Raw genomic sequence first — 57671 nt, forward strand, 5'->3', positions numbered from 1 at the left:
AATTTGTCTTTTTATACCATAAATGGAATACAGTAAATAACCTATACCAAAGATATATGCGGGAATTGGAATAGGTATAAAAAACATATACAAACTCATATCCGGACGTAAAAGAATAGCGGAATAAATAATACCTGTAACGGCACCACTTGCTCCTACTGCACTATAATGGTATTCGTTTTTATGAAACACCAAAGACAATAAATTACCTAATAATAGACTCCCTAAATAAACAATTAAAAACTTAAAGTTTCCTAAATAAGCAATAACAACATCTGCAAAAAAGTATAAGGTAAACATATTAAAAAAAAGATGTGCATTATCCACATGAAAGAATCCTGAACTAAACAATCTTATTTGCTCACCGCGTCTAACTCCTCCAACATTAAATTTATATTTATCAAAAAAACCATAATCATTAAATCCCTTAAACGAGATTATCACATTTGCAGCTATAATGATAATAGTAACTAAACTTAAATTGCCCATAAATAGTAAACGTATAAATAGAATATAATATATATTTGTTCCTGCAAATCTATAATTAATTCATGCAATTTCTTATTTACATCTTAATTTATCCTTTTTTATGGCTTATATCCATATTACCTTTTAGATTGCTTTATGCTTTTTCTGATGTATTGTTTGTGATACTTTACCATATTGTAGGTTATAGAAAATCGGTGGTAAAGGAGAATTTAAGGTTAGTGTTCCCAAATAAATCTAATGATGAGCTTAATGCTATAAGAAAAAAGTTTTATCATCACTTGTGTGACATGATTCTAGAGTCAATTAAGTCCATGACTATTTCTGAAAAAGAAATGAAAAAAAGGTTCACATTTACCAATGTTCAATTACTTAAAGATATAGAGAGTCAAGACAAAAGTATCGCCTTAATGTGTGCCCATTATGGTAGCTGGGAATGGATATTTATTTTACAAACTTACATAGGAACTAAAGGCTATGCTATTTATAAAAGATTAGAAAATAAGTATTTTGATAAATTAGTCAAAAGAATAAGAGCTAAATACAATAGTCATTTAATTACTACCAAAGAAAGTATTCCAATTTTAATGCAGGCAAAAGTTAATGGAGATTTAACCATCTGTGGTTTTGTATCAGACCAATCACCAAAAGCACATAAAGCCTTTCACTGGCAAGAATTTATGGGAATAAAAGTTCCGGTACACACAGGAGCAGAAATGCTATCAAAAAAATTAGATATGGCTGTAGTATTCTTCGGTGTAAAACGTTTAAAAAGAGGCTATTATGAAACCTCTTTCAAAACTATTGCATTAAATCCTAAAGAATATCCTAACTATCAAATAACAGATATGTTTTTAAAGCTCGTAGAAGAACAAATTTACGAAGCGCCTGAATTTTATTTATGGACACATAAAAGATGGAAACATCGACATATTGTACCAAAAGAATTTCAATAATTTATAATTGAAACCAATCTTTAATAATTACATCAGCTTCAGATTTACCGCTTAATGATTTATGATTAAACTCATTTGAGCTTTTATCATAGTCATAATCTAAAGCCCACTCTGTATGCTTTTGAGCGAGTTCAATAATGCTATCACAAACATACTTTATTTCATCATCTGTTGTAGTTGGGTGAATAGACATACGTATCCAACCTGGTTTACGTGTTAATTCACCAAGAGAAATTTCTTGAGTCAATTCGTGAGACGTTTCATAATCTACATGTAGTAAGTAATGACCATAAGTACCTGCACAACTACAACCACCTCTAGTTTGTATTCCAAAACGATCGTTCAAAAGTTTCACACCCAGATTATAATGTAAATCATCAATATAAAAGGAGATTACACCCAACCTATTTTGATGTTGACCTGCAAGGATATTGATATTATCAGTTAATCCTAAAGCCTTAAACACATAATCGATTATTTGATGTTCTCGTTTAAGCATTTTGTCAACACCCATTTGTTCTTTCAACCTAATAGCTAAAGCAGTTCGCATAGTTTGTAAAAAACCTGGTGTTCCACCATCTTCACGATCCTCAATATTATCGATATACTTATGTTCTCCCCAAGGATTAGTCCAACTCACTGTTCCCCCTCCAGGACAATCTGGAATCATGTTCTTGTACAACTTCTTATTAAAAATCAATACGCCTGAAGATCCTGGGCCACCTAAAAATTTATGCGGAGAAAAGAAAATAGCATCCAATGCTCGGTCGTCGTTTTCAGGGTGCATATCAATATTAACATAAGGTGCGGAACACGCATAATCTACAAAACAAACGCCACCGTGATTATGCATAAGTTCGGCTACATCGTGAACAGGATTTTGAATGCCTGTCACATTGGAACCATGAATAATTGAAGCAATTTTTATAGTACAATCTTTATGTTCTACTAAAAGTTTTTCTAAATTTTCTAAACTGAATAAACCATCTTCACCTGGAGGAATGACCACAACTTTGGCTATAGTTTCGAGCCATGTTGTTTGATTAGAGTGATGCTCCATATGCGTAATAAACACAACAGGACACATTTCTTCTGGTACTTGAGTATGTTTACTCAAATTCTCGGGGATTTTTAAGCCTAAAATTCGTTGAAATTTATTAACAACACCTGTCATTCCATTACCTGAAACAATCAGAACGTCATCATCATTGCAGTTTACATGCTTTTTAATAATGTTTTTAGCCTCATGATACGCTTTTGTCATCGCTGTTCCAGAGACTGTGGTTTCAGTATGTGTATTAGCGACATAAGGACCAAATTCATTGCACATTTTCTCTTCAATGGGTCTATATAAGCGACCAGAAGCTGTCCAATCAGTATAAAGTATTTTTTTCTTACCAAAAGGCGATTCAAATTCTTGATCAATTCCAATAATGTTATTTCTAAACGTTTTGAAATAGGATTCTAAATCTGTTGACTTTTTACTATCTGACATTGCAGTAATCATGGCTATTAAATTATAAGGCAAAAGTACTAAATATTAGCGACAGCTTCTATTTCTGAAATAATTTTATCTGCTAAAGTATCTGCCTCATTTTGTGAAGATGCTTCGGTATAAATTCTAATTATTGGTTCTGTATTACTTTTGCGTAAATGCACCCAGCTATCGGCAAAATCTATTTTCACACCATCAATAGTTGTTAAATTTTCATGTGCATATTTTGTCTCCATAGTCTTAAGAATACCATCAACATCCAAAGATGGAGTTAATTGAATTTTCTTTTTACTCATATAATAATTAGGATAGGAAGCACGTAACGCACTAACAGACATTTTTTTATCTGCCAAAAGACTTAAAAACAAAGCCACACCAACTAAAGCATCACGACCATAATGTAATTCAGGATAGATTATACCTCCATTACCTTCACCTCCTATTATCGCATTGTTTCGTTTCATGAGTTCAACAACATTAACTTCACCAACTGCACTGGCTTCATAGGTACCTCCATGTTTTTCAGTAACATCACGTAAGGCTCTAGTGGAACTCATATTACTGACTGTATTTCCTGGAGTTTCTGAGAGTACATAGTCAGCACAGGCTACCAACGTATATTCTTCACCAAACATTTCGCCTTTTTCATCCATAAACGCTAACCGGTCAACATCTGGATCAACCACAATTCCAAAATCAGCATGTTCTTTTACAACCGCTTCAGATAAATCAGTTAAATGCTCCTTTAAAGGTTCTGGGTTATGAGGAAACTGACCATTAGGTTCACAATACAATTTCACAGGATGAACACCTAATCTTTCTAATAGCAATGGAATTGCAATGCCACCTGTTGAATTTACACCATCAACAACCACTTTAAACTTTGCATCTTCTATGGCTTTTTTATTTACAAGAGGTAAATTTAAAACCTCATCAATATGCATATCGATATAAGCTTGATTTTTAGTAATCTTACCCAAGCTATCAACATCAGCAAAGGACATATTATCAGATTCTGCTATTTCTAATATTTTCGCACCTTCGGCACCATTTAAAAATTCTCCCTTTTCGTTCAACAATTTAAGAGCATTCCATTGTTTTGGGTTATGGCTTGCCGTTAGTATTATACCACCATCAGCATGTTCCATGGGAACTGCAACCTCTACAGTTGGAGTTGTGGACAACCCTAAATCAACCACATGAATACCTAATCCAACCAAGGTGTTCATAACCAAGTTCTGAATCATTTCACCAGAAATTCGAGCATCACGTCCCACAACTACTTTATGATTATCTTTATTTCGTTGCTGTTTTAACCAAACACCATAAGCCGATGCAAATTTTACGGCATCAATTGGTGTTAAGTTCTCTCCTACTGCTCCACCAATAGTGCCTCGTATTCCTGATATAGATTTTATAAGTGTCATGTTTTTTAAAAATTTGAACAAATATAAGTTTTCTGTATGTTTTCTATATTACGAATTTGTAAATTCACAGAATGAATTTTCTAGCGCATATATATCTTTCAGGAAACAATGAAAGTATTACAATTGGTAATTTTATTGCTGATGGAATTCGTGGAAAAAAGTACAAGAACTACCCTAAAGATTTACAAATTGGAATCCTGTTACATCGTGAAATAGACACCTTTACTGATGCGCATCCTATTGTAAGACAAAGCACAAAGCGCCTTCACAAAAACTATAGTCATTATTCTGGTGTGATTGTAGATATTCTTTACGACCATTTTTTAGCGAAAAACTGGCAGAAATATTCCGAAACACCGTTAGACATATATGTTGAAAAATTTTACAAATCGTTAGAAGACAATTTTGAAATTTTACCTGAACGCACAAAAAAAATGATGCCATTTATGATTGCAGATAACTGGTTATTAAACTACGCCAAAATTGAAGGCATCCAACGCGTTCTAGACGGTATGAACAGACGAACTCAAAACAGATCAAAAATGAATAAGGCTACCACTGAACTTAATACTTACTATTCTGAATTTGAGAACGAATTCACGTTGTTTTTTGATGAACTCATTTTGTTTTCTAATAATAAACTTATAGAATTAACTAACAAGCTAAATAACCAACCATGAGAAAATTACTTATAATATTTTGTTTTATTAGCATAGTTTTTAGTTGCAAAAAGCGAAACACGTCATCTCAAGAGAGTCAAACTCATGAATATGGCGTTATTACTGAAAAAGCCATGGTGGTTTCAGCCAGAAAAGAAGCCTCAAAAATTGGTAGTGATATCCTTGAAAAAGGCGGCAATGTGTTCGATGCCATGATGGCAACTGAAATGGCGTTAGCTGTTTGTTACCCATCTGCTGGGAATCTAGGTGGTGGTGGTTTTATGGTATACCGCATGAGCAATGGTGATGTTGGCGCTTTAGATTATCGCGAAAAAGCACCATTGGCAGCTTCAAAAAATATGTATTTAGATTCTTTAGAAAATGTCATCCCATTAAAAAGTATTCTTGGTGAGCTAGCTGTTGGTGTTCCTGGTACTGTGGCTGGAGTTTTTGAAGCGCAACAAAAATTTGGAAAATTATCAGTAAGCGAAATTTTGGAGCCTGTTATAGAACTTGCTAATAAGGGCTATAAAGTGACTGAAAAACAAGCGGAAAGATTTAACTTACACGATAGCATATTTAGGGCTGTTAATGGCAAAGAAATTCTTTATTCAAAAAATAAAAAAGCTGGTGACACTATAAAAAATATTCAACTAGCAAAAACATTGCAACGGATTGCCTTAAATGGTAAAGATGAGTTTTACAAAGGTGAAACAGCCAAAATATTGGTTGAGTACTTATCTGAAAGAGGTGGCATTATTACTTTGGAAGATTTAGCTAATTATGAAGCCATATGGCGCGAACCTATTACGTTTAAATATAAAGATATCAACGTTATTTCCATGTCTCCACCATCAAGTGGCGGAATTTGTTTAGCACAAATCATGAAAATGATTGAACCCTACGAATTAAAAAAATTTGGTCATAATTCTCTTAAAACCATTCAACTACTTTCAGAAGCTGAAAGACGTGCTTATGCCGATAGAAATTATTTTTTAGGTGATCCTGATTTTGTTCAGATTCCAACAGATACCTTGTTGAGTGACACGTATCTTTATAATCGTATGCGTGATTTTTCGTTTGAAAAAGCTACACCTTCTAGCGAAGTGTTTCATGGAAATATTGAATTTGTTGAAAGTGATGAAACAACCCACTACTCTATTGTAGATCAATTTGGAAACGCTATATCAGTAACAACAACATTAAACAACACGTTTGGCTCCCAATTGTTTTGTTCAGAACTTGGCTTTTTTCTAAATAACGAAATGGACGATTTTAGCAGCAAAGCTGGTGTACCCAATATGTTTGGTTTAACTGGTGCAGAAGCCAATAGCATTGAGCCAGAAAAGCGTATGTTAAGTTCTATGACACCGACAATTGTTGAAAAGAACGGAAAACTCTTAATGACTCTAGGAACTCCTGGTGGTTCTACTATTATAACATCCGTATTACAAACCATTTTAAACGTTCAAGAATTTGACATGACCATGCAAGAAGCCGTTAGCGCACCAAGATTTCACCATCAATGGTTGCCAGATTACATTCGTATGGAACCTAATAAATTTAGTAAAGAACTAATTGGCCAATTAGAAGAAAAAGGATACACAATTAATGAAAAGCGTTCACCAGTTATTGGTATTGTTGATGGTATATTAGTGACTGATGACGGTAAACTAGAAGGTGGTGCCGACTGGCGTGGAGATGATACAGCTATAGGGTTTTAAGATGGGTTTTATAACTGAATTAAAACATACATTTCAATCTCATGCTAATCATGATTATGCAGCACAAATGTCTGCATACATGCTAAATAAATTTACATTTTATGGTATAAAGGCACCTTTCCGACGTTCGCTATCCAAACCTATTATAGAAAAACATAAACTTGAAATTCGCGATACAGTTAGAACACTTGCTTTCGATTTATTTGATATGCCACAACGTGAGATGCACATGATTGCTATTGAATTATTTGAAAAACAATTACGCACATCATACAAAAAAGAAGATATAATACTCATTGAAAAACTTATTACAACTAACTCTTGGTGGGATTCTGTTGACTTTATTGCTAAACAAATTTTAGGCAAATACCTGCAACAGTTTAAAGAAGAAAAACCTGAAGTTATATCAAGATTTTCAGGCTCAAATAACTTATGGTTGCAACGAAGCAGTATCATTTTTCAATTAGGTTATAAAGAACAAACTAACCAACAGTTTTTATTTAAACAATGTTTGACCCATAAAGATTCAGATGAATTTTTTATTCAAAAAGCTATTGGTTGGGCATTAAGAGAATACGGGAAAGTGAATCCAACTGCAGTATTAGATTTTGTAAATTCCAACACTTTAAAACCCTTAAGTAAACGCGAAGCTATTAGACGATTAATATGATAGATATTGTAATTCTGACTGACAAACGCTATTTAAAAGATTCTAAAAACGACGCATACAAACACAATGTGTTTTATGAAGATTTCTTGGTGCAAGATGCTTTAAATAAGCACGGTTTAAAAACTTTACGATTAGCCTGGGATGACGATAATTTTAATTGGTCAGAAACCAAAGCAGTTTTATTTAGAACAACTTGGGATTACTTTGATAGATTCAACGAGTTTTCAAAATGGTTAACTAAAATATCCAAAGTAACCACCTTATTTAATTCTGAACACATTATCCGTTGGAATCTTGACAAACACTATTTATTAGATTTAGAAAAAGCTGGTGTACACGTTGCCAAAACCCATTTCATTGAGACGGGAACAAATACAACTTTGGCTCAATTACATGAACATCTCAGTTGGGAAGAAACGGTTTTAAAACCCTGTATTTCTGGTGCTGCAAGACATACCTATAAACTCAATAAAAATAATTTATCAGAACACGAGTCTATATTTAAGGCTTTAATCACTCAAGAATCAATGATGCTACAACCCTTTCAGCACAATATTGTATTAGAAGGTGAATTGTCGTTAATGGTTTTTAATGGTCATTTTACACATGCTATTTTAAAAAAAGCAAAACCTGGTGATTTTAGGGTTCAGGACGATTTTGGAGGAAGCGTTCACGACTATGTGCCATCGAAAGAAGAAATTACCTTTGCAGAAAATGCTGTAAAAGCATGTAAGGAGTTGCCCATTTATGCTAGAGTTGATATCTTTACAGATAACCAAGGGCAAATAGCACTTTCAGAATTAGAACTTATTGAACCTGAATTGTGGTTTAGAAATCACCCTAAAGCTGCTGATGTTTTAGCTAGAAGTTTAAAGGCAAAAATCTAATAAAATGACGTTTAAGAGAGTTCTTAAAATAACTGCTGGATTAGTGATATTTTTCACCTTGCCTAGTCTATTATTTTTTGGGTTTGTCTATTTTAAATACAATGAAGATTTACCTCAAGGTAAACAAGGCGAACAAGCTGAAGCGCTTGCGCAATCTATGCTCAATGCACTAGACTATGAAGCCTATAAAAACACGAATTATATAGAATGGACCTTTAAAAATCGTCATCATTTTAAATGGCAAAAAGACCAAAACACGTGTGTGGTATATTGGAAAGAATATAAAGTAGATTTAAACTTAAATAGTCCTTCAGAATCTAAAGCTTATGTACATAATTTTAAGGTTGAAGGCGAACAAGCTAAAGAATTAATAAGTGAAGCGACTGATTACTTTAATAACGATTCCTTTTGGCTTGTGGCTCCTTACAAGGTTTTTGACCTAGGAACTCAAAGAAGCCTTGTAAAAACAGAATCTGGTGAAGAAGGTTTAATGGTAACATACACATCTGGAGGCACAACACCAGGTGATTCCTATGTTTGGATTTTAGACAAAAACCATAAACCTACAAAGTTTAAAATGTGGGTTGATATTTTACCAATTGGCGGACTAGAAGCGTCATGGACAGATTGGACAACCACTGAAAGTGGTGCGCAGTTGCCAACATTTCATGAACTACTTTTTTTAGGTATTGAAATGGGTAATGTTAAAGGAACCAATTAATCTGAAACTCACTTACTACTCTGCCCTTTAAATTGTTGGTCTTTTAATTTAAACATCACATTAAACGTGGTTAAACTACCATAACTTCTAGTAATATATTGTTGTAAATCTATTTTTTCCTGTTCATCTAAATTTTTACTAGAATTTATTTTTTGCTCCATGACTCGCAATCTATCGCGAACCATAGTTATTTTATGAAAAAAACTATCAATTGGCACTTCTTTACTTTGCAATGTCGTATCGCCTGGCTCTAAAATCAATTTACCACCTTTCCATTTATCTGCAATATGAACAACTTCAGACACGTCACTATACTTCTTTAAAATCTCCACCAGACTGCTTTCTACATCAAAAAAACTAACCGTATCCACATCATCTTCAGCAGCCTCAATAACTTCAAATTCTGAATCAATATCAATAGTTTCCAATCCGTTATCTATAAAAGTAACCCAATAATGTTTCGAAGTTACATTGGTAACAACTCCCTTACCATATTCGGGATGATTAATTCGTGAGCTTATTCCGAGTAATTTCATGTTTTTTAATTTTATTTCTTATACAATAATAATAAAAATCATGAATAGTAGGTCACTAAAAATTAACATCTAAAATTGTACCTTTGCAACTTTGCAATACTATGGGTCATTTTGAAGAACATATTGAAGTTAGAGGTGCTCGCGTCCATAATTTAAAGAACATTGACGTAACCATACCACGAGAGAAACTAGTGGTTATTACTGGTTTGTCTGGCAGTGGTAAATCGTCATTGGCATTTGACACTATTTATGCTGAAGGACAACGCCGTTATATAGAAACCTTTTCGGCATATGCCAGACAGTTTTTAGGTGGATTAGAGCGTCCAGATGTTGATAAAATTGATGGACTTTCTCCTGTAATTGCAATTGAGCAAAAGACTACGAGCAAATCACCACGTTCTACGGTTGGTACTATCACTGAAATTTATGACTTTTTAAGGCTTTTATTTGCTAGAGCCAGTGATGCCTACAGTTACAATACTGGTGAGAAAATGGTGAGTTATAATGATGAGCAAATTAGAGATCTTATTAAAGAATCGTTTGATGGAAAGCGCATCAACATCCTAGCTCCTGTAATACGTTCAAGAAAAGGACATTACCGTGAATTGTTTGAGCAAATAGCCAAACAAGGTTTTGTTAAGGTGAGAACCGATGGTGAAATCCGTGACCTGGTAAAAGGCATGAAATTAGATCGTTATAAAACACATGATATTGAAATAGTCATTGACCGATTAAAAATTGATGATGTAGCAGATAATGATAAGCGTCTAATGGAAACCATAAACACAGCCATGTATCATGGTGACGATGTACTTATGGTTATTGATCAAGACACCCAAGAAGCAAGATATTTCAGTAGAAATTTAATGTGTCCCTCAACGGGTATTTCTTATCCCAATCCTGAACCAAATAATTTTTCGTTTAACTCACCTAAAGGTGCTTGTCCAAAATGTAATGGCATTGGTTCGCTCTATCAAATAAACGAAAATAAAATTGTTCCTGATACCAAGCTATCCATCAACGCAGGTGCATTGGCTCCTCATGGACCCAAAAAAAATAGTTGGATTTTCAAGCAGTTTGAAACTATTGCACAACGCTATAATTTCTCACTAAACGACCCCTATAAAGCTATTCCCGAAGAAGCCAAACAGGTTATTCTTTATGGTGGTAACGAAAAATTCTCTGTTGAAAGTAAAACATTAGGTGTTACACGCGATTACAAAATAGATTTTGAGGGTGTTGCTAATTTTATAGAAAACCAATATAAGTCTGCCGAATCAACCTCATTAAAACGTTGGGCCAAAGACTATATGGATAAAGTAAAGTGTTCCGAATGTGAAGGCTCTCGTCTTCGAAAAGAATCACTATACTTTAAAGTCAATGGTTTAAATATTTCAGAATTAGCTGAAAAAGACATTGTTGATTTGGCTGGTTGGTTTGATGATTTATCAAACCATCTTTCAGATACACAATTAAAAATTTCTGAAGAGATCAATAAAGAAATACGTAGTAGGTTACAATTTTTACTAGATGTTGGATTAAATTATCTATCCCTAAACCGAAGTTCAAAATCTTTGTCTGGCGGTGAAGCCCAGCGTATTCGTTTAGCTACTCAAATTGGCTCACAGTTAGTTGGAGTACTTTATATTTTGGATGAACCTAGCATTGGCTTACACCAACGTGATAATGAAAAGCTTATAAAATCGCTCATATCTCTGCGTGATGTTGGCAATTCAGTAATAGTTGTTGAACATGACAAGGATATGATTGAGCATGCAGATTATGTAATTGATATTGGACCAAAAGCAGGAAAACATGGTGGTGAAATAATTAGTATTGGTACGCCAGAAGAACTAAAGACCCACAACACGCTCACTGCTGACTACCTCAATGGTACTAAAGAAATTGAAGTTCCCAAAAAACGGCGTAAAGGCAATGGTAAAACCTTATCACTGAAAGGCTGTACAGGTAACAATTTAAAGAATGTTTCAATTGATATTCCTCTTGGCAAAATGATTGGTGTTACTGGTGTTTCAGGAAGTGGAAAATCAACATTAATCAATGAAACACTTTACCCTATCATGAATGCCCATTATTTCAATGGTGTAAAAAAACCAATGCCTTATAAAAGCATAAAAGGGTTAGAACATATTGATAAGGTTATTGATATCAACCAATCACCAATTGGAAGAACACCTCGCAGTAATCCAGCAACTTATACTGGTGTATTTAGTGAAATACGTAGTTTATATTCAAAAATTCCTGAAGCCATGATTCGTGGTTACAAACCAGGTCGTTTTAGCTTTAACGTTAAAGGCGGACGTTGTGAAACCTGTCAAGGAGGTGGTTTACGAGTTATTGAAATGAATTTTTTACCAGATGTTTACGTGGAATGTGAAACTTGTCAAGGTAAGCGGTTCAATAGGGAAACACTTGAGATTCGTTATAAAGGAAAATCCATCAGCGATGTTCTAGAAATGACTATTAATGAAGCTGTTGAATTCTTTGAACATATTCCAAAAATTCACAAAAAACTAAAAACCATCAAAGATGTTGGTTTAGGGTATATAACACTAGGTCAACAAAGTACAACGCTTTCAGGTGGTGAAGCTCAAAGAATTAAATTGGCAACAGAGTTGAGTAAGCGTGACACCGGTAATACTTTCTATATTTTAGATGAACCAACAACTGGATTGCATTTTGAAGATATAAGAGTATTGATGATAGTGTTAAATAAATTAGTAGATAAAGGCAATACCGTTTTAATTATTGAGCATAATTTGGATGTTATTAAAACAGTCGATTACATTATTGATATTGGCTATGAAGGTGGTAAAAATGGTGGCGAAATTGTAGCCAAGGGAACTCCTGAAGAACTCGTAAAAAACACTAAAAGCTATACAGCAAAGTTCCTTAAAAAGGAATTAAACTGAAAAGAGTGATTTTTAATTAGTATATTTAAGACTATAATCTTAAACAATTCTAATTATGAGAAGTTTACTTTGGTTAGTTGCCGTAATATGCATAGTCATATGGCTTTTAGGTTTTCTAGGTATAGTACCTGGAATTGCTACTGGAAATTTAATTCATATTTTGTTGGTGATTGCTGTAATTGCAATCCTTTATAATATTATTTCTGGTAGAAACCCTTTGAAATGATTTAAATTTAAGAATGAAAAATAAATAAGGTAAACTGCTTGTTTACCTTATTTTTTGCACAATAATTAAGAATTAAGATAGTAAAAAGGAATTATTTCTTCATAAATTTGCAAACTTCGGACTAAAATCCTGAAATTGAACTTTCTAATTTTTAAACAGAAAATTAATGAAAAAAGAACAACACCATAAACGTTGGAATGAAATAAAAACAAATGACTCATGGGCTATTTTTAAAATCATGGGCGAATTTGTTAATGGTTACGAAAAATTAAGCAGGATTGGTCCTTGCGTTTCTATTTTTGGATCAGCAAGAACCAAACCGGATCACAAATATTATAAGTTAGCTGAAGAAGTCGCAAGCAAAATAGTTGAACACGGTTATGGAGTTATTACAGGTGGTGGACCTGGTATTATGGAAGCAGGAAACAAAGGTGCTCATATAGCTGGAGGCACATCTGTTGGATTAAATATTGAATTACCTTTTGAGCAACATGATAATCCGTATATAGATTCTGATAAAAGTTTAGATTTTGACTATTTCTTTGTTAGAAAAGTTATGTTCGTAAAGTATTCACAAGGTTTTGTAGTGATGCCAGGTGGTTTTGGAACTTTAGATGAGTTGTTTGAAGCAATCACACTTATCCAAACTAATAAAATTGAAAAATTTCCAATCATCCTTGTAGGTACCGATTTCTGGACTGGATTAATGGATTGGGTGAAGGAAACACTTTTGGACAGATTTACAAATATTAGTGCAAAAGATTTAGATTTAATACATCTCGTTGATACTGCTGATGAAGTCATTACAATATTAGATAGCTTCTATAAAGAATCTGGCTTGAGTCCTAATTTCTAATACAGTAAAAATCCCTGAATTAATAGCATGAAAAGAAAAATTCAATATATATGGTTTATTGCCATACTAAACATAACAGGCTTGTTTGCACAAGAAACCTTCAATGTTATGTTTTATAATTTATTGAATTTTCCATTGGAGGATGCTGTTCCAAATAGATTGCAATATTTAGAAACTATTTTGGATGACTATCAACCTGATGTTTTTATGGTTTGTGAACTAAATAATGAGTCAGGAGCCAACAGTATTCTGAATCTTATTCAAAATAGTATCAATCCAAATTTTGAAAAAGCAAATTTCACTCTAAATTCATCAGATGACACGATTGGTAACCAAAATGATCTTCAGAATTTGTTGTATTATGATAGTTCAAAATTTATTTTAGAAAGTCAGAATATTGTTACTACAATTTTTAGGGATTTCAACCATTATAGATTAAAATTAAACACTATTAATCAAGACACAGAACCTATATTCATTGACTTTATTGTTTGTCACTTAAAAGCATCTAGTGGTGAAGAAAATCAGGAACTTCGATTAGAAATGGTCGAAGACCTCATCATTTATTTAGAAAACTTCCCTGTGGACAGCAATGTAATTTTAGCTGGAGATTTTAATGTTTACACAAGTTCAGAACCAGCTTTTCAAAGGCTTATTGATAATATTAATAATATTGTCTTTATTGATCCAGCCAATCAAATCGGGAGTTGGCACAATAACACAAACTATATTGATGTTTTTACGCAATCAACGAGAACCCAAACTGGTATGGGTGGCACTACTGGAGGATTTGATGATCGTTTTGATTTTATTATGTGTTCAGAAAACATGATCAATAACACAGATGTTTACTATAGATCAGATTCCTATCAGGCGTATGGAAATAATGGCAATATTGATTGTTATAACAATGCTATCAACGATACGGAATGCGATGGAGCTACTTTTTCTTTTGAAATTAGAGATGCCTTGCACAATTTTAGCGACCATCTTCCCGTTACACTACAGATTGAGACCACAGAAACGTTATTGAGCACTCCTGAATATAATAACGGTTCACTTTTTGAAATTGTAGGCACAAACATTGTCAAAAGTAATATAAGAGTCAAATTTAATAATCAATCAAACCACACTAAAAGACTTAAAATTTATGATGTATTAGGTCATACAGTTAAAACCGTTGCTATAAATTCTTCGTATGAATATACGATACCAGTAGCAGGCCTATCAAGTGGCATCTATTACATTATGCCACTCAATACTCATGTTGAACCTTTAAAGTTTATCAAAATAAATTGAGAATACGTTATTTTTTAAATGTCTTATTAACAGTTGCTTGTTTTTATTCCTATAGTCAAAATACTATTGATATAAAGGCAAAACTCAATACTGAAAACAATCAGATAAAAATATCTCAAACAATAACCTATCAAAACACCAGTCAAGACACCTTACAGTCTATATATTTGAATGATTGGAGTAATAGTTATTCTACCAAAAGTACGCCATTGGCCAAACGATTTTCTGAAGAATTCAAAACTGAATTTCATTTTGCTAAAAATGAAGATAGAGGCTATTCAGTAATTACTTCAGTAAAACAAAATGAAACTGATTTAAATTTTGAAAGAGTCAAAGAGCAGATTGATGTTTTAAAAGTTAAATTAAGCGAGACATTACAGCCAGGTGATTCCTATACCATTCAATTAAATTATATTGTTCAAGTACCTAATGATAAGTTTACAAGGTATGGTGTGACTTCTAATAGTGACTACAACTTAAGGTATTGGTATATAACGCCCGCAGTTTATAATGGTGAATGGCAATACAGTAGTAATAAGGATTTAGATGATATGTTTGTTCCTAAATCTGATATTCGTATTGAATTAACCTGTCCTTTAAAATATCATGTAGTTTCTGAGTTAAATCAATTTGATTATAACCAAATTGATGGTAATCAAGTCTTTGTTTTTACTGGTGAAAATAGAGTAAATTCAAAGTTATTTATAAATAAAACCTCTCATTTTAAGCAAATTGAAACTGATTTTTTTACTGTAGTTTCCAATATTGATGATGAAGAATTAAATCCCTTGAGTAAGGCATTGATAACAGATAATATTGCCTCTTTTCTATCCAAAACATTGGGTTCTTATCCACATAAAAAATTACTTGTAACTGATATTGATTATAAAAAAAGTCCTATTTATGGATTGAATTTACTGCCAGATTTCATAAGACCTTTTCCCGATAATTTTCAATATGAATTAAAAATATTAAAGACCGCTTTACATAATTATTTAGAAAATACCCTACTCATAAATCCACGAGAAGATCAATGGATTCTTGATGGCATTCAAACATATTACCTCATGAAATATGTTGATGAGTTTTACCCAGAAATGAAACTTGCTGGTACGCTTTCACGTATTTGGGGACTAAAATCTTTTCATGCAGCACAATTAGATTTTAATGCTCAATATAGTTTTCTTTATATGCATATGGCCAGAGGAAATATTGATCAGCCTTTAACCATGTCTAAAGATTCACTTTTAAAATTCAATGAAAATATTGCAAACAAATACAAAGCTGGTGTTGGATTGAAATATTTAGAAAATTATATTAATTCTAACACTGTTGAAAACTCTATACAAGAATACTTAACATCTAGAACCTTAAAACCCACTAACACCAAGGATTTCGAAGTGTTTTTGAAATCTAAAACAGAGAAAAACATAGACTGGTTTTTTACCGATTATCTACAAACAGATAAAGTTATTGACTACACCATTTCAGAAGTTGTAAAAGCCAATGATTCAATCAAAGTAACCATTAAAAATCGAAATGAGGCTGTTGTACCAATATCGTTATTCTCTATGATTGATGATGAGGTTAAATCTAAAATTTGGATTGATCCTGTAAAAGATTCAATCGTTGTTGTTATTCCTGATAATGGTTACACTAAACTTGTTTTAAATCAGGATCAGATTGTCCCAGAGTTCAACTTAAGAAACAACACCAAAGATTTAACAAATGCTGTATTTAATAGACCTTTACAAATACGTTTGATTAAGGATATTGAGGACCCAAAATACAATCAATTGTTCCTCATGCCAATTGTAGAATTCAATAACATTTATGACGGTATTGTACTGGGTGTAAAAGCATATAATAAAACTGTATTAAAAAAAGCCTTTAATTATAAAATATCACCTCAATACGGTTTAAAATCAAAATCATTAACAGGAGGAGTTTCTTTAGATTACAATCAATATATTGACAATTCTCAAAGCCTATTTTTAATTAGATATGGCATAGGTGCTGGCTACCAAAGCTATGCTGATGATTTATTTGTAACAAAATTCACGCCTGGTGTTCAATTTCAATTCAGAGATAACGACAACTTAAGGTCTAACATGCGTAACTACTTATCCTTACGCTATATTGATATTAATAGAGACGAAGATCCAAATGCTGTTTTAACATCTGAAACTCTAGAGCCAAATTATAGTGTCTTTAATGCGCGATTTAATCACGTAGATAAAGATTTAATAGATTTCTCTGCTTGGTTCGCAGACTTACAAATAGCCAAGAAATTTGGAAAAGTAGCTTTGAACTATGAATATAGAAAACTGACTGCAAAAAACAGAAGATATCACTTAAGATTGTTTGCCGGAGCTTTTCTGTATAATAAAACATATCAAGATTCTGATTATTTTAGTTTTGCTCTAGACAGACCAACAGATTATTTGTTTGATTATAATTACTATGGTCGTTCGGAGAGTGCTGGATTATTTAGCCAACAGTTGATTGTAGCTGAAGGTGGTTTTAAATCACAATTAAATCCTGGCTTTGCCAATCAGTGGATAACCACCCTAAACGGTAGTACCACCATTTGGAAATATATCATGGCATATGGTGATGTTGGATTTGTTAAAAATCATGGAGCAAATGCCGAATTTGTCTATGATTCTGGTCTTCGGTTTATTTTGGTTGAAGATTACTTTGAAATTTTCTTCCCTGTTTATTCAAATTTAGGCTGGGAAATTGCGCAGCCAAATTATGATCAAAAAATTCGTTTTATAGTTACTTTAGATTTTAAAACCCTATTAGGTCTATTCTCAAGACGTTGGTATTAAAAAATATTTTCTATCAATACATTATTCTTAATGAAATTGCCGAATTTTTAATTTTATTGAATAAATCTGAATTTCATTAGCTTTTTATTGAGTTATTTTCAATTTTATAACAGTTTTCAGCATTGCAAATCTTCTCATTATTAGCTATCTTTGCAAAAATACCATGAACTCTATGCAAACAAATCCTGAAACAAAAAAAGACCTGTCTTTTGAAGATTTTAAAACAGAAGTTTTAAATGATTATAAAATTGCTGTTACCTCCAGAGAATGTAGTCTCTTGGGCAGACGGGAAGTTTTGACAGGAAAAGCCAAGTTTGGAATTTTTGGAGATGGAAAAGAATTGCCTCAATTAGCCTTGGCAAAAGCTTTTGAAAATGGTGATTTTCGTTCGGGTTATTATCGTGACCAGACGTTTATGATGGCTATTGGAGAATTGTCTATTGAACAGTTTTTTGCAGGATTATATGCCAATACAGATTTAAGCGAAGAACCCATGTCAGCAGGTCGTCAAATGGGTGGACACTTTGCTACGCATAGTTTAGATGAAAACGGTAACTGGAAAGATTTAACAGCTCAAAAAAACTCAAGTGCCGATATTTCACCAACAGCTGGTCAAATGCCTCGTCTATTAGGTTTAGCTCAAGCTTCAAAAATATACAGACATGTAAAGGGCATTGATACTACTAACTTTTCTGTAAATGGAAACGAGGTAGCATGGGGAACTATTGGTAATGCCAGTACTAGTGAAGGTTTGTTTTTTGAAACCATAAATGCGGCTGGTGTATTACAAGTTCCTATGGTTATGAGTGTTTGGGATGATGAATATGGTATATCTGTTCATGCCAGACATCAAACTACAAAAGAGAATATATCTGAAATATTAAAAGGATTTCAACGTGATGATAACCAAAAGGGTTATGAAATATTACGCGTTAAGGGCTGGGATTATGCTGCCTTAATTGAGACCTATCAAAAAGCATCTCAAATTGCTCGTGAGGAACATGTTCCAGTATTAATTCATGTACGTGAGTTAACGCAACCGCAAGGGCATTCTACGTCTGGTTCCCATGAACGTTATAAAGATGAAAACAGATTGGCTTGGGAAGCAGAATATGATTGCAATGCTAAATTACGTGAGTGGATGATTGCTAATAGCATTGCCACAGATGACGAATTAAATGACATTGAAAAAGACATAAAAAAACAAGTTAGTAATGGAAAAAAAGCAGCTTGGACAGCTTTTACAAAACCATTAAAAAATGAACAAAACGAGCTAGTTTCTATCTTAAAAGAAGTTGCAAATTCCAGTTCAAATAAAGTTTTTATTGAAAAGCTATCAAATGATTTAGCAGGAATTAAAGAACCTATTAGAAAAGAAATTCTTTCAACTGCAAGAAAGGCTTTACGTTATGTAATTAGTGAAACCTCAAACGCCAAAAGTAATTTGGTAAATTGGATAAACACTTACACAGCGACAATTCAACCTAAATACAGTTCACATTTATATTCTGAATCTAATAATTCAGCTTTAAATATCTCTGAAGTTAAACCAACTTACGACAACAATGCCGAAGAGGTTGATGCCAGATTGGTAATTCGTGATAATTTCGACGCCATATTTAGCAAGTATCCTGAAACATTAGTTTTTGGAGAAGATGCTGGTCATATTGGTGATGTCAATCAAGGATTAGAAGGTATGCAGGAGAAGTATGGTGAGTTACGTGTTTCTGACGTAGGCATTCGTGAAGCAACCATTCTTGGTCAAGGTATTGGTATGGCTATGCGTGGATTAAGACCAATAGCTGAAATTCAATATTTAGATTACATATTATATGCGTTGCAAATTATGAGTGACGATTTGGCAACCTTACAATATAGAACCAAAGGTCGTCAAAAAGCTCCATTAATTATAAGAACTCGTGGTCATAGATTAGAAGGTATTTGGCATTCTGGTTCACAAATGGGAGGCATTATAAATTTGGTTAGAGGAATACACGTGTTAGTCCCAAGAAATATGACAAAAGCAGCTGGATTTTACAACACCCTTCTAGAAAGTGATGAACCAGGTCTTATTGTTGAATGTTTAAACGGCTATCGATTAAAAGAAAAAATGCCAACCAATTTAGGTGAATTTAAAACACCTCTAGGTATTGTTGAAACCATTAGAGAAGGTCAGGATATTACTTTGGTTTCTTACGGCTCAACGCTGCGCATTATTGAACAAGCAGCTAAAGAATTGCAAGAGGTTGGTATTGATGCTGAAATCATTGATGTACAATCTTTATTGCCTTTTGATTTAAATCATGATATTGTAAAAAGTGTTTCAAAAACTAATCGTTTAATGGTTATTGACGAAGATGTTCCTGGAGGTGCTTCAGCATTTATTTTGAATGAAATTTTAAATACTCAAAACGCATACGAACATTTAGACAGCAAACCACAAACACTTGCAGCACAACAGCACAGACCAGCTTATGGAACTGATGGTGATTATTTCTCAAAACCATCAGTTGAAGACATTTTTGAAGCTGTTTATCAAGTCATGCATGAAGCTAACCCAAGTGATTTTCCGAAATTGAGATAATCTACGCAATTTGTTAGATACCACAAACCTTTCAGCAATATGTTGAAAGGTTTTTTTATATTTATAATCTAACCGACATGTCATGCTTTCCAAAACAGATAAAGAACAACTCCGTGGTATTATTTTTAGACATCTAGATGGTATTGCAACAGCAACAACAGCTTACTCTTTATACAAAAAAGGTGTTTTAGATTTTCTTCTTAATAATAAATTGGTTTCTTTAGAAAAACTTACACAAAATTTTAAGACTAATGAAGGCTATTTAAATGTAGCACTGCGAATATTATGTTCTCAAGGTTGGTTAATCCAACATTTAGACAACAAAACCAATACAATATCTTACGAAACAAATGATTCAAGTAAAAGCGCTTTTGAACTAGCATCGCTTTATGAAGACGTTGTAAAACTACTTAATTACTCTGTAAAATTTCCAGAAGAACGTATTGGAGCTGATGCTTTTATTGTTTTAGAGCGAATATTCAAAAAATATGAAAGTCAATTTGGATTAAAAAACACTCAAAATGATTCTGTTGAACACCAAATACTAAAACATATTGAAGGCTGTATAGTAGGTCCAATTATCGTTTTATTAGGTGTAAATGGTTTGTTTCAGAAGTATTTCATGGAGGCTTCATTTACGGCTGAAGAATATCATAAAGACCCTGAAAGCTTTAAAAAAATATTAGATTTCTTTGCACATTTAGGTTGGTTTGTCAAAAAGAAGAACACCTATCAATTTTCAGATGAAGGTTTGTTTTTTGCCAAACGTGCTTCAGCTTATGGTGTTACTGTTTCTTATTTACCAACGTTTGTAAAATTAGACGAACTTATTTTTGGCAATCCACTAATATTAAAAACAAATGATCCTGCTGAAACCGAAAAGCACGTACATCGTGAAATGAATGTTTGGGGAAGTGGTGGTGCACACTCAACCTATTTCAAGGTTATTGATCAGGTTATTATTGAATTGTTTAATAAACCTATCGACGAACAGCCTAAAGGTATTTTAGATATGGGTTGTGGAAATGGTGCCTTTATTCAGCATATTTTTGATGTTATTGAACATCAGACACTACGTGGAAAATATCTTGACGAACACCCACTTTTATTGGTTGGCGCTGATTTTAATAAGGCGGCATTAAAAGTTACAAGAGCCAACTTAATAAAAGCTGATATTTGGGCAAAAGTCATTTGGGGTGATATTGGCAGACCTGATTTATTAGCCAAAGACCTCAAAGAAGATTACAATATTGAACTTCAGGATTTATTGAATGTTAGAACATTTTTAGATCATAATCGTATTTGGGAAAAACCAACTCATATTACTGAGCGCACCAGTACATCGTCTGGAGCTTATGTATATCAAGGAGCACGCTTAAATAATAATTTGGTTGAAGATTCACTATTAGAACATCTTAAGAAATGGAAACCTTATGTAGAAAAATTTGGTTTATTAGTAATAGAACTGCATACCATAAACCCCAAGTTAACCGCTCAAAATTTAGGAATTACAGCAGCAACAGCCTATGATGCCACACATGGGTATAGTGATCAATACATTTTGGAAGTAGATGTTTTCCACAAAATAGCAATGGAAGCAGAGCTTATACCTGATGGTAAATACTTCACAAAATTTCCAGATAGCAATTTGGCTACAGTAAGCATAAATCTTTTAAAAGGTTAAAAACAAAGAAAAAATACAAAATATTAAATGAAAGCAGAATCTGTAGTCACTATAAGAAAAGAACTAAATCATCGTTCTCACGAAGAGCTTATGCAACTTTGTTTAAGGTTAGCTCGTTTTAAGAAAGAAAACAAAGAATTGTTAACCTATCTGTTATTTGAATCTCATGATGAAACACAATTTGTAGAAGGAATTAAAGTTGAACTTGATCAATTATTTGAAAACATAAATACTGATAGTTATTTCTACATGAAAAAAAGTGTTCGAAAGATACTACGGCTCATTAAAAAATTCGCTAGGTATTCATTAAAAAAAGAAACAGAAGTTGAACTCCTACTCTATTTTTGTGGGCAGCTTAAAGCGCTTAAACCTTCAATATTTAGAAATAAGACTTTGACAAATATTTACGAAAGACAAATATTTAGTATTCAAAAATTAATAAGTTCTCTTCATGAAGATTTACAATATGACTATAATCAGCAATTAGAATTAATAAACTCTTAATTTATGCGAGAAGAAACACTTAAAATCTATGATAGTCTCGTTGCATTATGTCCAAGATTTGAACTAAAAGGCAAAACCATGCCTTACACATCTGCTAATGGTTATATGTTTTCATTATTGAATAAATCTGGTGAACTTGGAGTAAGGCTGCCTAAAGAGCATTGTGATGCTTTTAAGGAAGAACACAATACTACAAAATTCATGTCGTATGGAGCAGTTATGAAAGATTATGTTCTAATCACTGATAAAATGTTGAATGATTCTGATTTTATGGTTAATCTATTAAATAAAAGTTTTGATTATGTTATGAGCTTACCTCCAAAATAGAACTAATTCATAATTCTAACAAGTAGTTCTTTCAACAAATCTTTTTGTGGTACAGCATTAGAACCCACTCCTTTACTTTTTACATCAAACTCCCTTAACGTGGAAATAATAGCACTTACATTTTTCATAGGGTAATTTCTGGCAGCTGTAATGTACTCTTCTGTAAAATAAGGTGATATTTTTAGAGCAGAAGCAACACTTCTAGGCGATTTATCCTTTAAACCATGTAAATGCAATAGCTTTGAAAAATAGGTGTGTAAGAAACCAACAGTTAGAACCATGGGATTATCCTTTGGGTTCTCACCAAAATATTTGATGATTCTATTGGCTTTCAAAATATCACGTGAGCCAATTGCTTTATGTAATTCAAAATTATTATAGTCCTTACTAATACCTATATTTTCTTCAATAAGTTCTGGTGTAATTTGCGTGCCTTCAGGTAAAACAATTTTTAGCTTATTTAATTCATTGCTAATCTTACTTAAATCTGTACCTAAAAATTCAGCTAACATCAAGGCTGCCTTTTGGGTAATAGTATAATTTTGACCAGCCAAAACACGACTAATCCAATTTGGAATTTGATTGTCGTAATATTTCTTACTCTCAAAAACAACACCTGTTTTTTTGAGCGTTTTGTATAATGCCTTACGTTTATCTAGAGTTTTATATTTATAATTAAACACCAAAATAGTAGAAGGTTGCGGCTGATTGGCATAATCAACAAGTTTCTCAATATTTCTTGCCAAATCTTGTGCCTCTTTAACCACAACAACTTGATGTTCTGCCATCATGGGATAACGCTTAGCATTTGAAATGACATCTTCAATAGAAACATCCCTTCCATATAATACCATTTGATTAAAGCCACGCTCTTCTTCAGTTAATACAGTTTCTTGAATGTAATCTGAAATTCTATCAATGTAATAAGGTTCTTCACCCATCAAAAAATAAATAGGCACAAACTTTCTACTTTTTATATCACTAACTAACGCTTTAACTTCATCCATTGAAAAAAAATCACCAAATTTGTGTTGTGCAAGAATTACAATTCCCTACATATTCATTTCGTTTCAAAAATAGCGAAAATAAAGTATCTATATTTGATTCTATTCGTAAAAAGTTTGTGGTTTTACAACCTGAAGAATGGGTAAGACAACATTGCGTTCAGTTCCTTATCAAGGAAAAAAAATATCCTGCTTCACTAATTAATGTTGAAAAAGAATTGCAAATAAATGATTTAAAAAAACGCTATGATATTGTAGTTTATAATACTGACGGATCCATTCATTTAATTGTGGAATGTAAAGCACCTAAAATTTCTATCGATCAAGACACATTTGATCAAATTGCACGTTATAACCTATCATTAAACGCTTCGTATTTAATGGTTACCAATGGTTTAAATCATTATTATTGCCAAATGGATTTAGAAAAAGAGTGCTATCTATTTTTAAAAGATATTCCATCATATCAAAGATGAAAATAGCTGTTGTCATATTAAACTGGAATGGGAAAAAGCTATTAGAGCAGTTTTTACCTTCGGTCATATCCAACTCTGAAGGAGCCGATGTTTATGTGGCTGACAATGCTTCTACTGATGATTCTGTTAGCTTTCTAAAAAATAATTTTCCATCAGTAACAATTATTCAAAACTCTGAAAATGGTGGTTATGCCAAGGGGTATAACGAAGCCCTAAAAAGTATTGAAGCTGATATCTTCTGCTTATTAAATAGCGATATTGAAGTAACCAAAAACTGGTTAGCACCTATCCAAGATACGTTTAAAAATCTGGAAGACACTGCTATAATTCAACCTAAAATTTTAGACTACAAAAACAAAACCTATTTTGAATACGCTGGTGCAGCAGGAGGTTTCATTGATAAATTTGGCTATCCTTATTGTAGAGGTAGGATATTTAACACCGTTGAAAAAGATAAAGGGCAGTACAACGATGAACAAAACATTTTTTGGGCTTCTGGCGCTTGCTTATTTATTAGAAAACCTGTGTTTGACAAATTAGGAGGTTTTGACGAATCGTTTTTTGCACACATGGAAGAAATAGATTTGTGTTGGCGTGCCTTTAATATGGGTTACAAAACGCAGTATATTGGGCTTTCAAAAGTTTATCACGTAGGTGGTGCAACACTACAAAACACCAATCCGAAAAAAACCTATTTAAACTTTAGAAACAGTCTTTTTACTCTTGTAAAAAATGCACCTGGTAATCTGTTCATCTTGATAGTTACCAGATTACTGTTAGATGGATTGGCAGGAATAAAGTTTTTATTTGAATTCAAGTTCAACCATTTATTCGCCATACTGAAAGCACATATAAGTTTCTACCTCAATTTCTATAAATATCTAAAAAAGCGAAAAAGCTCTCCAAAATGTCCTCAATACTACAAAACCACTTCTATTGTATGGGATTATTATATAAAAAACAATAAGTATTTTTGATTGTTTATAAAAATGTTAAAGTTTTTGTTAATAGAGTTAAGATGGATTATTCTTTTGTATAATTTTGATATGTTAATTAATAACAACTAAAACACATTAAAAAAATGAAAAAAATAATTTTATTTGGTATATCTGCTATGTTTCTTTTAGGTTCGTGCGTCTCCAAAAAAGAATATGCTGCATTAGAAGAAAAACAAAAAGAAACACAGGATTTATTAAATACAGCTACAGTAAAATTGAATTCATGTTTAGCAGACAAGGCTTCTGCTGAAGCGCGAGCAAAATCTCTAGAAGATCGTATTGCTGATTTAAAAAATTCTAACGAAAACCTAATTCAGAGTAATAAAGATCTTACTATGCTAACCTCTAAAGGTGCCTCTAATGTTGAAAAGACTTTAGAAAGCATGAAAGAAAAAGATTTAAAAATTTCAAGACTGCAAGATGCTATGAACAAAAAAGATAGCGTTATGCTAGCTTTGGTTACCAGTCTGAAAAAAGAAGTAGGTATAAATGATCCTGATATTGAAGTAAATGTTGAAAAAGGTGTTGTTTTTATCTCTATTGCTGACAAATTATTATTCAAGAGCGGTAGCTATGTTGTAAACGATCGTGCAAAAGAAGTTTTAGGTAAAGTTGCTAAAGTTGTAAAAAGCAAACCTAACTTTGAATGTATGGTTGAGGCGCATACAGACCCTGTACCTTATAATAAGCCACCATTAATTGACAACTGGGATTTAAGTGTAAAACGTGCTACTTCAGTAGTGCGCGTACTTGAAGATTTAGGAGTTAATTCTGGAAAACTTATTGCTGCAGGTCGCTCACAATATGTTCCAATTGATACCAATGATACTGCCGAAGGCAGAGCTGCCAATAGACGTACTAGAATTGTTATTTTACCAAAAATTGACGAATTCTATGATATGATAGAAAAAGAAATGAAAAGTCTTGAAGCTAACGGTGGATAAGATTAAAAAAATGAATTCAAAAAGAGCTCAATCGAAAGATTGGGCTTTTTTATTAGAATATCTCCAAACTGCCTTTACCTTCTCTAATAATAGTAGGCACATCTTCAGATAAGTCAATAACAGTTGAGGCTACATTATCACCATAACCAGCATCAATAACCAAATCAACAATATTATCCCATTTCTCTAAAATAAGTTCGGGATCAGTTGTATATTCAATAACATCATCATCATCACGTATAGAAGTAGAAACTATAGGATTGCCCAATTCTTTTACTATTTCTAAAGCAATTTGATTTCCAGGAACACGGATACCCACTGTTTTTCTCTTCTTAAAAACGGAAGGCAATGTTTTTGCTCCAGGTAAAATAAATGTGTAAGGTCCAGGTAGCGCACGTTTTAAAATTTTGAACGTAGCTGTATCAATTTGCTTAACATAATCACTCAAATTGCTCAAATCATGACAAACAAATGAAAAATTAGCCTTTTCAAGTTTTACACCTTTTATGCGAGCAATCTTTTCCAAAGCTTTAGTATTAGTAATATCACAACCCAATCCATAAACGGTATCGGTTGGATAAATTATCAAGCCACCTCGCTTTAATACATCCACCACTTTTTTTATTTCCCTTGGATTAGGGTTCTCTTCGTAAATTCTAATAAATTCTGCCATAGTGATTTGGTGAAATGATGTTATACAAATTAAATATTTTTATTATTAATCACCATTAAAACATTTCGGAAATTAAGCTTAAATTTATAATCTATCGGATAAATTCTGTAACATTTACTGGTTTTTTCAGTCTTAATAATATGCCAAGAATACTATTATTTATACTAATTACATGCTATTCAAACTTTTTGAACGCAAATGGTTTAAAGAATAAAAGGTCTATTATTTTTCCAAATTCTGAAAAAGTTAATGAATACACAACGCGAATTCCTTTTAAACTTGTAGATCATCTTATTGTTGTAGAAGCTCAAATTCATGGCCAAAATGGAAATTTTATTATTGATACGGGATCAGAAGCCATGATTCTGAACAAAGTACACTTTAAAAACCTTTATAAGCATCAGGAAAAAGACAATCAAACTTTTGGTGTATTGGAAGCCATTGATAATCCATATGAAAAACAGATAAAGGATTTTGTACTTCAAAACTTTAAATTAGAAGCTTTAAAGTCTGATGTTATTAACCTTTCCCACATAGAAAAAAGCAAAAAGATAAAACTATTAGGAATTATTGGCTATTCCGTTTTAAAAGATTATGAAGTGTTTGTTGATTTATATTTGAATCAAATTACATTATCAAAAGTTGATAAAGCTGGAAATAAACTTGATAAAAAAGTTTACCTCGAAGAAATAGTTGATAGTTTAAATTTCTCATTAAATAATCATACTATTGTACTCTTTGGCGACATCAATAAAAAGAAAGTGACGTTTGGACTTGACACCGCAGCAGAATTCAATCAAATAAGTAAAAACCTTAACAAAGAAATCCTTCAATATTTTATTCCAAAGAAACGTTTAACTTTAATTGATGCGAGCAACAATAAAAAAGAAGTAATTGCTGGAAAACTACATCGAGTGAGATTAAGTGAAACCATCTATTTTGGTCCTATGGACACTGTTTTAACCAACTTGCGGAGTATTAACCAAGCTTTTGGTACAGATTTGGATGGTATTTTAGGCTATGAGTTTTTTAAACAAAAAAGAACCATCATAAATTATCAGAAAGAGAAATTGTATTTTATAAATTATCCCATAGAAAAACATTGAAATTATTTATAAAACATAGTATTAGTATTTTATGCTTTATCACTTGCGCCTTAAGTTTTTCACAAGAAGAAAATGTTTTAGGTTACAAGATAGAAGGTGATGATATTGTATTTGTATTTGACATTAGCGATTACAACAGAATCACTTCTGATGAAATAGGCAGTATCAATGATTTTGACGATTTAAATATAAAAGAAGTTATAGTGTCTGGACAATTTAACAATTGGACTCGCGACAAATGGAAAATGAAAAAAATTGGTATCAAAACCTTTGAATTAAGAAAAAAAATATCTGATTTCACCAATGAATTTTCTTGGGAATTTAAGTTCCTTATTAATGGAAAATACTGGGCTGAACCCAATGATAATATTGCCAATATTGCTCCTGCAAAAACCCCAAGCGGAAGTCCTCTAAATGTTTATAATTTAAAATTTTATACAGCTTATCAAAATGAGGATGGCAATGCTTGTTTTAAATTATATGGACATAAAAATGCAAAAAAAGTAATTCTTGCTGGGTCATTCAATAAATGGGATGAAAATCTTTTCGCTATGAACAAAGTGGAGAATGGTTGGGAAATAACACTAGAAATTAAACCTGGATCTTATCAATATCGCTATATAGTTGACGGAAATTGGATTGAAGACCCTTATAATCCAGATAAAGTTGAAAACGAATACGGTGAATATAATTCGGTAATTAATATTACCAAAGAAGTAACCTTTGAATTACGGAATTTTTTGGATGCTGAAGAAGTCATCTTGTCAGGAAGTTTTAATAATTGGTCTGAAGATGCTGCGAAAATGAAAAAAACAGATTTTGGCTGGACTTTAAACTTGACTTTAACTGGAGGAAAGCATCATTATAAATTTATTGTGGATAATGAATGGATGGTAGATCCTGATAATCCTGTAAAAGAATATGACGGAAAAGGAAACATTAATTCTGTTTTTATGGTTAAATAGTTTCTTAACTAATAACCTCCAATTTAGCAAAGCGAAGTAACAACTTCTTGACGCCTCCATTATTAAATTTTATTTCAGCTTTAACATCACTTCCTGTTCCTTCAATTTTTAGGACTTCGCCTTTTCCAAATCGTAAATGCTCAACAATATTACCAACTGCCAACTTACTATCAAACAAATTGGTATTACCTGATGTTTTTGAAACTGGTTTTAGATTTTTCGGGGTTGAAATTGTTTTCTTTTCAATTTTATTTACTGTTCTTCCTTTTTTTATTGTTGGTTGAACTGGTTTTTTGAATCTAATTTTATTAGGTTCAACATCACCAAAAATATCGGCATCCAACATAGGGTTGAAGCGTCGCTCTTCAATTGGTGTAACAACATCGAGATATTGATCATCTATTTCTTCTATAAATCTACTAGGTTCAGAATCGATTAACTTTCCCCAACGATAACGTGACAAAGCATAAGTTAAGTAAGCTTGTTTTTCGGCACGTGTTAAAGCCACATAAAACAATCGTCGCTCCTCCTCCAACTCGCTACGCGTGTTCATACTCATTGCACTTGGAAATAAGTCTTCCTCCATACCAACAATATACACATATGGAAACTCTAATCCTTTGGCTAAATGTATAGTCATTAAAGCCACATGGTTACTATCACCTTTGTCAGCATCTAAATCAGTGGCAAGCGCTACATCTTCTAAAAATTCTGCTAATGAAGCTGTAGCATCAACGATTTCCTTTTGTCCTTCAACAAAATCTTTGATACCATTTAAAAGCTCTTCGATATTTTCCATTCTAGCAATGCCTTCAGGTGTACCATCTTTATTGAATTCCCGAATTAAACCACTAGCCTTCACAACATGTTCAGCTAATTCAAAGGCATTAGCTTTTTCATTCAATACCTGAAAACTTTTGATTAAAGTCACAAAGTTTTTGAGTTTTGTTTTTGTTCCAGAGTTTACTCCTATCTCTAGCTTATCGATATTTTCAAGAACTTCAAAAATGGTGCGCTCATATCCATTGGCTGCTACGATAAGCTTATCTAAAGTAGTTTGACCAATTCCTCGAGCTGGATAATTTATAACACGTTTTAAGGCTTCTTCATCGGCTGGATTAATAACCAATCGCAAATACGATAATACATCCTTTATCTCTTTACGCTGATAAAATGACAACCCTCCATAAATACGATAAGGGATATCACGCTTTCGTAAGGCATCTTCTATGGCACGTGATTGGGCATTTGTACGATACAGCACAGCAAAATCACTATTCTGAAGTTGATTTTGCATTTTATTTTCAAAAATAGAACTGGCCACATAACGTCCCTCGTCACCATCCGTTAAAGAGCGATTGACAATAATTTTAGACCCTTCGTCATTAGCTGTCCATACAACCTTGTCTAATTTGGTTTGGTTTTTATCAATAATAGAATTAGCAGCATTAACTATATTTTTTGTGGAACGATAGTTCTGCTCTAATCGAAACACTTTTACATCATCATAATCGCGTTGAAAATTGAGTATGTTATTAATATTAGCGCCACGAAAAGCATAAATACTTTGTGCGTCATCACCAACTACACAAATATTTTGAAATCTATCAGAAAGTGCTCGAACAATTAAATATTGAGAATGATTGGTATCTTGATACTCATCTACTAAAATATACCGAAACTTATCTTGATATCTAGCCAATACGTCAGGGAATCTTGTAAGCAATTCATTGGTTTTTAACAATAAATCATCAAAATCCATAGCACCAGCTTTAAAGCAGCGATCAACATAGTTTTTATATATTTCACCTAAACGTGGGCGCCTAGCCATCGTATCGGCTTCAATTAACTCCGGATTTTGAAAATAGGCTTTAACGGTTATTAGGCTGTTTTTATAAGAAGAAATTCTGGAGCGAACCTGTTTGTATTTATACACATCTTTATCCAATCCCATTTCCTTAATAATTGAAGCAATCAACCTATCAGAATCTTGTGTGTCATAAATAGTAAAATTACTAGGAAAGCCTAATTTATCCGCTTCAAAACGTAAGATTTTAGCAAATACCGAGTGAAATGTACCCATCCAAAGATTTTTGGCTTCACTCTCACCAACTATAGTAGCAATACGTGCTTTCATTTCACGAGCTGCCTTATTGGTAAAAGTTAGAGCCAGTATATTAAAGGGATCAATACCTTGACTCATTAAATAGGCTATACGATATGTTAAAACTCGCGTCTTGCCAGAACCTGCTCCAGCAATAACAATCATGGGCCCTTCTTTTTGTATCGTTGGTGCTAATTGCGCATCATTTAACTGACTTAAATACTTTTCCAAAACTCTCTTTTTTCAAAGTGTGAAAATAAGTATTGTAAAACGTTTATGGCTCGTGAATTATGAATAATTATAAACAATTTATGTCAAAAAATTTATTCAATTGTTAAGGCCTTTATCAGGCCTACTCTAGTACTAATCCATATATAGTTGAAAACAGATTTAGTTTTATCGCGCTCAATATTAGTTTTTGTGACTTCTTTAAAGCTACTATTCCCATTCATACTATTTTTTGAAACAAACAGATTAAATACTTTTGATAGAATTTTGTTTTTATCCTTTCCGTTCTTTTTTAAAGCAACCACATCAAAATGTTTATATTTTACTTTAAAATCAATTTTTGATTCTTGTGAATTGCCACTAATTGTTAAATAAGTTTTATCAAGCTCACCTTCAAGACGCTTATTAAAATTTGGTACTGTAAAATCATTTAAATTGTCAGCTTGTAAATTACTCGCTTCAGCCTTAAATAAAAATAAATCAGATTGATTATTTACATCAAATTGCCACGTAGCCTGTAAAGGTGCATGATTCATGAAATTGGCATCTATTTCAATTATAGTTTGAACTGGTGATTTATAGGTATTACTAAAGTTTTGAACTGTTGCATTGAAATCTGAAAATGTAATAATTCCAGCCATATTATCCGCTCTTACTTTTTCTTCGTATTGGATATTAGCATTATTGATACTAATGGTGTCTAACTTCAAATGAAAATTTAAATCCCTTAACATTTCGCTGTATAAAGGTTTTATTCTTAAGTCATCATTAACCAATTTATCCCTATACACATTAATTGTAGAATTATAAACAGTTGTTTTTGTTGAAGCTACTAGAGAAATTGAATCTATCAATCTTTCAAAATTAAAATCTTTTAACCATACCGAATCAGCTTCTATATCATAATGGTCACGTTCATTGATAATAATACTTGACAGTTTTTCCTTTGCATACTTTGTTTTTAATCTAAAATCTCTAATTACACTAGTTTCTTTTTTAAATTCGGAGTTTTTAGTAGTCAAATTTTCAAAATCATTTAACCTGTAAAACAATTCTTCAAATTGAAAACTGTAATCTTCATATTCGAAGGGTACTTTTTTTATAAAAGTTTCTTTATCAAAATGTATATTTCTTAAAGTAAACTCTGAATTCTTTAAATCTAAAAGCAATGAATCAGTTTGTGTATCATAAGCCTGGAATGTTCCGTTTGAAATAACAAAATTTCTTACGTTAATGATTTTTTTTACTTCTATTGTTTTAGGTAAATTATATTCTTTTTTTGGTACAATCTCATTATGATAGTAAGTACCTATGGGCTCTACAATCTTGACATTGTTAACATCAATACAGTCGTTAAAAAGGTAATCCCAATAGTCTATTTTGTAAACTCCTAATTTTTTGAACGAAACGCTAAAACTTGTTTCGCTTGTCACCTTTCCAACCCTTAATATTTCGACATTATGCATCTCAACATAGTTTCTAAATAGACTTAAGTCCAAGACAGAATAGTTAAGATTCACAGAATCTGGCAATCTTTCTCGCAGTGCTGTTTCTAACTTGTTTTTAAGAGAATTTTGAGCAATAAAAATGCCAATTATTAAGATAATCAGTGTGCTAATGACAAATAGAAAAATTAGCTTTATCGCTCTATGCATACAATAAATATATCCATAATTTTTAAATATATTTACTTTAAATTTTATTAGAATGACTGAATTTACTGAAATATTAAGCCATATCACATGGTGGATGTGGGCCTTAATTGTACTTTTAATTGTTGCAATTCGCGATATATTTTTTCAAAAACGACATACTATAAGCCATAACTTTCCAATTATTGGTCACATTAGATATTTATTTGAAAGTATAGGTCCTGAAATTCGTCAGTATTTTGTTGCCAACAATAGAGAAGAACTTCCTTTTAATAGAATTGAAAGAAGCTGGATTTATGCTTCTGCAAAAAAGGAAAACAATTATGAAGGTTTTGGTACAGATAGAGATATCTATGCGCATCAGCACATTTTTATAAATAATGCGATGATGCCTTTCAAAATTGATAAAAATCATCCCAATTATCTTGACAAAACATTTTTGCCTTGTGCAAAAGTTATGGGATTACACAATAAACGCAAAAAACCCTATAGACCAGCATCTATTATAAATGTATCAGCAATGAGTTTTGGTTCTCTTTCTGCAAAAGCTATAGAATCATTAAATAAAGGCGTAAAAATGGCTCATGCCTATCACAACACGGGCGAAGGTGGTTTATCTCCTTACCACTGTAACGGTGGCGATGTGATTTTTCATTTTGGGACAGGTTATTTTGGCGTGCGTGATGAAAATGGTGATTTTTCAATAGAAAAACTGGTGGACATGGTAGAAAAAACACCTTATATCAGAGCTATTGAAATAAAATTATCACAAGGTGCCAAGCCTGGTAAAGGCGGTGTGCTTCCAGCTGCGAAAATAACTAAAGAAATTGCTAATATTAGACATGTACCACTTGGAAAAGATGTTCTTTCCCCACCCAATCATTCGGCATTTTCTAATGTTCCTGAAATGTTGGAGTTTATAGAAATTATCGCTGAAAAAACAGGACTTCCCGTTGGTATAAAAGCAGCTATTGGAAAACTAGATCAGTGGATAGAGCTTGCAGATTTAATGCTAAAAACTGGTAAGGGCCCTGATTTTATAACAATTGATGGTGGCGAAGGTGGTACTGGGGCAGCACCTCCAAGTTTTGCCGATCATGTTTCACTGCCATGGGTTTATGGCTTTAGTGATGTTTATAAGCTTTTTAAAGATAGAAACTTAACAGATCGTATAGTATTCATTGGCAGTGGTAAACTAGGTTTTCCTGCAAAAGCTGCTATGGCATTTGCTATGGGAGTAGATTGTATTAATGTTGCAAGAGAAGCCATGATGAGTATTGGGTGTATTCAAGCTCAAGTATGTCATACTAATAGATGCCCAAGTGGTGTTGCAACTCAAAGCAAATGGTTACAAAGTGGTATCAACATACCATTGAAATCAGAACGGCTGGCGCAATACTTCAAAACCTTTAGAAAAGAACTTATTGAAATAACTCATGCAGCAGGCTATGAACATCCTTGCCAATTTCAAATGAAAGATATTGACGTTAATGTAGATGACCACAATCTGTCTGAAGATTTAAATAAAACCTATATGTACGAAAAAACTGCAGTGCCTTTCAATGGTATTCAAGCATTAAAATCCTGCAGTTTTTTAGGCGGAAATCACAAATAAAAATGCTCCACTTAATTAAATTAAAGTGAAGCATTTTACATAAACAACTCTGAAAAAATATTAATTATTCTTTTATTATTTTCTTAACGATACTTCCTTGATCTGAAATAAGCTTTAAAAAGTAAACGCCTTGTGATAAATTTGACATATCAATAGTATTATTTGTATATGTTAGTTGACCATTCAATAAGGATTGACCTTTCACATTGATTAAATTAAAATTTAATTCTGTGGTGCTTGAAACCGTTACACTATTCTTTACAGGATTCGGAAAAACAATCATAGTAGTTAAGTCATTATCATCAACTGAAAGGCTTGAACACTCTTCACTATATTCTGTTTGCTCATCTATGTCAGTCCAATTAGCTCTACTATACTGTGGGTTGTCAACCTTTACACACGATAATTGCGGATTACTATAAGCACTAAAATTTCTAATAAATGTATTATTACCATTAGCCGCATTTAAATATTCCAAATCATTGTTTTCACACAACAACCTTCTCAAATAGAAGTTATTTGAAATGTCTAATTCAGAAATGTTATTATTAATGCAATTTAAATAATTCAATGACCCATTTGCTGATACGTCTAATTGAGACAAAGCGTTATTACCACACGATAAATGAGTTAATGCAGCATTGGTGCTTAAATTTAATTCTCCTAGAGGGTTATCATAACTATAAAGATGTCTGATATTTACATTATTTGTTAAATCTATTTCATCAATTTGATTATTAAAAAAAGATAAACTTTCCAGATTTAGATTTTGTGAAACGTCTAATCTTCTTAATTGGTTTTGACTACATGATAGCTGAAGTAATTCGGTATTTGAGCTAATGTTTAAATTACCCATGCGATTAGCGTCACAATTCAAATGTTGCAACTCAATGTTTTGTTGCAAGTTCAAGTTTGATATTTGATTATCATTACAAAACAGCTTTTTTAAGTTTCCATTAAAATTTAAGTTGATGTTATTTATTAAATTGTAAGAGCAATCTAAAAACTCCAAAAGACTATTATTATTAACCTGAAGACTCTCAAGAAAATTGTTTTGGCATTGTAATTCCTTAATCCAAGGATTATTACTCGTATCAATTTGTGCTAAATTGTTATTGTTACAGTTCAACTTCACCAAATGCGAATTACTGCTTAAATCTAATTCTTCAATTAAATTATCTGAACAATCCAGTTCCTCTAAAGCATATAATTCAGAAATGTTTAGTTCTGAAATAAAATTGGAGTGACATATCAAACTCACAAGATTATGACTACTTGGTAAAGTAATGTTACTAATTTGATTATAGTGACACCTTAAATCTGTTAAATTTACATTTGACGATAAATCTAAATGAGATAAATTGTTAGCACTGCAATTTAGAACTGTTAAAGAGGTGAATCCTTCAATACCTGTAAGATCTTGAATTCCCTTGCCATAAACATTTAAATAAGTTACAGTATTGATGTTAGCCGTTGGGACTTGATTGTCAAGTGGATAATCATCATAACCCAACTGGACTAAAGTTTCTTCAAAATGCGTGTCAGGAATAGCTGTATATTGAGCATATGACGATATTGCACATAATACAAAGGTTACACATAAATAACTGCGCTTAAACCTTGATACAGCACTACATAGTATAGCATAACTAAAGTAGGTCTTATTTTTCATTAGATTTGGGGTTACTAATTTTAAAATAGTTGACTATTGGGTGCTAATATACAAAAAACACTCTATGAAATGCATATTTTTTCGATAAAATGCATTTTGATTTTCTATAATGCTGTTTTTCAAATACTTAAAAATCATTGAAAATCATTAAAATAAAGGCGATTTTACAAACTTATCGCTTGATTTTGTTTAAAATAAAAAACAGACTATGTTTGCTTATGAAAATATAAATTATGGAAACTGAACAGATTATTGGATTATTTTTATATGCTATTCCAGCTCTTATAACTGGTTTAATCGCTTATTACTTTTTTAAGGAACACACAAAAAATGAAGACGGTAGAAGACGTTTTTTATTACAAAAAGATTTGCAAGTAAACGCCATGCCACTACGGTTGCAAGCCTATGAACGTATGGCTCTTTTTTTAGAGCGAATTACACCATCAAAATTACTAATACGAGTAAGTCCAATTAATTCTGATAAAGACACTTACGAGTCTTTACTTATACAAACAATTGATCAGGAGTTTGAGCATAATTTATCCCAGCAAATATATTTAAGTGACGAATGTTGGAACATTATAACAGCAGCCAAAAATGCTACTATTCAACTCATTAGAAAAGCGAGTCTTTTAGAAAAAACAGATTCCGCCAATAAACTACGTGAAGTTGTTTTAACTGAAATGATGGAAAAAAGAGCACCTAGCGATGCTGCATTATCTTACATAAAACAAGAGGTTAGCGAGATGTGGTAATCAAATTATGCTTTGCTTTGGCATAATCATAACCCTGTTGCCACCATTTCACCATTAACCGTTTACTAAAAATCAAAGAATTTTCCGTCAATGATGTTGGGGTGTAATAAATATTCAACTTAACACCCTTGTTTTTTGCAGCCAACTTACCAATAATTATATCGTTACGCTCCACTTGATCCAGAAGATGCCCAAATAAATTCAATAATAACGAAAAGGGATTTTTACCCAACACCTTGTTGTGCTCCATATTTTCAGCCTCCAAAACCACAGCATCAATTTCTGTAGCACCACGTAAAATTGCTTCTCTAATAGGCACTACACATCCCAAACCACCATCGGCGTATTCATATCCATCCACTTTAGCAATTGACATGAAGGGTATATAATTACAGGAAATCCAAATCCAATTACAAAATTCTTCATAACTACAATCTTTAATGGACTTATACTCTACTCTATTTTTGGAAAGATTAGAAACCGTTACCACTAAATCATGCTTGGTTTTTTTTATAGAATTATACTCTTCTAAAGTAAAATTTCGTCTAATATTACGTCTTAAAGCCTTGCTCTCGCCAAACGTCCGCTTTAATCTAATAAATTGCCATAGCGAATTTATAAAATCAATTGACACATATTCTCTATTACCTTTTTTGCGCTGCACAAAAGGGCTCACACTAAAAATATCATGTTGTTGAACATTCGTAAAAAGGTTATACAATTTCGGAATATTGTTAACCGCCAAATGCGGAACAAGCAAACTCCCCGTTGAAGTCCCTAAAAACATATCATAAACCCTGCCTTGATCTTCCATCAAATATTGAGCAACGCCACCCGCATACGCTCCTTTACTTCCTCCTCCAGAAATCACTAATGCTCGCATACTAGTTTTTAGATTTTATTAGATTTATTTTACCCTGATACCTCACATCATTTGACAAGGCATCTAGCAAATCTTTAGAAAACGATTTAAATCGCCAATTAAAGTGTTTTGAAGCCTCATAAAGATTCTCAAGAGCGACATCATTAAAAATATCCAGTGCTTGCAAACAAGAAAAGGCGTTTTGCCTAACCTCAAACCCAAAATCACTTGAAGTGTAACTCACCAGTTCATCAAAAAAATGCTGCTTTCTATCATTTTGGTAGTCTGGAGTCACAAAGGCCAAAACCAACCATAGTTGACGAACATTTTTGTCACTGAAACCTTGAACATCTTTCATTTTATCTAAATACGAAGCCCTACCTTCAGGAAAGTTGAGCCATAGATTATACAAAGCTGCTTCTTGTGTCACATATGATGCGTCATCTAAAAGCGACTCATATTGAGCCTTAAGACTCCCGGGAATATTAACCACAGATTTTGCAATGGCCTGCCTTACTTTTATACCATCATTAAAAACATCAATTGTAATTCTTTCTGGGACTTGCGCTACGATTTTTGATTTAGCTTCAGCAGAAAGCGGTGCCGATAAGTAATAATCACATTTTGAATTTTTAGCCTCACAATCAGCCATCAAATACTCTTGAATAAATACAGATTTTTCGAGACTTGCCATTGCCTTGTTGTAAGGAAATGTTTCTGCCTCTAACCATTCAGCAACAAAACCATTTAATGACTCACCATGCAATTGCTCTACTTCTTTAAAAAAATCTGATGTTTCAACATTTTGATATTGATATTTATTCAAATAATTTTTAACAGCCTGCTTAAAAATAGCTTCTCCAACCAATTCTTTTAAGGCATGCAAAACCCAGGCACCACGTTTATAAAATGTTGTACTACTGGATTTAGGATTAAGCAATGAGGTTCCTAGACCACGGTTATCTTGATCAAATAACTCCTGCGCATATTCAAACAATCGCCAATAATAGTAATTATTATCAAACACCTGTCGTTCAGTCAATAACGCATAATAAGTTGCAAAACCCTCTTGTAACCAATGATGCGCTCCCGAAGTCTCCGTTACCAGATTACCAAACCATTGATGTGCTAATTCATGCGCATTAACATTTACGTAATTTCTATCGTTAAAACCTATATAATCAACCACAAAAGCATCTGAAAAAATGGTGAGACTCGTATTTTCCATACCTGCATACAAAAAATCATGTACAGGAACTTGCTTGTAATTTTGCCAAGGATAAGGTACTCCTATTTCCTCTTCTAAAAAATCAAACATCTGCTTTGTATAACGATATGTAGGTTCTACTTTTAGTGAATCTTCAGGATAATAATACATTTCCAATGGAACGCCAGAGTTGGAAGTCTCTACTGTTTTATCGTACTTACCAATTGCCAATGCCACTAGGTAGCTAGACATAGGTTTTTCCATGTCATAATGCCATTTAGTCGAAATCTCTCCCACTTCTTTTTCAATAAGATTACCATTAGCAATAACTTCAAAATCATTGTCAAAAGTTATCGCTAAATCAAATTCTATTTTATCATTCATATCATCAATACTCGGTAACCAATGACTCGTGTATTTACCTTGACCTTGTGTCCAAATTTGATTTGGCGCATTATTCTCCCAACCTACAAAATAAAGAGATTGTTTAGGTTCAACAACCCAATTTATGAGGAGTCTATAGTGCTTACCAGCCTTGAACGCTTCTCTAACAATAATTTGTTTGCCATTATATTCAGGAATCTTCACTTTAGAATTATTTAACGAAATAACACAGCGTTTGAAATCTACAGCATCGACAAAGACCGAATCAACATCCTTCAAAATATCAAACTCATAAATTATTTCACCACCTATAAGATTTTCCTTAATATCAATTTCAAAAATATTTGTTTTAGCAGATATAAAATCCACATAATCTATCTGTTGCGAAAAAGTCACGTAAGTAAAGCAAAGAAAAAGTAGGCTAAAAAGTGTTCTCATAGTATTTATTTACGCAAAGATTAGTCCAAAATACAAAAATTTGCATTTCTCGAATTGCCTGAAATAAGTTAATTTCGCTATTGTGAGTACTAATCTTCAAACACCAATAGATTATCTAAAAGGCGTAGGCCCAAATCGCGCAGATTTACTACGCAAAGAGCTCGGCATTCACACCTATCAAGATTTAATTAATCTATTTCCTAATCGGTATTTAGATCGAACGAAGTATTATAAAATCAATGAATTACAGCGTAATACTGCCGAAGTTCAAATTATTGGGAAAATTATCAAGTTTGAAGAAATCGCACAAAAACGCGGCAAACGACTTGTGGCTACGTTTCAGGATGATACAGGCCAAATGGAATTGGTGTGGTTTCGAGGACATAAATGGATTAGGGAAAACCTCAAACTCAATACCGAATACGTGGTTTTCGGGAAGACCAATTGGTTTAATGGTAAGTTTTCCATGCCTCACCCAGATATGGAATTACTCAAAGATCATCAAACTAGTATTCAGTCGGCCATGCAAGCCATTTACCCTTCCACTGAAAAGCTAACTAATAAAGGCATTAGCAATCGTGTTGTTCTTAAAATCATGCAACAATTGTTTACAGAAACTAAAGGACGATTTAGCGAAACCTTATCGCCAGAGTTATTAGAAAATCAGAAATTAATATCAAAAAGTGAAGCACTTTTTAATATTCATTTTCCTCAAAATCAAGAGTTACTTTCAAAGGCTCAATATCGTCTAAAATTTGAAGAACTATTCTACATTCAATTACAGCTCATTCTTAAAAATCTCATTCATAAATCTAAAATTAAGGGCTTTCCATTTTCTCAAGTTGGTGATTATTTCAACTCATTTTTTTCACAACATTTACCATTCGAATTAACCCATGCACAAAAACGTGTTTTAAAAGAAATAAGACAGGATTTAGGCAGTAACGCTCAAATGAATCGACTATTGCAAGGCGATGTTGGCTCCGGGAAGACCATTGTAGCCTTCATGTCAATGCTCATAGGACTTGACAATGGTTTTCAAGCTTGCTTAATGGCTCCGACTGAAATTTTGTCAGTACAACACTATAACGGATTACATGATTGGTGTAATAAACTGAATATCAGTATAAAAATACTAACAGGGTCAAGTAACACTTTAGAAAGAAGAGAAATTCATGAGAATTTAGAATATGGCAATTTACAGATACTTATTGGCACACACGCCCTACTCGAGGATGTCGTAAAATTCAAAAATTTAGGTCTGGCAATTATTGACGAGCAGCATCGTTTTGGAGTAGCACAGCGAAGTAAATTATGGCATAAAAACACCTCACCGCCGCACATTTTAGTCATGACGGCTACACCTATTCCAAGAACTTTAGCTATGTCTGTTTATGGCGATTTAGATATTTCAATAATTGATGAATTACCTCCTGGGCGACAGCCTGTAAAAACTGTACATCGCTATGATAAAAACAGACTAAAGGTATTCCGGTTTATTAGAGACGAAATAGAAAAAGGACGACAAATTTATATCGTTTACCCACTGATACAAGAAAGCGAAAAAATGGATTATAAGGATTTAATGGATGGTTATGCCAGTATTGAACGTGATTTCCCTAAACCAAAATACCAAATATCCATTGTACATGGCAAAATGAAAGCTGCGGATAAGGACTATGAAATGCAACGTTTCGTAAAGGGCGAAACCCAAATCATGGTAGCAACTACTGTAATTGAAGTTGGTGTTAACGTCCCAAATGCATCGGTTATGATAATTGAAAGTGCTGAACGCTTTGGTCTTTCGCAATTACACCAATTGCGAGGTCGGGTTGGTCGTGGAGCTGAACAAAGCTATTGTATACTTATGACCAGCCATAAATTGAGTAACGACAGTAAAGTAAGAATAGAAACTATGGTGCGGACTCATGATGGATTTGAAATTGCAGAGGTGGATTTACGTTTACGTGGGCCTGGTGATATTATGGGTACCCAACAAAGTGGTGTGCTTAATTTAAAAATAGCAGATTTATTAAAAGATACTGACATCTTGAAATCGGCGCGGTATTGGGCAAAACAGATATTGCTCAAAGATCCAAACCTCTCCTCACCTAGGAATCAAGCTATTTTAAAAACGTACAAGCAGATGAGTAAGTATCGTAATATTTGGAACTATATCAGTTAAAAAAGCTCAACCATATGGCTGAGCTTTTAATACAAAACTATTAGTGATTAGATTGATGACACTATAATGCACCTAATTCTTTTAGGTGTTTTTCTGAATTAGCCTTAACATTAGCCGGCGGGTTCATTGAGAGTGACTTTTTAAAGTTTTTAATAGCTTTTTGGTTTTCACCCATATTCTTGTAACATTCTCCAAGACTATCATATCCATTGGGATCATCAGGATGTCTTTCGATATTTTCTTTAAAAAAGGCAACAGCGCGCTCATAATCTTTGGCATTCATCATCTGATAGCCTAAAGCATTTAACTGTTGTTTGTTTGCCATACCCGATGCTTCATCCATAAGTGCAGCATATTCATCGGTCCGACCAAGTTTGTTTAAAATCTGACCTTTGATAGCCAAATTATTAAACGTTTTTTGGCTATAAAAATTGCCAGAAATTGCACCATCAATCCAGCCCAGTGCTTCATTTAGGTCTCCTCCATTATTAAGCGCATAAGCTGCAGCCTGCTCCCAATTTTGACGATTGAAACCGAATTGACCATTCGATTTTGCTCGAAATTCATCCAATACAACATCAGTGACATCGACGGCAATTTTGAAGGGAAATTCTTTGTCTCCCCAAACTAATGACGCTATGGCATCGTTCGTATTTACAGTATTAAACTCAAATGTAAGTAGTTCATGATGTTGAGCTTTTTTAGTTGAAATATTCGCACGAAGTGCATCACGCTTCTGATCATAATAAAAACTACCCCAAGCCTGATTATCCTTAGAGAGAATAAGTGTAGCTTCGTTATTTGGTTTAACTTCAAAAAAAAGCGCATAAGTACCTGCCTTAATGGGCTTGCCTTCTACATAGGCATCATGACTAAATGTAATGGTTGTGTTTTCATTTGCACCTGCCCGCCATGGCGCTGCAGTAGCCGTTCCAAAACCTAAATTATTCATACCATAAGGCACTAATGATCCCCAAATTTCTCGACCATTAACGCTAGGTCTAGAATAGGTAATACTGATATCAGTAATTCCAACACGCTGGGTAACTGTAGCAAGCTGACTACCGCGTGGCGTGTTTAATTGTGCTTGAGCCGAAGTACTATATACTAATAAAAGTAAAACGACATAAAAGTTGATTTTTTTCATAATACATTGAATTAATTAGTTGTTATGAAGTTAGACACAAATCAAAGGCCTAGTTGTTAGTATTCTGTTAATTAACACTAATCAACTGTTAATTAACGCTTTATTAAGAAGTTATTTTTTTGCTGAATCCAAAATAATAATGTACTTTTGTCTAACTTTATAAAAATAAAGTTGAACAAAACTATTATGGGAAAGAAAAAAAATATATCAAAAAAAGACATCATTTCATTCTATATGGAATATGTTCTAGAAAACCACAAAAAACCGGAATCAGTATATGCATTTGCAAAAGCTTATAATTTCGAAGAAACGCTCTTCTATAAGCATTACGGGACTTTAAACGCTATTGAACCTGAAATTTTCACTGAATTTTTCAATAGCACCATCCAGGTCTTAAATGCGAGTAAAGACTATTTAGAATATGATGCCAGACATAAATTGTTAAGTTTTTATTATACCTTTTTTGAGAATTTAACTGCTAACAGAAGTTATGTATTAATGGCGCTTTCAGAACATAAGAATAGTCTCAAAAGCATGAAACTATTATCACCATTAAAAAAGGCATTTACGATTTACATTCAACAATTAAAAATTGAACTTATACAGACTAACCAAGAGCAAATAGATAAAATTCAAGAGGCTGGATTAAAAGAAAGTGCTTGGATTCAAATGCTATTAACACTTAAGTTTTGGATGGACGATTCATCGCCTAGCTTTGAAAAGACGGATGTATTTATTGAAAAATCTGTAAATACAACATTTGATTTACTTGATGTCACACCTCTAAAGAGTCTGATTGACTTTGGAAAATTTATTTTCAAAGAAAAAATTAAAATGCCCTAAACATAAGCTATGAAAACTATAGATAAAATTCCGACATCCAAACTACAACGAGCCTCTAAACTAGTTTCTACCGGAGCCAAGGTTGGTGTAAATTACCTAAAATACTATGGAGATAAAATAACCAAGTCAGAAATTGAAGCCAAAGAACGATTAAATGAAAATAACGCTTCGGATATTTATGATGGTTTAAAACAACTAAAAGGAAGTGCCTTGAAAGTCGCTCAAATGTTGAGTATGGAAAAAAGTATCATGCCACGTGCTTACGTGGAAAAATTCTCATTAGCACAATTTTCGGTACCACCACTCTCTCCGCCTCTAGTTGTAAAAACATTCAAAAAATATTTTGGAAAACACCCAAATGCGTTATTTGATACCTTTAATGCTACATCAGTTAATGCCGCCAGTATTGGTCAAGTACATATGGCTGAAAAAGATGGTAAAACATTAGCCGTAAAAATTCAATATCCTGGTGTTGCAGAAAGTATTTCTTCTGATCTAGCTATGGTAAAGCCAATCGCTATGAGCATGTTTAACATTAAAGGAGATGGATCTGATAAATATTTTAAAGAAGTTGAAAGCAAATTAATTGAAGAAACCAATTACATACTTGAATTACAGCAAAGCGAAGAAATAGCTGAAGCCTGCAAACATATACCCAATTTAAAATTTCCAAAGTATTATAAACAGTGGTCATCTGAACGTATCATAACTATGGACTACATGAAAGGTGAGCATTTATCTGAGTTCACCTCTTATAATCAGAACCAAGATTTGTCAAATAAAATTGGTCAAGCGCTTTGGGATTTTTATATGTATCAAATTCATAAATTAAAAAAAGTTCATGCCGATCCACATCCTGGTAATTTTTTAATCTCAAAGGAAGGCGATTTGATCGTTCTCGATTTTGGGTGTATGAAAACCATTCCAGATGAATTTTATAAACCTTATTTTGAACTGGCCGATAAAGAAAACATTTCGAATAAAGCGCGTTTCACCGAAAAAATGTATGAACTAGAAATATTAAGACCCGACGATAGTCCCGAGGAAATTGCTTTTTTCACCGAAATGTTTCATGACATGTTAAGCTTGTTTACGCAACCATTACATGAGGCCGTTTTTGATTTTTCAAACGCGCATTTTTTTGGAAAAATTGCGGATTTAGGAGAGAAATACTCGAAAAACACACAACTGCGTAAAATGAATGGTAACAGAGGTTCGAAACATTTTATCTATATGAATAGGTCCTTTTTTGGTCTATACAATCTCATGTTTGATTTAAAAGCTCAAAATATTAAAATAAAAAACATTGGATTTTAGAATACTATGACGGCAAGAGAATTGGATAGAGTGATTGAAATGGCCTGGGAAGATCGAACGCCTTTTGAAGCCATAAAATTTCAATTTAATTTAGTTGAATCTGATGTCATCAAAATCATGCGTAAAGAACTGAAGCCAAGTTCTTTTAAATTATGGCGAAAACGCGTGAACAGTGGTATAAGTCAAAAGCATTTAAAAAAACGAAATGATTCCATAACTCGTTTTAAGTGTTCTCGCCAACGGTCTATTTCTAATAACAAGATTTCAAAAAGATAGATTTCCCGACAGACATAACAGCTATCCAATCATGTATTGAAGGTATTGACCCCATTCAATATGCAGCCACAAGAAACTATAAAGATGGCCGACTTACGTATTTAAGTCCTTATATCTCGAGAGGGGTAATTTCAACATCATATGTGTTTAACTATCTGAAATCGCTAAATATTTCTTGGTCTTCTTCAGAGAAACTCATTCAAGAATTGGCTTGGCGAGATTACTGGCAACTCGCTTGGAATACTAAAGGTGATACTATTTTTAGAGATTTAAAACACGTACAAAACCCTGTATCCAATTATCAGATTTCAAGGGCTGTTGTTAGTGCCAATACAGGTATAATAGAAATAGACCACGCCATAGAACGCTTGTTTGAAACAGGCTATATGCATAATCATATGCGTATGTATGTCGCCTCCTTATGTTGTAATTTGGCACAATCCCATTGGCTTAAACCTTCTCAATGGCTGTATTACCATTTATTAGATGGTGATTTAGCAAGTAACAGCTTAAGCTGGCAATGGGTCGCTGGCACGAACGCCAATAAGAAATACTATGCTAATCAAGATAACATCAACAAATACTTTTATAGCAATCAACAAAACACGTTTTTAGATGTTAGTTATGAAAACATTTTAAATCTTGATGTTCCCAAAGTTTTAACAGAAACCACAAGGTTAGAGCTTCATACTAGTCTCCCTCAAATTGAACATCCAAGCTTAAAGTCAAACCAAAAAACACTGATTTACAATTATTATAATTTAGATCCTTTTTGGCGAAAAGATGAGGACGCTCAACGTATCCTGCTTCTTGAACCACGACTGTTTGATGCATATCCTGTAAGTAATCCATGCATAGAATTTGTAATTAATTTATCAAAAAACATATCTGGTATTAAAATCATGGTTGGTAGCTTTGAGGAACTACTAGAACGTGTTGATGACCACAATATTTTTTATAAAGAACATCCAACAAACGCCCATTACAAAGGAAACAAAGACCCTAGAGACTGGATGACCAAAGAGACTACATCATATCAATCCTTTTTTGCCTTTTGGAAACATGCAAAAAAAGAACTTAAATCTAAATGGCAGGAATAACATTGTAATTACCCTATGAGAATAAACGATACTGATATTACTAATTTAGAACGCAAGTTCAGGCTAAACCTTATAAATTCTATTACTGGCATTAAGCCAGCCAATTTAATAGGAACACGAGCACTAGACGGCACGGATAACGTTGCCATTTTTTCTTCGGTGGTGCATTTGGGATCACATCCTGCACAACTAGGATTTATAATGCGTCCGCAAAACCCAATTAGTCCCAAAGACACCTATGCCAACATTTTGGAAACTAAATACTACACCATTAACAGTATATCTGAAACCTTTACAAAAAAAGCGCATTACACATCAGCAAAACTTGAGAAACACCATTCTGAATTTGATGCTATGCACATTGACAAATCATTTATAGATAATTTTCATGCGCCTTTTGTGACGCAAAGCCCGATAAAAATTGGCATGAAACATCTAGAAAGTATTCCATTGCCTAATGGCTGTATCTTTGTTATTGGTTCTGTTGTTTTATTAGATGTTCCAGATGAAACTATTAATGAATTAGGTCAAATTGATTTAGCTAGCACGCAATCTGCTGGTATTTCAGGTCTTAATAGTTATTATAGACTTCGTAATTTAGCAACCTATCCTTATGTTCGCACGAATGAATTGCCTGATTTCGAATGAAAAAAAGCGAGCTACCATCTAAAATATGTCTGACTTGCCAACGGCCTTTTAACTGGCGTAAAAAATGGCAAAAGGACTGGGAACAGGTTAAATATTGTAGTCAAAAATGTAGAAAACATAAACCATGAAAGCAGTCAATATTCTTTTTCCTAATCAGCTTTTTTTAAAGTCTCCTTTATTAGATAATGATTACCCGATATATCTTGTTGAAGAATATTTGTTTTTTTCACAATATGCTTTCCATAAACAAAAAATTGCCTTTCATAGGGCAAGCATGCTTTATTACAATGATTTTTTAGAGAATAAAAATAAAGAGGTTGTTTATATTGATGCTACAGACGACAATTCGGATATCCGAAAATTAATAGCTACTCTCATTAAACAAGGCACTACTGAAATACATATTATTGAGCCAGTTGATAATTGGCTCGAAAAACACATACATTCCGCACTAAACGATTGCGAATTAGTTAGTTACAACAACCCCTTATTCATAAATACTAAATCTGATTTAAAACACTTTTTTAAACCCGAAAAAAAGTCCTTTTCCCAGACCACCTTTTACAAACAACAGCGTAAAAAACGGAATATTTTAATAGATGATGACGACAATCCAGAAGGTGGTAAATGGACATATGATACAGAAAACAGAAAAAAATATCCAAAAGACAAAACACCTCCAAACATTCATTATCCGGAATCTTCTAGCTATTGGGAAAAGGCAGTAATGTATACGCAAACACATTTTAAAAAAAATCCGGGCAACATTTCCAAACAACGCTTATACCCTATTACACACGAGGAATCATTAAATTGGCTGCAACAGTTTTTAGAATATCGTTTTTATGACTTTGGTATTTATGAAGATGCCATTGTAAAAGCGGAGATTTTTTTAAACCACAGTGTTTTAACACCCATGCTTAATGTGGGTTTGATTTCACCGCACACTATCATTGATAAAACCTTACAATTTAGTCAAGAAGAAAACATCCCTATAAACTCTACCGAAGGTTTTATCAGGCAAATTATAGGTTGGCGAGAATTTATGAGAGGTATGTATGAACTTAAAGGTTCTTTTGCAAGAACTAAAAACTTTTGGAGTTTTAAACGCCGCATTCCAAAGTCCTTTTACGAGGGCTCTACAGGTATTGAACCAGTTGACGACACTATAAAAAAAATCTTAAAAACAGGTTACTGCCACCATATTGAACGCTTGATGATATTAGGAAATTTTATGCTTTTATGCGAGTTTCATCCCGATGCCGTTTACCAATGGTTTATGGAATTGTTCATTGATGCCTATGATTGGGTTATGGTACCTAATGTGTATAGCATGAGCCAATTTGCCGATGGTGGCACCTTTGCCACTAAACCATATTTGTCCAGTTCAAACTATATAAAAAAAATGAGCAATTATAGTGGTGGTAGTAAATGGGAAACCATTTGGGATGGGCTTTTTTGGCGATTTGTACATGAACATCAAAAGGTATTTGAATCAAACCCAAGAACCAGTATGATGTACCACAATCTCAAAAGACTCTCAGATGATAAAAAAGAAGCCCATTTTAAAGCAGCCAATGACTTTCTAGATAGTTTATAAATATTGGTAATTACGTACAAGTCCGTATTGAAATTGTGGATTGAAAAAACTAAATTCGCTTATTAGTGAATACAAAGCCTTATTTAAAAAACTTGACTAATGATTAGTTTATGAAAATTATTTTAGCTCTTTTTTTGATGTTTGGAGGTAATTTTGTTTTATCGCAAACTTATCACTTTGATCTAATTTCAATTTATAAAACGAATTATAATAATGAAATCGTTGAACAGGTCGTATTATCTAATTCGGATAATCAGTCCTATTTTTTAAGTTTGTATAAAAAGAATGCATATTTGTTTGATACAAAAAATAGATTCCGACATAACTTTAAAGTAAAAAATAAGAAAGATACTAAACCTACTTTAGTTTATAAAAACTCTTTTCAATTATCTGAAGAACCAAGAGCAAATTACGATTTCAAATTTGAAACTATAAAAGAAGATAGTATTTCCAAAACTTTTAAAATGATTCCTTTTATTAACAATAAAATTATTGAAACTTTTTATATTGAACTGACTGCAAAAAAAACAGACAAAAATTTATTTCCTCTTTACCGATTTAGTTGTATGCATCTTTTTGAAACACGAGATGATATCGATTTAAACGAAAATATAATTATTGTTAGCTCAAAAGTTATTGGAGAAAGCAAAAGAGAGTTTAAATTAGTTTCATTACAAGAATATGATTTTATAATAAGTTTTGATTAGACAAGAGATTTTGATACCAACATAATAAGCGTAATAAAAATTACTCTGCTAATAATTCCCCAACAAACCCCTCAAATTCTGATGTAAATTGAGTGTATTTTTCTCCCGTAGCTGGACCGTTAAAACCTGTATGTATTTTACGTACTTCGCCTTTTTTATCAATAAAAATAGTTGTTGGATAACTCAATACATGGTTGAGCATGGGCAGTTTTTCTTGCGCTTTAGATTTACTTGACGTACCATATTGAGCTAACAGAATGGGATAATCTATATCTAAACGGTCTTTTAATCGGTTGATATTTCTAAAGGCTTTTTCTTCGGTTTTTACATATTCAAAGGCTAGTGCTACAATTTCTAATCCTTTATCCTTGTGCTGTTTGTAAAAATCTGTGAAATACTTGCTTTCATCAAGGCAATTTGGACACCAGGTTCCCATAATTTGGACTAAAACCACCTTATCCTTAAAACGGTCATCCTCCAAGGATACTGTATTACCAGCTGCATCGGAAAAACTAAAACTAACTTTATCAAACCCTTCCTTTAAATAGGTTAACCCTTCAGCATCAGGTAATTCATAATTTGCATTGCGCTTGGCAACAAATGGTTCCTGCCAGTGATTTCCTGAATAAAAAATGCCTGTCATGGTCGAATCGGTTACCGTGGCTGTAAATAAAAAGGCGTGAGCGCCATCAAACGTAGAGAGTTTAAGCTCATTACCAGTAACTACACCTTCTAAAAAACGATAATCACCAGTAGTTGTCTCAAATGTTCCAGTAACGGTGTTTCCTTTTTGCTTAAAACTACCTTTGGCTATATAACGGTCTGCTTCAGAATTTGGGCTAAACACAGTTTCCCAGTTTCCAGTAACATCAAATTGCGCCTTTACCTCATCTGGAAATCGCGTTTCACTTAACATGGCACGAAAAGGCACAAAGCGGTTTAAATCGGCTTTAACAAAAGTTCCATTTAGCGATTGATCATCAAGAATTTTTGCAACCATATACCCTTGAAAAACCGGTGTTTTTATATAGACCGAGTCGTTTTCATAAGAAATTTCATCTACCACTATTTCTTCATCAGCATTATAAATTTTTGCGGTATTGGGCGTTAGTACTTCCATGATGAATGGAAGCTGAACGTTTTCTGCAACATCAAGAGAAATACGATATGTCCCTTTAGTTAAAGTGTTAGCCTCGTTGTTTGACACTAATTTGCTATCATTTTTACAAGAAACTACACCTATTGCTAATAGGCAAATGAATAGATACCTCATGCTATTTTTGATTTTAATCGAAGAAACAAAAAATATTTACAACAAAAAAAGGTGCTAAACATATTAACACCTTTTGACTTGTTGATTTTTGTAACTATTAATTATCAGAATCTAAAGATTCGTGCTTTTCTTTAATTAATTTACGCTGATTTTCCAATGCTTGTCTTGCATCCTTTAGTTCTTTTTCGGCAGTAGAGATTTTAGCTTCTTTAATAGCTAATTCATCAGCTGTCATTGTTGATTTATTTGCTTCCAATCGCTCTCTGGCCATTTTAATTCTCACACTGCTTTCTTCAATTGTTGCTTCAGCTGCACGTGTTTCATTGTAAGCTTCATAAAGTTTTTTCTTGGATAAAGCTGCACGCTCTTGACCAAATTCTTTACCTTCTAGCTCACCTTTATTTTTTCCATAAGCTTTGCCATTGTTAACTCTAGATTGCTCATAAGCTATACGCTTTTTCTCAATCATGGCGCGTTCTTCGGCAGTAGTAGCTTCGGCTTTAGATTTTTTGAACATTTCTTGCATTTTAGCATCTTGTGCAACATCTGCTTCCATTTGTTTTTCAAGTTTTTGGTTTTGCGCTTTATCTTTAAGCGGCTTCACCTTTTCTTGAGCTTTTACAGTATTACCAACAAACGCTACCAGTAGCACTGCGAATAATATGCTTTTAAAATTCTTCATAATTCATTTTTTAGTTCTTAAATAGTATCGAGTTCTTTTAAGGCACTCTCTAATTCCTTCACTTCTTTATCCAATTCTTCTGAAGCTTCCTGCAAATCACTTTCTGGGTTTTTACCATCAGTCTCATTTACAGACTCTTCTTGTTGTATTTCAGTTTCAACGGTTTCTTCAACCTCTTTAGTATCCCTACAAGACCAAAAGCCTAGAGCTACTAATATTATTAAAAATTTAGAAAATTGCTTCATGTTAATTTATTGTTGCAATAAAATTACAATTTTTATGGCAATGTTTGAATGCTAGTAGCAATATTTTATCTTTGCACACTTAAATAGCATCTATACATGAAGATTTCTCTTAATTGGATCAAGCAATTTATTAAAACTGATTGGAATACCGAACAAATTAGTGAACTTTTAACGGATTTAGGTCTTGAGGTAGAAGGTGTTACACCATTTCAATCAATAAAAGGTGCTTTAGAAGGTATCGTGGTTGGCGAAGTTTTAACCTGTGAACAGCATACTAATGCCGATCGTTTAAAGGTCACTACCGTAAATATTGGCACTGATGAAACACTTCAAATTGTATGTGGTGCACCAAATGTAGCTGCTGGTCAGAAAGTTTTGGTTGCAACTATAGGAACCACTCTCTATACTGCTGAAGGTGAGGCATGGAAAATAAAAAAAGGAAAAATTCGAGGCGAAGAAAGCCATGGGATGATTTGTGCCGAAGATGAATTAGGACTTGGAACTTCTCACGATGGTATTTTAGTACTAGACTCAAAAACCAAGGTCGGAACTTTAGGTTCAGAACTTTATGACGTAGAGAATGATACTGTTTATGAAATTGGCTTAACACCCAACAGAGCTGACGCTATGAGTCACTATGGTGTTGCTCGCGATTTAAAAGCTGGATTATTACAAAAAGATATTAATTTAGAATTAATAACGCCATCAGTAAGTGCTTTTCATGTTGACAATAGAGCCCTTAAAATTGATGTTGAAGTTAAAAATAAAAATTTAGCACCACGTTATTGTGGTGTAACCATTTCGGGTTTAAAAGTTGGCGAGTCGCCTGCCTGGATTCAAAATAGATTGAAAGCCATTGGTCTAGCTCCTATTAATAATGTAGTTGATATTACTAATTATGTTTTACATGAATTAGGACAACCACTTCACGCTTTTGATGCAGCTAAAATAACAGGTAATAAAATTGAGGTCAAAACTTTAAAAGCAGGGACTAAATTTACAACGCTTGACGGTATTGAACGTGAGTTACATGAGGATGACCTGATGATATGTAATGCTGAAAGTCCTATGTGCATAGCTGGTGTTTTTGGCGGATTGGATTCTGGCGTTACAGAAGAAACTACCAGCATTTTCCTTGAAAGCGCTTATTTTGATCCTGTTAGCATTCGAAAAACAGCTAAAAGACATGCTTTAAACACCGATGCCTCGTTCCGATTTGAACGTGGTATTGACCCTAATATCACCGAATACGCCTTAAAACGTGCTGCGTTATTAATTGAAGAATTAACTGGTGGTGAGATTACTAGTGATATTGTAGATATATATCCCAATAAAATTGAAGACTTTCAAGTACGCTTAAGTTTTGAAAATGCTAAAAAATTGATTGGAGAAGAAATCCCACGTGAAGTTATAAAACGCATTTTGATGTCATTAGACATAAAAATCAATAACGTGACTGAAACGGGTTTGGGACTCACCGTTCCCTCATTTAGAAATGATGTACAACGCGAAGCAGATGTTATTGAGGAAATTTTACGTGTTTATGGTTATAATAATATTAATACAACCGAAAAATTAAATGCGTCTATTTCAAATACATCGCGATTTGAAGATTACAAATTACAGAATATTGTTGGCAACCAATTGGCTTCACAGGGTTTTTATGAAACCATGACAAACTCCTTGACTACTCCAGAATATGTGAGTTTAGATGCTGATTTAAATCCAGAGCACAATGTAGAAATGCTCAATCCGTTGAGTAATGATTTAAGTGTTTTAAGACAATCTATGTTGTTTTCTGGATTAGAAAGTGTACGTCATAATATTAACAGAAAACGAGACAATTTAAAATTGTTTGAGTTTGGTAAAACCTACCACACCTACCAAGATAAACGTGAAGAGCCAAAACATTTAGCGCTTTTTGTTACTGGCAACAGGCAAACCGAGCGCTGGAACACTCCTGTACAGCCGAGTGATTTTTATTATTTAAAAGGAACTGTTGAATCTCTCATTTCTAGATTGGGAATCTTAAATATAAAAGCCGCACCCATAACCTCCAATGTGTTTAGTGAAGGCTTGAAACTATCCCAAAAAAAGACGGTACTTGTAGAGTTTGGATTGGTAAAAAAATCTATTCTAAAACATTTTGGTATTTCTCAAAATGTGCTTTTTGCAAATATTAACTGGGATAATATGGTAACTCTGGCAAAAACCAATAAAGTTACTTTTAAAAGCATTCCTAAATACCCTGAAGTACGTCGAGATTTTGCATTATTGTTGGATGACTCTGTATCATTTGCCGAAATTGATGCCATTGCTAATCAAACAGAAAAGAACTTACTAAAAGACGTAAATCTATTTGATGTATATGAAGGAAAAAACTTGCCTGCCGGCAAAAAGAGTTACGCAGTGAGTTTTACGTTACAAGACGAGAACAAAACACTTACCGATAAGCAAATTGATAAAATCATGAATAAACTTCAAGCTAATTTTGAGAAACAACTTGGTGCGGAATTAAGATAAAAAACTAACTTATTATAAATGAAAAAAGCCTCGAATAATCGAGGCTTTTGTTTTTCAATAAGTTTAAAATATATATTATAATACTTTAACGTTTACTGCGTTCATTCCTTTTCTACCTTCTGTAAGATCGAATTCTACTGCATCACCTTCACGAACTTCGTCGATCAATCCAGAAATGTGAACAAAATGTTCTTTGTTTGTGTCATCTTCTACGATAAATCCAAATCCTTTAGAATCGTTGAAGAATTTTACTGTTCCTTTACTCATTGTAATAATTTAAAAATTTTAATAAAGCACAAATATAGTCGAATAAAATTATATACACGTTTTTTTACGGTTATTTTTTAATTATCGCCCTCTCAACCGATTATAAAAATATATAAAGTGCAGATAAATTGTCTATAATTTTCGTATCTTTAGTAGAAAGCAAACTACAATAACATGGATTCAAATTATAGAAAAATATATACCGGAAGTTTTATCGTTGCGCAACTCATTGTGGACAAATTGGATGCCCTTGGCATTACTGCTATAGTTAAGGATGAAACTGAATCTGCCAGACTAGCTGGTTTTGGATCTTCGGTTCCTGGTTATCAGGATATTTATGTCAATGCTGATGAGTTAGCAAATGCTCTACCTGTTGTTGAGAGTGTAAAATCTGAATTGGAAGCATAAAAAAACCTTGAAGCCTGCTCCAAGGTCTTATATTTATTTTTTTTACTGCTAACTATACGGTAACGGCATACATTTTATTTCGTAGCTCTTTTATTTTTGCATCTTGCATGTATTCATCAAAAGTGGTATATCTATCAATAACACCATTTGGTGTCAATTCCACAACTCTGTTTGCAACCGTTTGAGCAAACTCATGGTCATGAGTAGTAAATAAGACAGTTCCTTTGAAATTTTTCAAGGAATTGTTAAAAGCCGTAATACTTTCTAAATCCAAGTGGTTCGTAGGTTCATCCAACATCAATACATTGGCACGCATCATCATCATACGGCTTAACATACAACGTACCTTTTCACCTCCTGATAACACATTAGACTTTTTCAAAGCCTCTTCTCCACTAAATATCATTTTACCTAAAAATCCTCTAATATAAACTTCTTCTCGTTCTTCTTCTGTTTTAGCCCATTGACGCAACCAATCTACTAGAGTTAAATTATTTTCAAAAAACGCACTATTGTCTAATGGCAAGTATGATTGATTTGTAGTAATTCCCCAAGCAAATTTACCAGAGTCTGCTTTTTGATTATTATTTAAAACTTCATAAAAAGCTGTTGTAGCTCTTGAATCTTTTGAAAACACTACAACTTTATCACCTTTTGCCAAATTTAAATCCACATCTCTAAATAAAGTTTCACCATCTAAAGAAGCTGCTAAACCTTCAACATTTAAAATTTGATCACCAGCTTCACGTTCACGCTCAAAAATAATAGCAGGATAACGACGACTGGTACGTCTAATTTCTGAAATATTCAATTTATCAATCATCTTCTTTCTACTGGTAGCCTGTTTACTTTTTGCCACGTTAGCCGAGAAACGACGGATAAACTCTTCAAGCTCTTTTTTCTTTTCTTCAGCCTTTTTATTCTGTTGCGCATGTTGTCTTGCAGCTAATTGCGATGATTCATACCAAAACGTATAGTTTCCAGAAAAGTGGTTGATTTTTCCAAAATCAATATCAGAAATGTGCGTACAAACAGCATCCAAAAAGTGGCGATCATGCGATACCACAATTACACAGTTGTCATAATTTGCCAAAAAGTTTTCCAACCATGAAATGGTTTCGTAATCCAAATCATTGGTAGGCTCATCCATAATAAGCACATCAGGATTTCCAAAAAGCGCTTGTGCTAAAAGCACTCTAACTTTTTGCTTTCCATCTAAATCTTTCATTAATGAATAGTGTGAATCTTCTGAAATACCTAAATTAGATAATAAGGAAGCTGCATCGCTATCTGCGTTCCATCCATTCATTTCTTCAAATTCAACTTGAAGTTCACCAATCTTTTCGGCGTTCTCGTCCGTGTAATCGGCATAAAGTGCATCAATTTCTGTTTTTATCTTAAACAACGGCTTATTTCCCATGATAACCGTTTCAAGCACTGTGTGCTCATCATACAAATTATGATTTTGTTCAAGAACTGACATGCGTTTCCCAGGTTCTAGATGCACCTGACCAGAGGTTGGCTCTTGTTTTCCTGCTAAAATCTTCAAAAATGTAGATTTTCCTGCACCATTGGCACCTATGATTCCGTAACAATTACCTTGATTAAAACTGGTACTAACCTCATCAAAAAGTATGCGCTTACCAAATTGGACTGATAAATTAGAAACTGATAACATATCTTATTCTTTAAATTTTTTGCAAAAGTAGAAAATTACTGCCATAAAGTGAAGTAAAACCTTTGTAATTAATATTTAACAACGTATTAACAAGACTTATTAATCACAACATCTATTTTTGTTACAAGAATATATGCTATATATAACTATGATGGGATTTATAAAACGGTTAAGCCTAGTACTTTTTATGGCTTTAAGTTTTGTATCATGTAAAGATGACACAAAGGAAAAAGATGACAATTATGCATATTTGGGTGGTGAAATTATAAACCCAAAGAAGAACTTTGTTATCCTATCTAAATCTGAACAAATTCTTGATACTGTTACTCTAGACGCTAACAATCGTTTTTTATACAAAATTGAGCAGTTGGAAGATGGCCTCTATACCTTTAAGCTACCTGCTGCAGAAGGGTTAGAATTTCAAATGGTATTATTGGAGCCCAAAGACAGTATTATGTTTCGCTTAAACACCCTCGAGTTTGACGAATCCTTGGTTTACACGGGAGTTGGTGCTAAAAAGAATAATTATTTAATTAATCTCTTTTTGGATGGTGAAGTTGAAGACAAAATCATATTAGGATATAGTCAACTACCAGCTGATGAATTTCAACGCCTGCTAGATTCAATAAGAGATCACAAACTCAAAAAGCTTAAAGCATTTAAAGGCAATAATTCTACATCACCATTTTTTAATGAATTGATAGAAGGCACTATAAATTATGATTATTATTTAAGTAAGGAGGTTTATCCATTTGTCAATTATTCCCAAAGCGAAAAAAGAAATTTTGAATCACTTCCTAAAGGATTTTATGATTACAGAAAGCAAATAGATTACAACTACTGTAATTTAATGGACTATTTCCCATACTATTCGTTTTTAA

The 57671-nt window shown here is 33.0% G+C and carries 51 protein-coding genes (2 of these 51 running past the window's edge); 34 read left to right on the plus strand and 17 right to left on the minus strand.

The features are described from left to right. Nucleotides 1-489 carry the 5' portion of a rhomboid family intramembrane serine protease gene (locus C1S72_RS12275; protein WP_104736019.1) on the minus strand. 162 nt of this gene lie to the left of the window's left edge, so 489 of the gene's 651 nt are visible here — the first part of the coding sequence; the start codon lies at nt 487-489; its stop codon lies beyond the left edge, outside the window. A gap of 62 nt (nt 490-551) precedes the next feature. Between C1S72_RS12275 and C1S72_RS12280 the strand changes: the two genes are divergently transcribed. After that, nucleotides 552-1442, plus strand: coding sequence for a lysophospholipid acyltransferase family protein (locus tag C1S72_RS12280; protein WP_104736020.1), 891 nt, complete (start codon nt 552-554; stop codon nt 1440-1442). Between the two features lies 1 nt (nt 1443). On the opposite strand, the gene C1S72_RS12285 is transcribed toward C1S72_RS12280, so the two are convergent. Beyond that, the gene (locus tag C1S72_RS12285; protein WP_162919982.1) at nt 1444-2949 is read right to left on the minus strand and encodes an aminotransferase class V-fold PLP-dependent enzyme; all 1506 of its coding nucleotides are present in this window, start codon (nt 2947-2949) and stop codon (nt 1444-1446) included. A 26-nt stretch (nt 2950-2975) separates the two neighbouring features. After that, nucleotides 2976-4364 (minus strand): phosphoglucosamine mutase, encoded by a 1389-nt coding sequence (gene glmM / locus C1S72_RS12290; RefSeq protein ID WP_104736021.1) that lies wholly within the window; start codon nt 4362-4364, stop codon nt 2976-2978. Nucleotides 4365-4435: 71 nt separating this feature from the next. Here glmM and C1S72_RS12295 point away from each other — a divergent pair, with 71 nt between their 5' ends. The 5 genes from C1S72_RS12295 to C1S72_RS12315 are packed head-to-tail and all read left to right on the plus strand — an operon-like array spanning nt 4436 to nt 9025. Then, nucleotides 4436-5044, plus strand: a complete 609-nt coding sequence (locus C1S72_RS12295) for an acyl carrier protein phosphodiesterase (RefSeq protein WP_104736022.1) — start codon at nt 4436-4438, stop codon at nt 5042-5044. Beyond that, the gene (gene ggt / locus C1S72_RS12300; protein WP_104736023.1) at nt 5041-6747 is read left to right on the plus strand and encodes a gamma-glutamyltransferase; all 1707 of its coding nucleotides are present in this window, start codon (nt 5041-5043) and stop codon (nt 6745-6747) included. The genes C1S72_RS12295 and ggt overlap by 4 nt, the downstream gene beginning before the upstream one ends. Before the next feature lies 1 nt (nt 6748). After that, complete coding sequence (locus C1S72_RS12305) at nt 6749-7417, plus strand: DNA alkylation repair protein (RefSeq protein ID WP_104736024.1); 669 nt, start codon at nt 6749-6751, stop codon at nt 7415-7417. After that, nucleotides 7414-8304 carry an ATP-grasp domain-containing protein gene (locus tag C1S72_RS12310; protein ID WP_104736025.1) on the plus strand — a complete coding sequence of 297 codons (891 nt, stop codon included), beginning with the start codon at nt 7414-7416 and terminating at the stop codon, nt 8302-8304. Before C1S72_RS12305 ends, C1S72_RS12310 begins: the two co-directional genes overlap by 4 nt. Before the next feature lie 4 nt (nt 8305-8308). Beyond that, a complete protein-coding gene (locus C1S72_RS12315) occupies nt 8309-9025 on the plus strand; it encodes a hypothetical protein (protein WP_104736026.1) in 717 nt (238 codons plus the stop codon). A gap of 8 nt (nt 9026-9033) precedes the next feature. Here the strand turns inward: C1S72_RS12315 and C1S72_RS12320 are convergent, their stop codons facing one another. Then, nucleotides 9034-9561 (minus strand): hypothetical protein, encoded by a 528-nt coding sequence (locus C1S72_RS12320; RefSeq protein WP_104736027.1) that lies wholly within the window; start codon nt 9559-9561, stop codon nt 9034-9036. A 101-nt stretch (nt 9562-9662) separates the two neighbouring features. Between C1S72_RS12320 and uvrA the strand changes: the two genes are divergently transcribed. The 9 genes from uvrA to C1S72_RS12365 all read left to right on the plus strand — a co-directional run bounded on the left by uvrA (nt 9663) and on the right by C1S72_RS12365 (nt 22808). Beyond that, a complete protein-coding gene (gene uvrA, locus C1S72_RS12325) occupies nt 9663-12494 on the plus strand; it encodes an excinuclease ABC subunit UvrA (RefSeq protein WP_104736028.1) in 2832 nt (943 codons plus the stop codon). Between the two features lie 55 nt (nt 12495-12549). Beyond that, on the plus strand, nt 12550-12720 hold the full coding sequence (locus C1S72_RS12330) for a lmo0937 family membrane protein (protein ID WP_104736029.1): 171 nt from the start codon (nt 12550-12552) through the stop codon (nt 12718-12720). 166 nt (nt 12721-12886) lie between these two features. After that, nucleotides 12887-13576 carry an LOG family protein gene (locus C1S72_RS12335; RefSeq protein ID WP_104736030.1) on the plus strand — a complete coding sequence of 230 codons (690 nt, stop codon included), beginning with the start codon at nt 12887-12889 and terminating at the stop codon, nt 13574-13576. A 27-nt stretch (nt 13577-13603) separates the two neighbouring features. Continuing rightward, on the plus strand, nt 13604-14875 hold the full coding sequence (locus tag C1S72_RS12340; RefSeq protein ID WP_104736031.1) for a T9SS type A sorting domain-containing protein: 1272 nt from the start codon (nt 13604-13606) through the stop codon (nt 14873-14875). Beyond that, nucleotides 14872-17709, plus strand: a complete 2838-nt coding sequence (locus tag C1S72_RS12345) for a gluzincin family metallopeptidase (protein ID WP_104736032.1) — start codon at nt 14872-14874, stop codon at nt 17707-17709. Before C1S72_RS12340 ends, C1S72_RS12345 begins: the two co-directional genes overlap by 4 nt. Nucleotides 17710-17881: 172 nt before the next feature. Beyond that, nucleotides 17882-20293, plus strand: coding sequence for an alpha-ketoacid dehydrogenase subunit alpha/beta (locus tag C1S72_RS12350; protein WP_104736033.1), 2412 nt, complete (start codon nt 17882-17884; stop codon nt 20291-20293). Nucleotides 20294-20375: 82 nt separating this feature from the next. After that, nucleotides 20376-21977, plus strand: a complete 1602-nt coding sequence (locus tag C1S72_RS12355) for a class I SAM-dependent methyltransferase (protein ID WP_104736034.1) — start codon at nt 20376-20378, stop codon at nt 21975-21977. 27 nt (nt 21978-22004) lie between these two features. Continuing rightward, a complete protein-coding gene (locus C1S72_RS12360; protein ID WP_104736035.1) occupies nt 22005-22481 on the plus strand; it encodes a hypothetical protein in 477 nt (158 codons plus the stop codon). Between the two features lie 3 nt (nt 22482-22484). Beyond that, nucleotides 22485-22808, plus strand: coding sequence for a hypothetical protein (locus C1S72_RS12365; RefSeq protein ID WP_104736036.1), 324 nt, complete (start codon nt 22485-22487; stop codon nt 22806-22808). A 2-nt stretch (nt 22809-22810) separates the two neighbouring features. Here the strand turns inward: C1S72_RS12365 and holA are convergent, their stop codons facing one another. Further along, nucleotides 22811-23815 carry a DNA polymerase III subunit delta gene (holA, locus tag C1S72_RS12370; protein WP_104736037.1) on the minus strand — a complete coding sequence of 335 codons (1005 nt, stop codon included), beginning with the start codon at nt 23813-23815 and terminating at the stop codon, nt 22811-22813. A 26-nt stretch (nt 23816-23841) separates the two neighbouring features. Here holA and C1S72_RS12375 point away from each other — a divergent pair, with 26 nt between their 5' ends. The 3 genes from C1S72_RS12375 (at nt 23842) to C1S72_RS12385 (ending at nt 26230) form a co-directional block, all read left to right on the plus strand. Next, nucleotides 23842-24288 (plus strand): type I restriction enzyme HsdR N-terminal domain-containing protein, encoded by a 447-nt coding sequence (locus C1S72_RS12375; RefSeq protein ID WP_104736156.1) that lies wholly within the window; start codon nt 23842-23844, stop codon nt 24286-24288. Continuing rightward, nucleotides 24285-25265, plus strand: coding sequence for a glycosyltransferase family 2 protein (locus C1S72_RS12380; RefSeq protein WP_104736038.1), 981 nt, complete (start codon nt 24285-24287; stop codon nt 25263-25265). Before C1S72_RS12375 ends, C1S72_RS12380 begins: the two co-directional genes overlap by 4 nt. A 104-nt stretch (nt 25266-25369) precedes the next feature. Next, on the plus strand, nt 25370-26230 hold the full coding sequence (locus C1S72_RS12385; protein ID WP_104736039.1) for an OmpA family protein: 861 nt from the start codon (nt 25370-25372) through the stop codon (nt 26228-26230). Nucleotides 26231-26282: 52 nt separating this feature from the next. On the opposite strand, the gene C1S72_RS12390 is transcribed toward C1S72_RS12385, so the two are convergent. Then, the gene (locus C1S72_RS12390) at nt 26283-26903 is read right to left on the minus strand and encodes an L-threonylcarbamoyladenylate synthase (protein WP_104736040.1); all 621 of its coding nucleotides are present in this window, start codon (nt 26901-26903) and stop codon (nt 26283-26285) included. Nucleotides 26904-27043: 140 nt separating this feature from the next. On the opposite strand from C1S72_RS12390, the gene C1S72_RS12395 reads away from it, so the two are divergent. Both C1S72_RS12395 and C1S72_RS12400 read left to right on the plus strand, forming a co-directional pair. Beyond that, the gene (locus C1S72_RS12395; RefSeq protein WP_104736041.1) at nt 27044-28009 is read left to right on the plus strand and encodes a pepsin/retropepsin-like aspartic protease family protein; all 966 of its coding nucleotides are present in this window, start codon (nt 27044-27046) and stop codon (nt 28007-28009) included. Then, nucleotides 28006-28974: a hypothetical protein gene (locus C1S72_RS12400; RefSeq protein WP_104736042.1), complete on the plus strand. Its 969-nt coding sequence runs from the start codon at nt 28006-28008 to the stop codon at nt 28972-28974. Before C1S72_RS12395 ends, C1S72_RS12400 begins: the two co-directional genes overlap by 4 nt. A gap of 4 nt (nt 28975-28978) precedes the next feature. Here the strand turns inward: C1S72_RS12400 and C1S72_RS12405 are convergent, their stop codons facing one another. Both C1S72_RS12405 and C1S72_RS12410 read right to left on the minus strand, forming a co-directional pair. Next, complete coding sequence (locus tag C1S72_RS12405; RefSeq protein ID WP_104736043.1) at nt 28979-31309, minus strand: ATP-dependent helicase; 2331 nt, start codon at nt 31307-31309, stop codon at nt 28979-28981. 92 nt (nt 31310-31401) lie between these two features. Continuing rightward, on the minus strand, nt 31402-32805 hold the full coding sequence (locus tag C1S72_RS12410) for a DUF748 domain-containing protein (protein WP_162919983.1): 1404 nt from the start codon (nt 32803-32805) through the stop codon (nt 31402-31404). 208 nt (nt 32806-33013) lie between these two features. Between C1S72_RS12410 and C1S72_RS12415 the strand changes: the two genes are divergently transcribed. Beyond that, entirely contained in the window at nt 33014-34573 is a 1560-nt protein-coding gene (locus C1S72_RS12415; RefSeq protein ID WP_104736045.1) for an FMN-binding glutamate synthase family protein, read from the plus strand. Between the two features lie 64 nt (nt 34574-34637). On the opposite strand, the gene C1S72_RS12420 is transcribed toward C1S72_RS12415, so the two are convergent. Continuing rightward, nucleotides 34638-36245, minus strand: a complete 1608-nt coding sequence (locus C1S72_RS12420; protein ID WP_104736046.1) for a T9SS type A sorting domain-containing protein — start codon at nt 36243-36245, stop codon at nt 34638-34640. 233 nt (nt 36246-36478) lie between these two features. Here C1S72_RS12420 and C1S72_RS12425 point away from each other — a divergent pair, with 233 nt between their 5' ends. After that, nucleotides 36479-37000: a DUF7935 family protein gene (locus tag C1S72_RS12425; protein ID WP_104736047.1), complete on the plus strand. Its 522-nt coding sequence runs from the start codon at nt 36479-36481 to the stop codon at nt 36998-37000. Here the strand turns inward: C1S72_RS12425 and C1S72_RS12430 are convergent. Both C1S72_RS12430 and C1S72_RS12435 read right to left on the minus strand, forming a co-directional pair. Beyond that, nucleotides 36984-37883 carry a patatin-like phospholipase family protein gene (locus tag C1S72_RS12430; protein ID WP_104736048.1) on the minus strand — a complete coding sequence of 300 codons (900 nt, stop codon included), beginning with the start codon at nt 37881-37883 and terminating at the stop codon, nt 36984-36986. The genes C1S72_RS12425 and C1S72_RS12430 overlap by 17 nt on opposite strands. 1 nt (nt 37884) lies before the next feature. Further along, on the minus strand, nt 37885-39891 hold the full coding sequence (locus tag C1S72_RS12435; RefSeq protein WP_104736049.1) for a M1 family metallopeptidase: 2007 nt from the start codon (nt 39889-39891) through the stop codon (nt 37885-37887). 82 nt (nt 39892-39973) lie between these two features. Between C1S72_RS12435 and recG the strand changes: the two genes are divergently transcribed. Continuing rightward, nucleotides 39974-42076 (plus strand): ATP-dependent DNA helicase RecG, encoded by a 2103-nt coding sequence (gene recG / locus C1S72_RS12440; RefSeq protein WP_104736050.1) that lies wholly within the window; start codon nt 39974-39976, stop codon nt 42074-42076. A 61-nt stretch (nt 42077-42137) separates the two neighbouring features. On the opposite strand, the gene C1S72_RS12445 is transcribed toward recG, so the two are convergent. Further along, nucleotides 42138-43223 (minus strand): DUF2911 domain-containing protein, encoded by a 1086-nt coding sequence (locus C1S72_RS12445; RefSeq protein WP_230401647.1) that lies wholly within the window; start codon nt 43221-43223, stop codon nt 42138-42140. A 186-nt stretch (nt 43224-43409) separates the two neighbouring features. On the opposite strand from C1S72_RS12445, the gene C1S72_RS12450 reads away from it, so the two are divergent. From C1S72_RS12450 to C1S72_RS12485, 8 genes are all read left to right on the plus strand, one after another. Further along, on the plus strand, nt 43410-44066 hold the full coding sequence (locus C1S72_RS12450; protein WP_104736052.1) for a TetR family transcriptional regulator C-terminal domain-containing protein: 657 nt from the start codon (nt 43410-43412) through the stop codon (nt 44064-44066). 9 nt (nt 44067-44075) lie between these two features. Continuing rightward, nucleotides 44076-45383, plus strand: a complete 1308-nt coding sequence (locus C1S72_RS12455) for an ABC1 kinase family protein (RefSeq protein WP_104736053.1) — start codon at nt 44076-44078, stop codon at nt 45381-45383. A gap of 6 nt (nt 45384-45389) precedes the next feature. Continuing rightward, nucleotides 45390-45659: a TIGR03643 family protein gene (locus tag C1S72_RS12460; protein ID WP_104736054.1), complete on the plus strand. Its 270-nt coding sequence runs from the start codon at nt 45390-45392 to the stop codon at nt 45657-45659. Nucleotides 45660-45802: 143 nt separating this feature from the next. Next, on the plus strand, nt 45803-46759 hold the full coding sequence (locus tag C1S72_RS12465; RefSeq protein WP_230401648.1) for an FAD-binding domain-containing protein: 957 nt from the start codon (nt 45803-45805) through the stop codon (nt 46757-46759). A 15-nt stretch (nt 46760-46774) separates the two neighbouring features. After that, complete coding sequence (locus C1S72_RS12470) at nt 46775-47407, plus strand: flavin reductase family protein (RefSeq protein WP_104736056.1); 633 nt, start codon at nt 46775-46777, stop codon at nt 47405-47407. Then, a complete protein-coding gene (locus tag C1S72_RS12475) occupies nt 47404-47535 on the plus strand; it encodes a DUF2256 domain-containing protein (RefSeq protein WP_104736057.1) in 132 nt (43 codons plus the stop codon). Before C1S72_RS12470 ends, C1S72_RS12475 begins: the two co-directional genes overlap by 4 nt. Continuing rightward, nucleotides 47532-49007 (plus strand): cryptochrome/photolyase family protein, encoded by a 1476-nt coding sequence (locus tag C1S72_RS12480; protein ID WP_104736058.1) that lies wholly within the window; start codon nt 47532-47534, stop codon nt 49005-49007. The genes C1S72_RS12475 and C1S72_RS12480 overlap by 4 nt, the downstream gene beginning before the upstream one ends. Before the next feature lie 110 nt (nt 49008-49117). Then, nucleotides 49118-49714, plus strand: coding sequence for a hypothetical protein (locus tag C1S72_RS12485; protein ID WP_104736059.1), 597 nt, complete (start codon nt 49118-49120; stop codon nt 49712-49714). Nucleotides 49715-49754: 40 nt separating this feature from the next. Here the strand turns inward: C1S72_RS12485 and C1S72_RS12490 are convergent, their stop codons facing one another. The 3 genes from C1S72_RS12490 to C1S72_RS12500 all read right to left on the minus strand — a co-directional run bounded on the left by C1S72_RS12490 (nt 49755) and on the right by C1S72_RS12500 (nt 51914). Next, complete coding sequence (locus C1S72_RS12490) at nt 49755-50987, minus strand: peroxiredoxin family protein (protein ID WP_104736060.1); 1233 nt, start codon at nt 50985-50987, stop codon at nt 49755-49757. A gap of 97 nt (nt 50988-51084) precedes the next feature. Further along, entirely contained in the window at nt 51085-51669 is a 585-nt protein-coding gene (locus tag C1S72_RS12495; protein ID WP_104736061.1) for a hypothetical protein, read from the minus strand. Nucleotides 51670-51686: 17 nt separating this feature from the next. Beyond that, a complete protein-coding gene (locus C1S72_RS12500; RefSeq protein WP_104736062.1) occupies nt 51687-51914 on the minus strand; it encodes a hypothetical protein in 228 nt (75 codons plus the stop codon). Between the two features lie 96 nt (nt 51915-52010). Here C1S72_RS12500 and pheT point away from each other — a divergent pair, with 96 nt between their 5' ends. After that, a complete protein-coding gene (pheT, locus tag C1S72_RS12505; protein WP_104736063.1) occupies nt 52011-54437 on the plus strand; it encodes a phenylalanine--tRNA ligase subunit beta in 2427 nt (808 codons plus the stop codon). A gap of 75 nt (nt 54438-54512) precedes the next feature. On the opposite strand, the gene C1S72_RS12510 is transcribed toward pheT, so the two are convergent. Further along, nucleotides 54513-54704: a cold-shock protein gene (locus tag C1S72_RS12510; RefSeq protein ID WP_104736064.1), complete on the minus strand. Its 192-nt coding sequence runs from the start codon at nt 54702-54704 to the stop codon at nt 54513-54515. Between the two features lie 174 nt (nt 54705-54878). On the opposite strand from C1S72_RS12510, the gene C1S72_RS12515 reads away from it, so the two are divergent. Beyond that, nucleotides 54879-55112, plus strand: coding sequence for a putative signal transducing protein (locus tag C1S72_RS12515; RefSeq protein WP_104736065.1), 234 nt, complete (start codon nt 54879-54881; stop codon nt 55110-55112). A gap of 52 nt (nt 55113-55164) precedes the next feature. Here the strand turns inward: C1S72_RS12515 and C1S72_RS12520 are convergent, their stop codons facing one another. Beyond that, nucleotides 55165-56790, minus strand: coding sequence for an ABC-F family ATP-binding cassette domain-containing protein (locus tag C1S72_RS12520; RefSeq protein WP_104736066.1), 1626 nt, complete (start codon nt 56788-56790; stop codon nt 55165-55167). Between the two features lie 133 nt (nt 56791-56923). Between C1S72_RS12520 and C1S72_RS12525 the strand changes: the two genes are divergently transcribed. Next, nucleotides 56924-57671: the 5' portion of a TlpA family protein disulfide reductase gene (locus C1S72_RS12525; protein WP_230401649.1), read on the plus strand. Its footprint extends 710 nt past the window's final position; only the first 748 of its 1458 coding nucleotides appear in the window; it begins with the start codon at nt 56924-56926; its stop codon lies beyond the right edge, outside the window.

This window comes from Hanstruepera ponticola (genome assembly GCF_002940745.1).
Classification (GTDB): Bacteria; Bacteroidota; Bacteroidia; order Flavobacteriales; family Flavobacteriaceae; genus Hanstruepera; species Hanstruepera ponticola.

Coding starts and splice junctions, on each gene's coding strand:
- C1S72_RS12280 (WP_104736020.1), top strand. CDS start 552: ATGCAATTTCTTATTTACATCTTAATTTATCCTTTTTTATGGCTTATA.
- C1S72_RS12285 (WP_162919982.1), bottom strand. CDS start 2,949: ATGATTACTGCAATGTCAGATAGTAAAAAGTCAACAGATTTAGAATCC.
- glmM (WP_104736021.1), bottom strand. CDS start 4,364: ATGACACTTATAAAATCTATATCAGGAATACGAGGCACTATTGGTGGA.
- C1S72_RS12295 (WP_104736022.1), top strand. CDS start 4,436: ATGAATTTTCTAGCGCATATATATCTTTCAGGAAACAATGAAAGTATT.
- ggt (WP_104736023.1), top strand. CDS start 5,041: ATGAGAAAATTACTTATAATATTTTGTTTTATTAGCATAGTTTTTAGT.
- C1S72_RS12305 (WP_104736024.1), top strand. CDS start 6,749: ATGGGTTTTATAACTGAATTAAAACATACATTTCAATCTCATGCTAAT.
- C1S72_RS12310 (WP_104736025.1), top strand. CDS start 7,414: ATGATAGATATTGTAATTCTGACTGACAAACGCTATTTAAAAGATTCT.
- C1S72_RS12315 (WP_104736026.1), top strand. CDS start 8,309: ATGACGTTTAAGAGAGTTCTTAAAATAACTGCTGGATTAGTGATATTT.
- C1S72_RS12320 (WP_104736027.1), bottom strand. CDS start 9,561: ATGAAATTACTCGGAATAAGCTCACGAATTAATCATCCCGAATATGGT.
- uvrA (WP_104736028.1), top strand. CDS start 9,663: ATGGGTCATTTTGAAGAACATATTGAAGTTAGAGGTGCTCGCGTCCAT.
- C1S72_RS12330 (WP_104736029.1), top strand. CDS start 12,550: ATGAGAAGTTTACTTTGGTTAGTTGCCGTAATATGCATAGTCATATGG.
- C1S72_RS12335 (WP_104736030.1), top strand. CDS start 12,887: ATGAAAAAAGAACAACACCATAAACGTTGGAATGAAATAAAAACAAAT.
- C1S72_RS12340 (WP_104736031.1), top strand. CDS start 13,604: ATGAAAAGAAAAATTCAATATATATGGTTTATTGCCATACTAAACATA.
- C1S72_RS12350 (WP_104736033.1), top strand. CDS start 17,882: ATGCAAACAAATCCTGAAACAAAAAAAGACCTGTCTTTTGAAGATTTT.
- C1S72_RS12355 (WP_104736034.1), top strand. CDS start 20,376: ATGCTTTCCAAAACAGATAAAGAACAACTCCGTGGTATTATTTTTAGA.
- C1S72_RS12360 (WP_104736035.1), top strand. CDS start 22,005: ATGAAAGCAGAATCTGTAGTCACTATAAGAAAAGAACTAAATCATCGT.
- C1S72_RS12365 (WP_104736036.1), top strand. CDS start 22,485: ATGCGAGAAGAAACACTTAAAATCTATGATAGTCTCGTTGCATTATGT.
- holA (WP_104736037.1), bottom strand. CDS start 23,815: ATGGATGAAGTTAAAGCGTTAGTTAGTGATATAAAAAGTAGAAAGTTT.
- C1S72_RS12380 (WP_104736038.1), top strand. CDS start 24,285: ATGAAAATAGCTGTTGTCATATTAAACTGGAATGGGAAAAAGCTATTA.
- C1S72_RS12385 (WP_104736039.1), top strand. CDS start 25,370: ATGAAAAAAATAATTTTATTTGGTATATCTGCTATGTTTCTTTTAGGT.
- C1S72_RS12390 (WP_104736040.1), bottom strand. CDS start 26,903: ATGGCAGAATTTATTAGAATTTACGAAGAGAACCCTAATCCAAGGGAA.
- C1S72_RS12395 (WP_104736041.1), top strand. CDS start 27,044: ATGCCAAGAATACTATTATTTATACTAATTACATGCTATTCAAACTTT.
- C1S72_RS12415 (WP_104736045.1), top strand. CDS start 33,014: ATGACTGAATTTACTGAAATATTAAGCCATATCACATGGTGGATGTGG.
- C1S72_RS12420 (WP_104736046.1), bottom strand. CDS start 36,245: ATGAAAAATAAGACCTACTTTAGTTATGCTATACTATGTAGTGCTGTA.
- C1S72_RS12425 (WP_104736047.1), top strand. CDS start 36,479: ATGGAAACTGAACAGATTATTGGATTATTTTTATATGCTATTCCAGCT.
- C1S72_RS12430 (WP_104736048.1), bottom strand. CDS start 37,883: ATGCGAGCATTAGTGATTTCTGGAGGAGGAAGTAAAGGAGCGTATGCG.
- C1S72_RS12435 (WP_104736049.1), bottom strand. CDS start 39,891: ATGAGAACACTTTTTAGCCTACTTTTTCTTTGCTTTACTTACGTGACT.
- C1S72_RS12445 (WP_230401647.1), bottom strand. CDS start 43,223: ATGAAAAAAATCAACTTTTATGTCGTTTTACTTTTATTAGTATATAGT.
- C1S72_RS12450 (WP_104736052.1), top strand. CDS start 43,410: ATGGGAAAGAAAAAAAATATATCAAAAAAAGACATCATTTCATTCTAT.
- C1S72_RS12455 (WP_104736053.1), top strand. CDS start 44,076: ATGAAAACTATAGATAAAATTCCGACATCCAAACTACAACGAGCCTCT.
- C1S72_RS12460 (WP_104736054.1), top strand. CDS start 45,390: ATGACGGCAAGAGAATTGGATAGAGTGATTGAAATGGCCTGGGAAGAT.
- C1S72_RS12470 (WP_104736056.1), top strand. CDS start 46,775: ATGAGAATAAACGATACTGATATTACTAATTTAGAACGCAAGTTCAGG.
- C1S72_RS12475 (WP_104736057.1), top strand. CDS start 47,404: ATGAAAAAAAGCGAGCTACCATCTAAAATATGTCTGACTTGCCAACGG.
- C1S72_RS12480 (WP_104736058.1), top strand. CDS start 47,532: ATGAAAGCAGTCAATATTCTTTTTCCTAATCAGCTTTTTTTAAAGTCT.
- C1S72_RS12485 (WP_104736059.1), top strand. CDS start 49,118: ATGAAAATTATTTTAGCTCTTTTTTTGATGTTTGGAGGTAATTTTGTT.
- C1S72_RS12490 (WP_104736060.1), bottom strand. CDS start 50,987: ATGAGGTATCTATTCATTTGCCTATTAGCAATAGGTGTAGTTTCTTGT.
- C1S72_RS12495 (WP_104736061.1), bottom strand. CDS start 51,669: ATGAAGAATTTTAAAAGCATATTATTCGCAGTGCTACTGGTAGCGTTT.
- C1S72_RS12500 (WP_104736062.1), bottom strand. CDS start 51,914: ATGAAGCAATTTTCTAAATTTTTAATAATATTAGTAGCTCTAGGCTTT.
- pheT (WP_104736063.1), top strand. CDS start 52,011: ATGAAGATTTCTCTTAATTGGATCAAGCAATTTATTAAAACTGATTGG.
- C1S72_RS12510 (WP_104736064.1), bottom strand. CDS start 54,704: ATGAGTAAAGGAACAGTAAAATTCTTCAACGATTCTAAAGGATTTGGA.
- C1S72_RS12515 (WP_104736065.1), top strand. CDS start 54,879: ATGGATTCAAATTATAGAAAAATATATACCGGAAGTTTTATCGTTGCG.
- C1S72_RS12520 (WP_104736066.1), bottom strand. CDS start 56,790: ATGTTATCAGTTTCTAATTTATCAGTCCAATTTGGTAAGCGCATACTT.